52 protein-coding genes and 2 tRNA genes (1 of these 54 running past the window's edge) are annotated in these 56,198 nt (G+C 68.5%); 28 read left to right on the forward strand and 26 right to left on the reverse strand.

Annotation, left to right across the window (positions count from 1 at the left end; all coding sequences use genetic code 11):
* The first annotated feature begins 155 nt into the window (after positions 1–155).
* Positions 156–2,822, forward strand: a complete 2,667-nt coding sequence (locus C1704_RS00005) for a hybrid sensor histidine kinase/response regulator (protein ID WP_104299752.1) — start codon at positions 156–158, stop codon at positions 2,820–2,822.
* A gap of 5 nt (positions 2,823–2,827) precedes the next feature.
* On the opposite strand, the gene C1704_RS00010 is transcribed toward C1704_RS00005, so the two are convergent.
* Together C1704_RS00010 and hrcA are read right to left on the reverse strand one after the other, a co-directional pair.
* Positions 2,828–2,904 (reverse strand) — tRNA-Ile (locus C1704_RS00010).
* A gap of 35 nt (positions 2,905–2,939) precedes the next feature.
* Entirely contained in the window at positions 2,940–3,968 is a 1,029-nt protein-coding gene (hrcA, locus tag C1704_RS00015) for a heat-inducible transcriptional repressor HrcA (protein ID WP_104299754.1), read from the reverse strand.
* 117 nt (positions 3,969–4,085) lie between these two features.
* Here hrcA and C1704_RS00020 point away from each other — a divergent pair, with 117 nt between their 5' ends.
* From C1704_RS00020 to C1704_RS00035, 4 genes are read left to right on the forward strand one after another with little or no spacing between them, the layout of a single operon-like run.
* A complete protein-coding gene (locus tag C1704_RS00020) occupies positions 4,086–4,964 on the forward strand; it encodes an NAD kinase (RefSeq protein ID WP_104299756.1) in 879 nt (292 codons plus the stop codon).
* Between the two features lie 3 nt (positions 4,965–4,967).
* A complete protein-coding gene (gene recN, locus C1704_RS00025; protein ID WP_104299758.1) occupies positions 4,968–6,659 on the forward strand; it encodes a DNA repair protein RecN in 1,692 nt (563 codons plus the stop codon).
* Positions 6,656–7,558 carry an RNase adapter RapZ gene (gene rapZ / locus C1704_RS00030; RefSeq protein WP_104299760.1) on the forward strand — a complete coding sequence of 301 codons (903 nt, stop codon included), beginning with the start codon at positions 6,656–6,658 and terminating at the stop codon, positions 7,556–7,558. The genes recN and rapZ overlap by 4 nt, the downstream gene beginning before the upstream one ends.
* Positions 7,555–8,181 (forward strand): LON peptidase substrate-binding domain-containing protein, encoded by a 627-nt coding sequence (locus C1704_RS00035; RefSeq protein ID WP_104299762.1) that lies wholly within the window; start codon positions 7,555–7,557, stop codon positions 8,179–8,181. Before rapZ ends, C1704_RS00035 begins: the two co-directional genes overlap by 4 nt.
* On the opposite strand, the gene mutY is transcribed toward C1704_RS00035, so the two are convergent.
* The 3 genes from mutY to mutM all read right to left on the reverse strand — a co-directional run bounded on the left by mutY (position 8,178) and on the right by mutM (position 12,241).
* Entirely contained in the window at positions 8,178–9,239 is a 1,062-nt protein-coding gene (mutY, locus tag C1704_RS00040; protein ID WP_104299764.1) for an A/G-specific adenine glycosylase, read from the reverse strand. The genes C1704_RS00035 and mutY overlap by 4 nt on opposite strands.
* Positions 9,240–9,266: 27 nt before the next feature.
* Entirely contained in the window at positions 9,267–11,282 is a 2,016-nt protein-coding gene (locus C1704_RS00045; RefSeq protein ID WP_104300317.1) for a dynamin family protein, read from the reverse strand.
* A 140-nt stretch (positions 11,283–11,422) separates the two neighbouring features.
* The gene (gene mutM, locus C1704_RS00050) at positions 11,423–12,241 is read right to left on the reverse strand and encodes a bifunctional DNA-formamidopyrimidine glycosylase/DNA-(apurinic or apyrimidinic site) lyase (RefSeq protein ID WP_104299766.1); all 819 of its coding nucleotides are present in this window, start codon (positions 12,239–12,241) and stop codon (positions 11,423–11,425) included.
* A gap of 52 nt (positions 12,242–12,293) precedes the next feature.
* Here mutM and C1704_RS00055 point away from each other — a divergent pair, with 52 nt between their 5' ends.
* The 7 genes from C1704_RS00055 to pth all read left to right on the forward strand — a co-directional run bounded on the left by C1704_RS00055 (position 12,294) and on the right by pth (position 18,142).
* Positions 12,294–14,084, forward strand: coding sequence for a tetratricopeptide repeat protein (locus C1704_RS00055; RefSeq protein ID WP_104299768.1), 1,791 nt, complete (start codon positions 12,294–12,296; stop codon positions 14,082–14,084).
* Positions 14,081–14,626, forward strand: a complete 546-nt coding sequence (locus C1704_RS00060) for a lipoprotein insertase outer membrane protein LolB (RefSeq protein WP_245876333.1) — start codon at positions 14,081–14,083, stop codon at positions 14,624–14,626. The genes C1704_RS00055 and C1704_RS00060 overlap by 4 nt, the downstream gene beginning before the upstream one ends.
* Positions 14,623–15,501, forward strand: coding sequence for a 4-(cytidine 5'-diphospho)-2-C-methyl-D-erythritol kinase (gene ispE, locus C1704_RS00065; protein ID WP_104299770.1), 879 nt, complete (start codon positions 14,623–14,625; stop codon positions 15,499–15,501). Before C1704_RS00060 ends, ispE begins: the two co-directional genes overlap by 4 nt.
* A 56-nt stretch (positions 15,502–15,557) precedes the next feature.
* Positions 15,558–15,634 (forward strand) — tRNA-Gln (locus tag C1704_RS00070).
* 139 nt (positions 15,635–15,773) lie between these two features.
* Positions 15,774–16,736: a ribose-phosphate pyrophosphokinase gene (locus tag C1704_RS00075; protein ID WP_104299772.1), complete on the forward strand. Its 963-nt coding sequence runs from the start codon at positions 15,774–15,776 to the stop codon at positions 16,734–16,736.
* 79 nt (positions 16,737–16,815) lie between these two features.
* Positions 16,816–17,442, forward strand: coding sequence for a 50S ribosomal protein L25/general stress protein Ctc (locus C1704_RS00080; protein ID WP_104299773.1), 627 nt, complete (start codon positions 16,816–16,818; stop codon positions 17,440–17,442).
* 88 nt (positions 17,443–17,530) lie between these two features.
* Positions 17,531–18,142, forward strand: coding sequence for an aminoacyl-tRNA hydrolase (pth, locus tag C1704_RS00085; RefSeq protein ID WP_104300321.1), 612 nt, complete (start codon positions 17,531–17,533; stop codon positions 18,140–18,142).
* A gap of 16 nt (positions 18,143–18,158) precedes the next feature.
* On the opposite strand, the gene C1704_RS00090 is transcribed toward pth, so the two are convergent.
* Genes C1704_RS00090 through rsmD form a run of 3 tightly spaced genes read right to left on the reverse strand, consistent with a single transcriptional unit; the run spans position 18,159 to position 19,561 of the window.
* Entirely contained in the window at positions 18,159–18,425 is a 267-nt protein-coding gene (locus tag C1704_RS00090) for a YfhL family 4Fe-4S dicluster ferredoxin (RefSeq protein ID WP_104299775.1), read from the reverse strand.
* A gap of 18 nt (positions 18,426–18,443) precedes the next feature.
* The gene (coaD, locus tag C1704_RS00095) at positions 18,444–18,944 is read right to left on the reverse strand and encodes a pantetheine-phosphate adenylyltransferase (RefSeq protein WP_104299777.1); all 501 of its coding nucleotides are present in this window, start codon (positions 18,942–18,944) and stop codon (positions 18,444–18,446) included.
* Positions 18,941–19,561: a 16S rRNA (guanine(966)-N(2))-methyltransferase RsmD gene (rsmD, locus tag C1704_RS00100; RefSeq protein ID WP_245876334.1), complete on the reverse strand. Its 621-nt coding sequence runs from the start codon at positions 19,559–19,561 to the stop codon at positions 18,941–18,943. Before rsmD ends, coaD begins: the two co-directional genes overlap by 4 nt.
* A 52-nt stretch (positions 19,562–19,613) precedes the next feature.
* Between rsmD and ftsY the strand changes: the two genes are divergently transcribed.
* Entirely contained in the window at positions 19,614–20,630 is a 1,017-nt protein-coding gene (gene ftsY / locus C1704_RS00105) for a signal recognition particle-docking protein FtsY (protein ID WP_104299781.1), read from the forward strand.
* Here the strand turns inward: ftsY and C1704_RS00110 are convergent, their stop codons facing one another.
* A complete protein-coding gene (locus C1704_RS00110) occupies positions 20,631–21,326 on the reverse strand; it encodes a DUF2726 domain-containing protein (RefSeq protein WP_104299783.1) in 696 nt (231 codons plus the stop codon).
* Positions 21,327–21,436: 110 nt separating this feature from the next.
* Positions 21,437–22,801, reverse strand: a complete 1,365-nt coding sequence (ffh, locus tag C1704_RS00115) for a signal recognition particle protein (protein ID WP_104300323.1) — start codon at positions 22,799–22,801, stop codon at positions 21,437–21,439.
* An 81-nt stretch (positions 22,802–22,882) separates the two neighbouring features.
* On the opposite strand from ffh, the gene C1704_RS00120 reads away from it, so the two are divergent.
* The 8 genes from C1704_RS00120 (at position 22,883) to C1704_RS00155 (ending at position 33,244) form a co-directional block, all read left to right on the forward strand.
* Positions 22,883–23,704, forward strand: coding sequence for a cytochrome C assembly family protein (locus C1704_RS00120; RefSeq protein ID WP_419186772.1), 822 nt, complete (start codon positions 22,883–22,885; stop codon positions 23,702–23,704).
* Positions 23,701–23,931 carry a PP0621 family protein gene (locus C1704_RS00125; protein WP_104299787.1) on the forward strand — a complete coding sequence of 77 codons (231 nt, stop codon included), beginning with the start codon at positions 23,701–23,703 and terminating at the stop codon, positions 23,929–23,931. Before C1704_RS00120 ends, C1704_RS00125 begins: the two co-directional genes overlap by 4 nt.
* A gap of 22 nt (positions 23,932–23,953) precedes the next feature.
* Positions 23,954–25,861: a sensor histidine kinase gene (locus tag C1704_RS00130; protein ID WP_104299789.1), complete on the forward strand. Its 1,908-nt coding sequence runs from the start codon at positions 23,954–23,956 to the stop codon at positions 25,859–25,861.
* Positions 25,858–27,366: a sigma-54-dependent transcriptional regulator gene (locus tag C1704_RS00135; protein ID WP_104299791.1), complete on the forward strand. Its 1,509-nt coding sequence runs from the start codon at positions 25,858–25,860 to the stop codon at positions 27,364–27,366. Before C1704_RS00130 ends, C1704_RS00135 begins: the two co-directional genes overlap by 4 nt.
* The gene (gene ampD, locus C1704_RS00140; RefSeq protein ID WP_104299793.1) at positions 27,353–27,946 is read left to right on the forward strand and encodes a 1,6-anhydro-N-acetylmuramyl-L-alanine amidase AmpD; all 594 of its coding nucleotides are present in this window, start codon (positions 27,353–27,355) and stop codon (positions 27,944–27,946) included. The genes C1704_RS00135 and ampD overlap by 14 nt, the downstream gene beginning before the upstream one ends.
* Before the next feature lie 329 nt (positions 27,947–28,275).
* Complete coding sequence (locus C1704_RS00145) at positions 28,276–31,188, forward strand: ribonucleoside-diphosphate reductase subunit alpha (RefSeq protein WP_104299795.1); 2,913 nt, start codon at positions 28,276–28,278, stop codon at positions 31,186–31,188.
* Between the two features lie 204 nt (positions 31,189–31,392).
* Complete coding sequence (locus C1704_RS00150) at positions 31,393–32,538, forward strand: ribonucleotide-diphosphate reductase subunit beta (protein ID WP_104299797.1); 1,146 nt, start codon at positions 31,393–31,395, stop codon at positions 32,536–32,538.
* Between the two features lie 211 nt (positions 32,539–32,749).
* Positions 32,750–33,244: a histone H1-like DNA-binding protein gene (locus C1704_RS00155; protein ID WP_104299799.1), complete on the forward strand. Its 495-nt coding sequence runs from the start codon at positions 32,750–32,752 to the stop codon at positions 33,242–33,244.
* Between the two features lie 66 nt (positions 33,245–33,310).
* Here C1704_RS00155 and C1704_RS00160 read toward each other — a convergent pair whose 3' ends face one another.
* From C1704_RS00160 to C1704_RS00225, 14 genes are all read right to left on the reverse strand, one after another.
* The gene (locus C1704_RS00160; RefSeq protein WP_104299801.1) at positions 33,311–34,219 is read right to left on the reverse strand and encodes a carbohydrate kinase family protein; all 909 of its coding nucleotides are present in this window, start codon (positions 34,217–34,219) and stop codon (positions 33,311–33,313) included.
* Positions 34,220–34,246: 27 nt separating this feature from the next.
* A complete protein-coding gene (locus C1704_RS00165) occupies positions 34,247–35,401 on the reverse strand; it encodes a zinc-ribbon and DUF3426 domain-containing protein (RefSeq protein ID WP_104299803.1) in 1,155 nt (384 codons plus the stop codon).
* Between the two features lie 48 nt (positions 35,402–35,449).
* Positions 35,450–36,346 carry a 50S ribosomal protein L11 methyltransferase gene (prmA, locus tag C1704_RS00170; protein ID WP_104299805.1) on the reverse strand — a complete coding sequence of 299 codons (897 nt, stop codon included), beginning with the start codon at positions 36,344–36,346 and terminating at the stop codon, positions 35,450–35,452.
* A 3-nt stretch (positions 36,347–36,349) separates the two neighbouring features.
* Positions 36,350–37,699 (reverse strand): acetyl-CoA carboxylase biotin carboxylase subunit, encoded by a 1,350-nt coding sequence (gene accC / locus C1704_RS00175; RefSeq protein ID WP_104299807.1) that lies wholly within the window; start codon positions 37,697–37,699, stop codon positions 36,350–36,352.
* A 10-nt stretch (positions 37,700–37,709) separates the two neighbouring features.
* Positions 37,710–38,183 (reverse strand): acetyl-CoA carboxylase biotin carboxyl carrier protein, encoded by a 474-nt coding sequence (gene accB, locus C1704_RS00180; protein WP_104299809.1) that lies wholly within the window; start codon positions 38,181–38,183, stop codon positions 37,710–37,712.
* Positions 38,184–38,260: 77 nt separating this feature from the next.
* Positions 38,261–38,707, reverse strand: a complete 447-nt coding sequence (gene aroQ / locus C1704_RS00185; protein ID WP_104299811.1) for a type II 3-dehydroquinate dehydratase — start codon at positions 38,705–38,707, stop codon at positions 38,261–38,263.
* 124 nt (positions 38,708–38,831) lie between these two features.
* Positions 38,832–39,359 (reverse strand): TlpA family protein disulfide reductase, encoded by a 528-nt coding sequence (locus C1704_RS00190; RefSeq protein WP_104299812.1) that lies wholly within the window; start codon positions 39,357–39,359, stop codon positions 38,832–38,834.
* On the reverse strand, positions 39,356–39,970 hold the full coding sequence (locus C1704_RS00195) for a hypothetical protein (protein ID WP_104299814.1): 615 nt from the start codon (positions 39,968–39,970) through the stop codon (positions 39,356–39,358). The genes C1704_RS00190 and C1704_RS00195 overlap by 4 nt, the downstream gene beginning before the upstream one ends.
* Before the next feature lie 31 nt (positions 39,971–40,001).
* Entirely contained in the window at positions 40,002–40,748 is a 747-nt protein-coding gene (gene mtgA, locus C1704_RS00200) for a monofunctional biosynthetic peptidoglycan transglycosylase (RefSeq protein WP_104299815.1), read from the reverse strand.
* A 10-nt stretch (positions 40,749–40,758) separates the two neighbouring features.
* Complete coding sequence (gene aroE, locus C1704_RS00205; protein WP_104299817.1) at positions 40,759–41,607, reverse strand: shikimate dehydrogenase; 849 nt, start codon at positions 41,605–41,607, stop codon at positions 40,759–40,761.
* Complete coding sequence (locus tag C1704_RS00210) at positions 41,607–42,458, reverse strand: energy transducer TonB (protein WP_104299819.1); 852 nt, start codon at positions 42,456–42,458, stop codon at positions 41,607–41,609. The genes aroE and C1704_RS00210 overlap by 1 nt, the downstream gene beginning before the upstream one ends.
* Positions 42,459–42,470: 12 nt before the next feature.
* The gene (locus C1704_RS00215; RefSeq protein WP_104299821.1) at positions 42,471–44,504 is read right to left on the reverse strand and encodes a ribonuclease catalytic domain-containing protein; all 2,034 of its coding nucleotides are present in this window, start codon (positions 44,502–44,504) and stop codon (positions 42,471–42,473) included.
* Between the two features lie 36 nt (positions 44,505–44,540).
* A complete protein-coding gene (gene fabG / locus C1704_RS00220) occupies positions 44,541–45,281 on the reverse strand; it encodes a 3-oxoacyl-ACP reductase FabG (RefSeq protein WP_104299823.1) in 741 nt (246 codons plus the stop codon).
* Positions 45,278–45,868, reverse strand: a complete 591-nt coding sequence (locus C1704_RS00225) for a YqiA/YcfP family alpha/beta fold hydrolase (RefSeq protein WP_104299824.1) — start codon at positions 45,866–45,868, stop codon at positions 45,278–45,280. Before C1704_RS00225 ends, fabG begins: the two co-directional genes overlap by 4 nt.
* A 148-nt stretch (positions 45,869–46,016) precedes the next feature.
* Between C1704_RS00225 and C1704_RS00230 the strand changes: the two genes are divergently transcribed.
* On the forward strand, positions 46,017–48,695 hold the full coding sequence (locus C1704_RS00230) for a zinc-dependent metalloprotease (RefSeq protein WP_146076009.1): 2,679 nt from the start codon (positions 46,017–46,019) through the stop codon (positions 48,693–48,695).
* A gap of 21 nt (positions 48,696–48,716) precedes the next feature.
* On the opposite strand, the gene C1704_RS00235 is transcribed toward C1704_RS00230, so the two are convergent.
* Both C1704_RS00235 and lysS read right to left on the reverse strand, forming a co-directional pair.
* Positions 48,717–49,280 carry a PNPOx family protein gene (locus tag C1704_RS00235; protein WP_104299828.1) on the reverse strand — a complete coding sequence of 188 codons (564 nt, stop codon included), beginning with the start codon at positions 49,278–49,280 and terminating at the stop codon, positions 48,717–48,719.
* Positions 49,281–49,288: 8 nt separating this feature from the next.
* The gene (lysS, locus tag C1704_RS00240) at positions 49,289–50,815 is read right to left on the reverse strand and encodes a lysine--tRNA ligase (protein ID WP_104299830.1); all 1,527 of its coding nucleotides are present in this window, start codon (positions 50,813–50,815) and stop codon (positions 49,289–49,291) included.
* 111 nt (positions 50,816–50,926) lie between these two features.
* Here lysS and C1704_RS00245 point away from each other — a divergent pair, with 111 nt between their 5' ends.
* The 6 genes in view from C1704_RS00245 to C1704_RS00270 are tightly spaced (at most 25 nt apart) and all read left to right on the forward strand, a layout consistent with a single transcriptional unit that may run on beyond the window.
* Entirely contained in the window at positions 50,927–52,168 is a 1,242-nt protein-coding gene (locus tag C1704_RS00245; RefSeq protein WP_104299832.1) for an MATE family efflux transporter, read from the forward strand.
* 25 nt (positions 52,169–52,193) lie between these two features.
* Positions 52,194–52,769: an acyltransferase gene (locus C1704_RS00250; RefSeq protein WP_104299834.1), complete on the forward strand. Its 576-nt coding sequence runs from the start codon at positions 52,194–52,196 to the stop codon at positions 52,767–52,769.
* Positions 52,766–53,833 carry a glycosyltransferase gene (locus tag C1704_RS00255; RefSeq protein WP_104299836.1) on the forward strand — a complete coding sequence of 356 codons (1,068 nt, stop codon included), beginning with the start codon at positions 52,766–52,768 and terminating at the stop codon, positions 53,831–53,833. Before C1704_RS00250 ends, C1704_RS00255 begins: the two co-directional genes overlap by 4 nt.
* The gene (locus C1704_RS00260) at positions 53,833–54,843 is read left to right on the forward strand and encodes a glycosyltransferase family 2 protein (RefSeq protein ID WP_104299838.1); all 1,011 of its coding nucleotides are present in this window, start codon (positions 53,833–53,835) and stop codon (positions 54,841–54,843) included. Before C1704_RS00255 ends, C1704_RS00260 begins: the two co-directional genes overlap by 1 nt.
* Positions 54,844–54,850: 7 nt before the next feature.
* Complete coding sequence (locus C1704_RS00265) at positions 54,851–55,549, forward strand: class I SAM-dependent methyltransferase (protein WP_104299840.1); 699 nt, start codon at positions 54,851–54,853, stop codon at positions 55,547–55,549.
* Positions 55,546–56,198, forward strand: partial view of a DegT/DnrJ/EryC1/StrS family aminotransferase gene (locus C1704_RS00270; protein WP_104299842.1) — the 5' portion only. The gene runs 517 nt beyond the window's last position; only the first 653 of its 1,170 coding nucleotides appear in the window; it begins with the start codon at positions 55,546–55,548; its stop codon lies off the right edge, out of view. The genes C1704_RS00265 and C1704_RS00270 overlap by 4 nt, the downstream gene beginning before the upstream one ends.

Consider the following 56,198-nt stretch of genomic DNA (forward strand, 5'->3'; position numbering starts at 1 on the left):
TCGAAAAGCTCGACATCATGTTCCTCGGCTTCATCACCTTCGTTCTCGTCGCTGATGGACTGCGGATGTGTTAACAGGCCCTAGCATGCGGCATCCATGTTTGCTCAAAGCCTTGCCCATGGGGCAAGGCGACGGACTCAAGAGGTGAAGGCGCGATGGCGACCGGGCAAGCCCCAACGCAGCACTGGCGTTCGACCTGGTCGACCTGGGCCTGGGTGGCCCTGGTGTCCGCCCTGGCCATCTGCGTGTCCATGGTGGGGCTGCAGTGGGCCCAGCAGCGTGAGGTCGATCGCACGCTGAACACGGTGCGCGAGTTGCGCAACGCGCGGGTGGACCTGGCACAGGGTTTCCTGCATGTGGCCCTTGGTGATCAACCCGATGCGCCATGGGACGCCGGCCAGGGGCTGGCGCTGCTGGACCAGGCGCTGGAGGGCATGGCGGGGGCGGCGAAGCGGTTTCCACGCTCCGCCACCGATGTACCCGCGCTCATCGAGCAGGTCGAACGTTTCCGCGGGCAGCTGCAGCAGGCGCTGAACGATCCGGCCCACAGCCTGCGCACGACGGCGTGGCGCGTCGAACTGCATCGCCTCGACCAGCTTGCGTCGAGCGTCACCAACCAGATGCGTACCGCTCTGGATGAGCAGATCGCCGCCGATCGCCAGATCCAGCGTGCGGCGCTGCTGGGGGCGGCCTTGCTTCTGGGGGGCGTGGCCTGCGCCGTGGCCCTGTCAGCGCGTGCGCAGCGTCGCGCCGAGCTGGCCTTGCGCGAGAGTGAGCGCCGCCATCGCGAGCTGGCCGACGAGCGCAAGCAGCACCTGGACCGGGCTCTGGAGGAACGCAGTGAGACCGAGGAGTTCGCCCGCACGGTGGCCGACAACCAGCCCACCCTCGTGTGCTACTGGGACCGCGATCTGCGTCTGCGCTTTGCCAACCGCGCCTATCTCGAGTGGTTGGGCCTGAGTGCCGAACAGGCCCTGGGCCGAACCATTCCCGAGGTGGTGGGCCACGAACTCTTCGAGCGCCAGCGGCCGGCCATCGAACGCATCCTTCAGGGTGAAACCTTCGAGGGCGAGTATGAGTTTGCGGGCGCGCAAGGGGTGGTGCACCAGTTCTGGTCCTATCGCCTACCCGACATCCAGGACGGCGAGGTGCGCGGCTACTACTTCTTTGCCACCGACATCACCGAGCTCAAGCAGGCCCAGGCCAACCTGCAGAGCCTGAACAATGCCCTCGTCCAGGCTCGCAACCGGGCTGAGGCGGCCAACCGCGCCAAGAGCGCCTTCCTGGCCAACATCAGCCACGAGATCCGCACACCGATGAACGCCATCATCGGCCTGACCCACCTCATGCAGCGGGATGTGCGCGACCCCGCCCAGGCCGAACGCCTGGCCAAGGTGACCGACGCGGCCCAGCACCTGCTGTCCATCATCAATGACGTGCTCGATCTGTCCAAGATCGAAGCCGGCAAGCTCCAGCTCGAAACTGCCGATTTCCGCATGGACGGCATGCTCTCCCGGGTGTGTGCGCTGGTGGGCGAGCGCGCGCGGGACAAGGGCCTGGAGCTGGTGCTCGACACCGATCACTTGCCCATGGGCGCGCATGGCGACGAGACCCGCCTGGCGCAGGCCTTGCTCAACCTGCTGGGCAATGCGGTGAAGTTCACGGCCAGCGGCACGATCGTGCTGCGAGGGGAACTGCTGCGACAGGAGGGCGACGCGCTGTGGCTGCGGTTTTCCGTGAGGGACACCGGGGTGGGCATGTCTGCCGAGCAACTCCAGCGGGTCTTCGAACCCTTCGAGCAGGGGGACGGCACCACCACGCGCCGGCATGGGGGCACGGGTCTGGGCCTGGCGATCACGCGGCACATTGCCCAGATGATGGGCGGTGAGGTCGGGGTGGAGAGCACGCCCGGCGAGGGCAGCACCTTCTGGTTCACCGCACGCCTGCAAGTGGCCGATCCGGTGCTGCCGCGTGCACAAGCCGAATTGCAGGGGATGCGCGCGCTGGTCATCGACGACCTGCCCGAGGCCCGTGAAGCCCTGGGCGAGATGCTGCGCGTGATGGGCCTGCGCGTGCAGGCGGCTGCCACCGGCAGCGACGGTCTGCACCTGCTCGAGGCGGCCGGCCGAGGGGCGCCGGCGCACGATGTCGTGCTGGTCGACTGGCTCATGCCCGGCCTCGATGGCCTGGAAACCTTGCGTCGTCTCCACGAGCGCCTCGGAGACCGCGCGCCGCCATGCCTGCTGGTGACGGCGCGTGACGACCCGGACCTGGGGGTCCGAGCGCGCGAGGTGGGCGCAGCTCACGTGCTGCTCAAACCCGTCACACCCTCCGCCCTGCACGACGCGCTGATGTCGGTCCTGAGCGCAACGCCGACGCGGGCCGCGGCACGCTCAGGCCGCGACAGCCTGCGCACCATCGCACCGAATGCCTTTGCGGGCAGCGGCCGCATCCTCCTGGCCGAGGACAATCCGGTCAACCAGGAAGTGGCGCGCGAACTCCTGCACGTGGTGGGCCTGGACGTCGATGTGGCAAGCACGGGACGCGAGGCCCTGGCCATGGCGTCGCAGCATCCCTACGCCCTCATCCTGATGGACATGCAGATGCCCGAGATGGACGGCCTGGAAGCCACCCGCGCCATCCGCGCCCTGGCGGACCACGCGCACACACCCATCCTGGCCATGACCGCCAACGCCTTCGGCGAAGACCGGGACGCCTGCCTGGCCGCAGGGATGAACGACCACATCGCCAAGCCGGTCGAGCCGGGGCTGCTGTATGCGAGCCTTCAGCGATGGCTGACGAGGCCGCCGAGCGGAAACTGAGAGGGTGGTAGGCCGTGCTGGGCTCGAACCAGCGACCAAAGGATTATGAGTCCTCTGCTCTAACCAACTGAGCTAACGGCCCGCGGTGAAACCTGAGGGCCCCGATTGTAGGCGGTGCTACTTCTGGCTCAGGGCGTTGGACACCAGGCGGGAGGTGATGTCCACGATCTGGATCATGCGGTCGTAGGCCATGCGGGTGGGGCCGATCACGCCCAGCGTGCCCACCACCTGGCCGTCCACCTCATAGGGGGCCGAGACCACCGAGAGTTCTTCGTAGGGCACGACCTGGCTTTCGCCGCCGATGTAGATGCGCACACCCTCGGCACGGCTGGAGACATCGAGCAGGCGCATGAGCTGGGTCTTCTGCTCGAAGAGGTCGAAGAGCTTGCGCAGGGAGTCGAGGTCGCTGGAGAAGTCCTGCACGGTGAGCAGGTTGCGCTCACCCGAGATCACCACCTGCTCCTGGCTGCTGGCCATGGCTTCGGTGCCGGCCTGCACGGCAGCCTGCATCAGGCTGGCGATCTCACCGCGCAGGTCGTCCACCTCGCGCTTCAGCCGGTTGCGCACCTCCTCGATGCTCAGGCCGGTGAAGTGGGTGTTGATGTAATTGGTGGCCTCGACGAGCTGAGCCTGGGTGTAGTTGTGCTCGGTGAAGAGCACGCGGTTCTGCACGTCGCCGTCGGGCGACACGAGGATGACCAGCACGCGCCGGTCGGACAGGCGCAGGAATTCGATGTGGTGGAAGACCGAGGGCTTGCGCGGCGCGGTGATCACGCCCACGAACTGCGAGAGATTGGACAGCAGGTGGGCAGCGTTGGCGATCACGCGCTGGGGCTGGTCAGGCTGGAGCTGATCGCGCACACTGGCCACCTCGGGCGGAGGCTGGCTCAGATCCAGCGGCCGGGCGGTGAGCATGGTGTCCACGAACAGGCGGTAGCCGCGCGCCGTGGGCACCCGCCCGGCGGACGTGTGGGGGCTGGCGATCAGCCCCAGTTCCTCCAGGTCGGCCATCACGTTGCGGATGGTGGCCGGCGACAGTTCCAGGCCCGAAGCTTTGGACAAGGTGCGCGAGCCCACCGGCTGGCCGTCCGCGATATAGCGTTCCACCAGGGTTTTGAGCAGGGTCTTGGCACGATCGTCCAGCATGCTGGGCATTGTAGGACCGGCCCGGCTGGAGCGAGGGCGCCCGGGCGGGCGTTTTCCCTGGAATGACGCGGTTTTCGCTCCCCCGAGCGCCAGGGGCGCTGTGGTGTAATCCCGGCCATGAAATCCCGCTTCCGTCACGTGGCGCTGATCGGCAAATACCAGGCCCAGGGCATGCGTGGGGTGCTGGAAGACATCGCCCAGTTCATCTGCCGCCAGGGGGCCGAGGTGTCGGTGGAACACGACACGGCGATGAACACCGGCCTGACCGGCCACCCCATGCTCGACGTGGACGGTGTGGGCCGCGAGTGCGATCTGGCCGTCGTGGTGGGGGGGGACGGCACCATGCTGCACATCGCCCGCGAGGTGGCGCGCCACGGCGTGCCGCTGGTGGGCATCAACCAGGGGCGCCTGGGCTTCATCACTGACATCCCGGTGGGTGAGGTGCGCGAGGTGCTCGGCCCGGTGATGGCCGGCGACTTCGAGGAAGAACGCCGCAGCATGCTCGAAGGGCAGGTCTTGCGCGACGGCCGGGTGATCTTCGAGGCCTTCGCCCTCAACGACGTGGTGGTCAACCGCGGTGCCACGGCCGGCATGGTGGAGCTGCGCATCGAGGTGGCCGGCGACTTCATGGCCAACATCCGCTGCGATGGCCTGATCGTGGCCTCGCCCACGGGCTCGACGGCCTATGCGCTGTCGGCCGGCGGGCCCATCCTGCACCCGGACATCGCGGGCTGGGTGCTGGTGCCCATTGCGCCACACACCCTGTCCAACCGGCCCATCGTGCTGCCCGACGACAGCGAGGTGGCTGTCGAGATCGTGGGCGGACGCGACACGAGTGTGAATTTCGACATGCAAAGCCTGGCCAGCCTGATCCACGGCGACGTGGTGCGCGTGCGCCGCTCGGCACACCGGGTACGCTTTCTGCATCCGCGCGGCTGGAGCTACTACGCCACGCTGCGCAAGAAACTGCACTGGAACGAAGGTCTGGGAGGCTGACCGATGCTGCGCCGCATTGCGCTGCGTGATTTCGTCATCGTCACCGAGCTCGACGTCGAGCTCTCGGGCGGGTTCTCCGTGCTCACCGGCGAAACCGGCGCGGGCAAGTCCATCCTCATCGACGCCCTGCAGCTCGCGCTGGGCGCGCGCGGCGACGCCGGCGTGGTGCGCGAGGGCGCCCCACGCACCGAGATCACGGCCGAATTCGACCGGCCCGATGCGCTGGTGGCCTGGCTGGAGGAAGCGGGTTTCGATACCGGCCCCGAACTGCTGCTGCGCCGTACCATCGACGCCCAGGGCAAGAGCCGCGCCTGGATCAACGGCAGCGCGGCCACCGTGGCGCAGCTCAAGGCCGTGAGCGAGCATCTCGTGGACATCCACGGCCAGCATGCCTGGCAGAGCCTCACCCGGCCCGAATCGGTGCGCGGCCTGCTCGATGCCTATGCCGGCGCCGACCTGGCGCCGCTGGCCCGGGCCTGGACGGCCTGGCGTGCGGCGGCCCAGGCGCTGGACGAGGCCCGCACCAGCCAGGATGCCTTGCTGCGCGAGCGTGAGCGGCTGGCCTGGCAGATCGGCGAGGTGGACAAGCTCTCGCCCGGCCCCGATGAATGGGCCGAACTTGATGCCGAGCACCGTCGCCTGAGCCATGCCCAGGCCCTCATCGACGCCGTGCAGGGCGCCTTGCAGGCCGTGTCCGAATCGGACGGCAGCGCCGATGCACTCACCGCACGCGCGATCGACGGCCTGGAGGCCGTGGCCGACTACGACAGCACGCTCACCAACGTGATCGAGGTGCTGCGCGGCGCGCAGGCCCAGCTCGAAGATGCCGCCCACAGCCTGAACGCCTACCTGCGCCACGGCGAGCTGGACCCGGAGCGCTTGCAGGAACTGGACGAGCGGCTGTCGAGCTGGATGAGCCTCGCGCGCCGCTACCGTCGCCCGCCGGAAGAGTTGCCCGCGCTGTGGGCGCAGTGGAAGGACGAGCTGGCGCGGCTCGATGCGGCGGCCGACCTTGACGGCCTGGAACGCGCTGCGGCCCAGGCCCGCAAGGCCTACGACCAGGCCGCGCGCGAACTGACGAAGGCCCGCAAGGACGCCGCACCGCGCCTGGCCCAGGCCGTGACGCAGGCCATGCAGCAGCTGGGCATGGCCGGCGGGCGCTTCGAGGTGGCGCTGGTCCCCCATGACGCACCCCAGGCCCACGGCCTGGAATCGGTGGAATTCCTCGTGGCCGGCCATGCCGGCAGCACACCGCGCCCGCTCGCCAAGGTGGCCTCGGGCGGTGAACTCTCGCGCATCGCGCTGGCGATTGCCGTCACCACCAGCCAGCTCGGCGAGGCTGGCACGCTGATCTTCGACGAGATCGACTCGGGCGTGGGCGGTGCCGTGGCCGACACCGTGGGCCGGCTGATGAAGCAGCTCGGGCGCGATCGGCAGGTGCTGGCCGTGACCCACCTGCCGCAGGTGGCGGCCTGTGCCGATCACCACTGGGTGGTCAGCAAGCTCACCGAAGCGGGCCAGACCAGCAGCCGGCTGCAAGCCGTGGCCGGCGAGGCCCGCGTGGCCGAGGTGGCCCGCATGCTGGGCGGACAGCAGCTCTCGGGCACCAGCTTTGCGCACGCGCAGGAGATGCTGGCCACGGCCGCGACACCGGTGGCCGCAGGCGACGCGCCACGCTCGCGGAGGCGGGGATGAGCAGCACGGCATCGACGACGTTGCGCGAGCTGGTGCTCATCACCGGCATCTCGGGCTCAGGCAAGTCGGTGGCGCTGCACGCACTGGAAGACGCCGGCTACTTCTGCGTGGACAACCTGCCGGCCGAGCTGCTGGAGCCCTGCGTGCAGCTCGAGCACGAAAAGTTCACGCCGCGGGTGGCCATCGCCGCCGATGTGCGTGCCGCGCAGTCGCTGCCCCTGCTCAAGCCGGCGCTGGCGCGCCTGCGCGACCAGGGGGTCACAGTGCGCCCCATCTTCCTGGATGCTTCCACCGACACGCTGGTGCGGCGTTTCTCCGAGACGCGCCGCCGCCATCCGCTGTCCGACCCGCAGGCAGCCGACCCGACCGCTCAGCGCGCGCTGATCGAAGCCATCGAGCTGGAGCGCGAACTGCTGGCCGAGTTGCGCGAGACCTCCACCATCATCGACACCAGCGAGCTGCGCCCGGCCCAGCTGCGCCAATGGACACGCCAGATCGTGCAGGCGCCCGCCGCCGCGCTCACGCTGGTGTTCGAGTCCTTTGCCTTCAAGCGAGGCGTGCCGCTCGATGCCGACTACGTCTTCGACGTGCGCATGCTGCCCAACCCCTACTACGACCCCGAGCTGCGGCCACACACCGGGCGCGACGCGCCGGTGATCGCCTACCTGCGGCAGCAGCCCGAGGTGGACGAGATGCTGGCCCAGATCGAGGCCTTCCTGCGTCGATGGCTGCCGGCCTTCGAGCAGGACCAGCGTGCCTACCTCACCGTGGCCGTCGGCTGCACCGGCGGCCAGCACCGCTCCGTCTATCTTGTCGAACAACTGGCCCAGCGCTTCCGAGCCCGTGGCTCCACCCTGATCCGCCACCGCGAACTCGATGCGCGTGACGCCACTTCATGACCGATCTGCCTGAGTCTTCGGCCCTGCCGCTGTTTCCCCTTCAATCCGTGCTGTTCCCCGGGGGCCTGCTGAGCCTGAAGGTGTTCGAGGCACGCTATCTCGATCTCGTCAGCGAATGTCTGCGCACTCAGCGCCCCTTTGGGGTGGTGGCCTTGCGTCAGGGGCAGGAGGTGAGGCGCGAAGGCGAAGCCGTCGCCTTCGAGGCCGTGGGCTGCCTGGCCGAGCTGATCGAGGTCGACAGCGAACAGGCCGGCATCCTGCAAGTGCGCTGCCGCGGCTCGCAGCGCTTTCGCATCGCGTCGACCCGTCAGCGCAACGATGGCCTGTGGCTGGCTCAGGTGGACTGGATCGACGCCGACGAAGCCGTGCTGCCCAGCGAGGATTTCCTGGACAGCGCCCAGGCCCTGTCCAACGCCATCCAGATGCTGCGCCAGCGTGGCCCCTTGCCTTTCCTGGAGCCCTTCCGCTTCGAGGATGCGGGGTGGATTGCCAACCGCTGGTGCGAGATCCTGCCCATTCCGCTGGCCGCCCGCCAGAAGCTGATGGAGCTGGAAGACCCGCAGGTGCGCCTGAAACTCGTCGATCAGTTCCTGCGCAGCAAGGGCATCATCGGCCAAGGCTAGGGCGCGACACGCGACAGGAGCAGCTTGCGCAGTGGCGCGGGCAGACCCCAGTCGGCCAGGTCGTCGTAAGCCACCCACTGGCCCGGACCGGCAGGCTGTGGGGCCGGGCCCGTGAATACCCGCTGGCGCGGGTGCAGCAGCCAGTCGAAGTGTGTCAGCGCATGCGAGATGCTCGGCCAGGGCACGAGCGGGCCGGGCCACTCGGCGCTCAGGGCGGCCTCGCTGTCGTACTCCGGCAGGCTGTGCAGGCCCGCCCACACGCCACGCGCGGGGCGCGGCTGCAGCCACACGCGGCCTTCGTGCTCCAGCCACAGCCACCAGTGCTCGCGCCGGCTGCGCTGGAGCTTGCGGGTCTTGACGGGGTAGGCCTCGGGGCGGCCCTCGGCGCGTGCGGCGCACAGCGCCTGCACCGGGCACAGCAGGCATTGCGGCGAACGTGCCAGGCACACCGTGGCGCCCAGATCCATCAGACCCTGGGTGTAGGTCCCCATGTCCTCGTGCGGCAGCAGGGCCGTGGCCTCGTCCCACAGGGCCCGCTCGTGGCGGGCCTGGGCCAGGTCTTCACCGAAGCCCAGCACGCGCGTGAGCACCCGCTTGACGTTGCCGTCGAGGATGGCCGCGCGTTCGCCGAAACAGAAGGCCGCGATCGCTGCGGCCGTCGAGCGTCCGATCCCCGGCAACTCGGCCAGGGCCTGGGCTGTGCGAGGGAACTGCCCGCCGTGCTCGGCCACCACCACCTGGGCGCAGCGGTGCAGATTGCGCGCACGGCTGTAGTAACCCAGGCCGCTCCAGGCCGCCATCACCTCGTCGCTGCCGGCAGCGGCCAGTGCGTGCACATCCGGAAAACGCTGCAGGAAACGTTCGTAGTAAGCCAGCACGGTGCTCACCTGGGTCTGCTGCAGCATGATCTCGGAGAGCCACACGCGGTAGGGCTCGCGGCTGCGTTGCCAGGGCAGGCCGTGGCGACCGTGGCTGCACTGCCAGGCGATCACGGCCGGTGCAAAGTGCGCCTGCACGCACGCGGGTGACAACGCGGTCGAAGGGCGAGGACGGGACATGCCGCGATTGTCGCGGCTTCCGGGCGGTCAGGCCTGGAGTGGGGCCGGGCGGGTGCTCAGGTCCAGGTCCAGGGCCAGCGGTTCGATGTCCGGTGAGGGCAGGGGATTGCCGGCGCGCTGGTGCACGTGGCCCACCAGGCGATGCAACCGTTCCTGCAGCTCGCGCATGCGGGCATCCTGCGCTTCCATCTCGGAGACCCGGGACTCCAGCTCGGCTGCCGCGCTTTTCACCCGTTCCAGCGTTTCGCGCCGACGCTTGAAGTTGCGGCGCCGGTCACGCAACTGGGTGTCGATCTGTGCGGAAGCCGTCTTGTTCCACAGTTCCAGTTCTCCGCTGGCCCCTTCGAAGACCACGCGCAGCTTGGACACCAGCATGCGCCTGAACTGCGACATGAAGCGGTCGTTCGACAGCCGCAGGGCGTGCGACAGGCCGAGGTACTGGGTGTAGTTGCGCTCGATGAGTTCGAGGTCGCGCATGAAGCGCGACAGGTCGGGTGCTGCCGGTGCGGCCAGGCCGAAGCCGAACTCGGCATTGAGCTTCTGGAAGGAGGCACCCAGCATCGTGTGGATTTCGTTGCCCTTGGTCTGGGCCTCGTCCAGCTTGCGGCGCAGCACCTCGGCCATCTCGGTGAAGGCCTTGCGCGCGCCGAAGTTCAGGATGGCCGAGCGCAGCCGCTCCTGCAGCACCTCGGTGTGGCGGCGCACCACGTCGCTGGAGATGCCCACCAGCGCGTCCTTGAGCATGCGGGTGTGCACCGAGCGCATGGCCTGCACGTGGGCGATGCATTGCTCGAACTCCGCGTTCTCGGCCTCGACGCGCTTGAGCATCACCTCGACCATGCCGGCATTCTTGCCACGCAGGCCACGCAACTCGAGCAACTGCTCGGCAAACTGACGGCGACGGTCACCCAGGCGACGGCTGATCTGCGCCTCAAGCTGCCGGGTTGCATCGACCACCATGCCGGCCAGCACCTCCTTGCGGTGGGGCAGCAGCTGCTGGCCGAGGGCGTCCTCCAGGTCGAGCAGGCGGCTGGCGCGCAGGTCGTCGGCGTCGCCTGTCACACGGCCGGCCAGCGCGAGCTTGGCCGAGATCGGGAACACACGGTCCTCGGGGATGCCCAGCGTCTGGGCCGTCTGGGCACGCTGGCGGCTGATGTGGGCTTCCACCTCGGCCGGCGAACTCAGCGGATCGGTCAGGGCATCGATCTTGTTCAGCGCGACGTAGCGCGCCAGCGGCTGGCCGCTGAGGTGGTCGCGCCAGATCGTGAGGTCGGACTTGGTGACGCCGGTGTCGGCGGCCAGGATGAAGACCGTGGCATGCGCCGAGGGCAGCAGGCTCACGGTCAGCTCGGGCTCGGCACCGATGGCATTGAGGCCCGGCGTGTCCAGGATCACCAGGCCTCGCTTGAGCAGCGGGTGGGGGTAGTTGATGATGGCGTGACGCCAGGCCGGGACTTCGACCCGTCCGTCGTCGCCGACGGGCGGGTTGTCCTCGGGCCGGCCCTCATCCCAGAACCCGAGCGCGCGTGCGTCCTCCATCGTGACCCGCTTGGTGGCCATCACCTGGGTGAGCTCTTCCGCCAGCTCATCCGGACGCCGGATGTTCAGCGTCACGTCGGCCCAGGCATTGGGCTGCTCGCGCAGCTCCGCCAGCGATGCGCTCGCCAGCCGTGTCTCGATGGGCAGCAGACGCAGCGAGGGCGGCTCGTCCGGGTCGTAACTCAGTTCCACCGGGCACATCGTGGTGCGCCCCGGGGTGGCCGGCAGGATGCGCCGCCCGGTGTCGGCAAAGAAGATCGCGTTGATCAGCTCGGACTTGCCACGCGAGAACTCGGCCACGAACGCGACCACCAGGCGGTCGCGCGCCAGGCGCGATTGCAAGGAGTCGAGCAGGGCAGCCGCCGGTTCGTCAAGTAAATCGTGATCGAACAGGAAGCGCGACAGATCCTGCAGCTGCGCCTCGAGTTCGGCACGCCACAACCCGAGGCTGTCGAACTTCAGCGCAAACGAGGGGGCCGGCGAGGGAGCAGGGGACGACGACATGACAGGCATACCGGGGCATGCGGGCAGGGAAGCAGCCATGGTAGCGCATGGCGCCGGCAGCCCCGACCGCTGATGGCCCCCGGCCTGCCGTTCGTCACACTCCTGCAGGCGCTTACGTTTTGCTACGTGCTGCCCCGTCCTCAGCTGCGCCGCTGGCAGCGGGGGCAGAAATAGGTCGAACGCTGTCCCTGGACCAGGCGCCGGATGGGGGTGGTGCACACACCGCAGGGCTGGCCCTCCCGGCCATAGACCTGAGCCTCATTCTGGAAGGCACCGTTGTGGCCATGGGCATCCTGGAAGTCACGCAGCGTCGAGCCGCCGGCAGCCAATGCACGGGCCAGGGTGTCACGGATGGCCGTCGCCAGGCGCTCGCAGCGCGGGCGGCTCACGCGTCCTGCCGGCGTGCGTGGATCGACGCCAGCGACAAACAGCGCCTCGCAGGCGTAGATGTTGCCCACGCCCACCACCACGTCGCCGGCCAGCAGGGCCTGCTTGATCGCCACCCGGCGCCCGCGCAGGCCGGCGTGCAGCAGGGCGCCGTCGAAGCCGGGCTCCAGCGGCTCCACCCCCAGGCCGGCCAGGAGCTTGGCCGCGGGCCCGGTCTGCAGCGAGGGCGACCACACCACGGCCCCGAAGCGGCGCGGGTCGTGCAGGCGCAGCAGGCCGCGGCTGGTGCGCAGATCGAAATGGTCATGAGGCCCCGGGGGAGCCTCCTCGGGGAAATAGCGCAAGGAACCCGACATGCCCAGGTGCATCAGCAATCCGCCGTGCTCCAGCGGCAGCCACAGGTACTTCCCGCGCCGGCTCGCCAGCCCCAACACCTGTCCCTGCAGCGATTCCGGCGTGCAGCCCAGCGGCCAGCGCAGCGGCTTGCCCAGACGCACGCCCAGCACCCGGGCGCCGGCCACGTGGGGTGCGAAACTTTGCCGGGTGACTTCGACTTCGGGGAGTTCGGGCATGAGGGAATTATCCGGGGCTCCTTAGAATCGAATCGACTTTGAGGAGTTGCCCATGCCGATGCGTCCCCTGAGACTTCGAGTGCTGGCCGCGGCTGTTGCCGCGCAGACGGTGCTCTGGGGTGGATCGGCCGGGGCCCAGCCCGCGGCTGCGGCATCGCCGCCGCGCCCGACGGAGTCGCCGGCCCCGCCGGTGCTGAACTCGGCCCTGGATGCCCCCTTGTTCTACCAGTTGCTGGTGGCCGAGTTTGAATTGCGCGCCGGGGGCGCCGGCACGGCCTATGAACTGCTGCTGGACGCCGCCCGCAAGACCCGTGACGAGCGCCTGTTCCAGCGTGCCACCGACATTGCGCTGCAGGCGCGCGCCGGCGAGCAGGCGCTGGCCGCTGCGCAGGCCTGGCGCATCGCGGCCCCGGCGTCCCTGGACGCCTTGCGCTACCTTGCCCAGATCCACGTGGGGCTGAACCGCCCGGCCGATGCCCTGGACCCGCTGCGCACCCTGATCGAACGCACCCCGGCGGCTGAACGCGCGGCCGCCATCTCCCTGTTACCGCGCTACTTCGCCCGCGCATCCGATCTGCCCAAGGTCATCGCGGTGATCGACCAGGTGTTGCAGCCTTACACGAAGGAAGAGGCCACCCGGGTGGCCGCGCTGGTGGCGCTGGCGCGCATGCGCCTGCACAACCGCGAGGCGGACCAGGCGCTGGCCCTGGCGCGCGAGGCTCAGCGGACCGATCCGGGGGCCGAGGGGCCTGCACTGGTGGCGATCGAACTGCTGGGCAGCCAGCCCCAGGCCGACCAGTTGCTGGCCACCTATTTCCAGGCCAAGCCGCGCAGCCATGCGCTGCGGCTGGGCTATGTGCGCGAACTCGTCAATCAGCAGCGTTACCCGGCTGCCATTGCCCAGCTTGAACAAGCCCTGGCGCTGGAACCGGCGTTGGCCACAGGCTGGCTCAGCCTCGGGGCCTTGCGGCTGGAGTTGAAGGAGCCGGCGGCGGCCGAGGCGGCATTGCGTCGCTATGTGGAGCTGGGTGCCCAGGCGCCCGCCTCCGACGACCCGGCCCTGACCGTCACCCCGGAAGGCCAGACCCAGGCCTACCTCATGCTCGCCCAGGCGGCCGAAAGCCAGGGCCGGATGCAGCAGGCCGAACAATGGCTGCTTCGCATCGACGATCCGGCCGCGGCCCTGAGCGTGCAGTCGCGCCGTGCCTCCCTGCTGGCCAAGCAGGGGCGGCTCGACGAGGGGATTGCGCTCATCCGCCGGCTCCCCGACGAACCGCCCGACGCCGCACGCGCCAAGCTGCTGGCCGAGGCCCATCTGTTGCGTGACCAGCGGCAGTGGTCGCGGGCCTATGACGTGCTGGGCCAGGCCGCCGCGCGTTTCCCGGAGGATGTCGATCTTCTGTATGAGCAGGCCATGATGGCCGAGAAGACCGACCGGATCGACCGCATGGAGCAGCTTCTGCGGCGCATCATCGAGATCCAGCCCGACCACTACCACGCCTACAACGCGCTGGGCTACACGCTGGCGGACCGCAACCTGCGCCTGGACGAGGCCCGCCAGCTCATCGAGAAGGCCTTGTCGCTCGCGCCCGACGAGCCCTTCATCGTGGACAGCCTGGGCTGGGTGAAGTACCGCCTGGGCCGCCGTGACGAGGCGCTGGCCCACCTTCAACGCGCCTATCAGGCCCGGCCCGACACGGAGATTGCCGCTCACCTCGGCGAAGTCCTGTGGGTGATGGGGCAGCGAGACGAGGCCCGGCGTGTCTGGCGCGAAGGGCAGGAGCGCGACGCGTCCAACGAGGTGCTGCGCGAAACCCTGCGCCGATTCAAGGTCGACCTGTGACCCGTCCCACGCTGCAGCGCATGCGCGGCGTCGTGATGACGCTGGGCGTCGTCCTGGCCCTGGGGGGCTGTGCCAGCCTGCCCGCGCCTGATGGATCGCTCGATGTGGCGGCCTCGGGCCGGCTGGCCGTGCGGGTCGATGCGCCCGAAGGCACGCGCGCATCGACCGCCCAGTTCGAACTGCTGGGCCGGCCTCAGCAGGGGGAGCTGAGGCTGTCCAGCCCGCTGGGCACGGTGCTGGCCGTGGCGCGCTGGCAACCGGGGCAGGCCTGGGTGCAGGCCCAGGGGGAGCGGCGCGACTACGGCAACCTCGACGATCTGACCCGCGACCTGATGGGCGAAGCCCTGCCGGTGGAGGCCCTGTTCGACTGGTTGCAAGCCCGCCCCTGGCCGGGCGCCTCCAGCCAAGCGCGCAGCGACGGCCCGGGCTTCGTGCAACTGGGCTGGACGGTGGGCCTGGAGGGGGCGGCCGACGGGCTCATCGTGGCTCGCCGCAGCCTGCCCACGCCGGTGACGGTGCGCGCCAAGGTGGACCCCCGGTGAAGGCCCTGTACGACCTGCCCGCGCCGGCCAAGCTGAACCTCTTCCTGCATCTGGTGGGGCGGCGCACCGATGGCTACCACCTGCTGCAGTCGGTCTTCGTGCCGATCGACTGGCAGGACACGCTCCACATCGAGCGGCGCGAGGATGGCCGCCTGCAGCGTCACGACCTCGGTGCGGCATTGCCCGAGGACGACCTGTGCCTGCGCGCCGCGCGCGCCCTGCAGGCGGCCAGCGGCACCGCGTATGGCGCGGACATCCACATCGACAAGACCGTGCCGTGGGGGGCCGGCCTTGGGGGCGGCAGCTCCGACGCCGCCACCACGCTGATCGCGCTGAATCACCTGTGGGGCCTGCACTGGCCCCGGCAGCGGCTCATGGACCTCGGCGTCACACTCGGCGCTGACGTCCCCTTTTTTCTCGGCCCTGGCCCGGCATGGGTCGAAGGCATCGGCGAGCGCCTCACGCCGCTCGATTTCGAGCCGGGCGACTTCGCGGTCCTCAAGCCACCGCAAAGCCTGCCCACACGTGACATCTTTGCCAGCGAACACTTGGTGCGCGACACAAAACCTGCTATAGTTGCGGACTTTCTTGCACACCCCCAGGGATTTGGCAGGAACGACATGCAGGCGGCAGCGGTGAAGCTTTGCGGGCAGGTCGATCAGGCCCTGGCGATGCTCAGGAACCGATACGGTCACGGCGGCCACAGCCGCATGACGGGTTCCGGGAGCGCCGTGTTTGCCTGGGTGGGCAAGGAAGACGGTGTCGGCAGCGGCGCCGATCCGAGGGTCAGCGATCTGATCGTGCCCGAGGGTTGGCAGTGGCGCAGATGCCGTGGCCTGAGGCAGCATCCCCTGGCGGAGTGGCTTTCAGGCTGAGCGCGACAAGTTGCAGGTTGGCGCCGGGGCTTTCGGGCCCAGGCGATGACCGGTGTAGGGGAGTCGCCAAGTTGGTTAAGGCATCGGATTTTGATTCCGACATTCGAGGGTTCGAATCCTTCCTCCCCTGCCACCACAATCCAGAACCTCTGGATGAGCCCTGCGGGGACCATCCAGAGGTTCTGCAGTTTTGAGACGCCCCCGATCACCGGGACCAGGGGCAACGCGACGCACCGGGGGGCGCCTCGGTGCCGGTCCCGACGGAGCCCACGATGCTGTCCGACACCCTGCTGTTCACCGGCAATGCCAATCCGGCACTTTCCCAGGAAATCGCCGACCACCTGGGCCTGACGCTGGGCCAGGCCTCGGTCGGCCGCTTCTCCGATGGTGAAGTGGCCATCGAGATCCAGCAGAACGTCCGGGGCCGTGACGTCTTCATCATCCAGCCCACCTGCGCGCCCACCAACGAGCACCTGATGGAGCTCTTCATCATGGTCGATGCGCTCAAGCGCGCCTCGGCCCGGCGCATCACCGCGGTGATTCCGTATTTCGGCTACGCCCGCCAGGACCGCCGTCCGCGCTCCACCCGGGTGCCCATCTCCGCCAAGGTCGTGGCCAACATGCTCGAAGCCGTGGGCGTGAACCGCGTGCTGACCATGGACCTGCACGCCGACCAGATCCAGGGCTTCTTCGACATTCCGGTGGACAACATCTACGCCTCGCCGGTGCTGCTGTCCGACCTCAAGAGCAAGAACTACCACGACCTGGTGGTGGTGTCGCCCGACGTGGGCGGCGTGGTGCGTGCGCGTGCGCTGGCCAAGCAGCTCGGCTGCGACCTGGCCATCATCGACAAGCGCCGCCCCAAGGCCAATGTCTCCGAGGTGATGCACGTCATCGGCGAGATCGAGAACCGCAACTGCGTGATCATGGACGACATGATCGACACCGCGGGCACGCTGGTGAAGGCGGCCGAGGTGCTCAAGGAGCGCAACGCCAGGTCGGTCTATGCCTACTGCACCCATCCGGTGTTCTCGGGCCCGGCGCTCGAGCGCATCAAGAATTCCGAACTCGATGAGGTGGTGATCACCAACACCATCCCGCTGGCCGAAGCCGCCAAGCCGATCACCAAGATCCGCCAGCTGTCGGTGGCCTTCCTGTTTGCCGAGACCATCCGCCGCATTTCCGACGGCGAATCGGTCACATCCCTGTTCTCGGAGCAGAACAACAACTTCTGACCCGGTTCACTGGTGGGGAGGCTTTCGGGCCCCCCGTTATTTGCGTCTGGTCGCGGACGCTGACTCATTGGAGAGTTGCATGAAATTCGTCGCTTACGAGCGCACTGTGCAGGGGACCGGAGCGAGCCGCCGCCTGCGCCGCGCCGACAAGGTGCCTGGCATCGTTTACGGGGCCGGTGAGCCCAAGCAGATCGAGCTCGATCACAACGCGCTGTTCTTCGCGCTGAAGAAGGAAGCCTTCCACGCCTCCATCCTCGACATGGAACTGGCGGGCAAGGTCGAGAAGGTGCTGCTGCGCGACGTGCAGATGCATCCGTTCAAACCCCTCGTCCTGCATGTGGACTTCCAGCGCGTCGACCCCAAGACCCGCATCCAGAAGAAAGTGCCGCTGCACTTCATCAACGAAGAGAACTCGCCGGCCGTCAAGACCGACAAGTGCCTGGTCAACAAGATCGTCACCGAGCTCGAGATCCAGTGCCTGGCGCAGGCCCTGCCCGAGTTCCTCGAAGTGGACCTGGGCGAACTGGTCAAGGGTCAGACCCTGCACGTGAACGACCTGAAGCTGCCCAAGGGCACCAAGGTCGTGACCCATGGCAAGCCCAACCCGGCCGTCGTGTCGGTGGTCGAGCCCGTGGAAGAGGTCGTCGCCACGCCGGCGCCGGCTGCGGCCCCTGCCAAGGGCAAGGACGCCAAGAAGAAGAAGTAAGCCTCGGCGCTTCGGCGTTGCACAAACCCCGCTTCGGCGGGGTTTGTCGCTTCTGCGCCGGACAACCTGCCCCCTGATAATGGCGATCATGATTCGACTGCTGGTGGGCCTGGGCAACCCCGGGCCGCAATACGAAGCCACCCGTCACAACGCCGGGTTCTGGTGGATCGACGAAGCAGCGCGCAAGCTGGGCGCCAACCTCCTGCCCGACCGGGCCTACCATGGCCTGGTGGCCCGGGTGAACCGGCCGCTGGCCGGGGTGGAGGGCCCCGTGTGGCTGCTCGAACCCCAGACCTACATGAACGTCTCGGGCAAGTCGGTGGCGGCGCTGGCACGCTTCTTCAAGATTGCGCCTGAGGAAATCCTTGTCGTGCACGACGAACTCGATCTGCTGCCCGGGCACATGAAGATCAAGCGCGGCGGCGGGCATGCCGGCCACAACGGCCTCAAGGACATCCAGGCCCAGCTGGGCAGCCCGGACTTCTGGCGGCTGCGCCTGGGGATCGGGCATCCCGGCGTGAAGGCCGAGGTGGCCGACTACGTGCTGCGCAAGCCCCCCGCGGCTGAACGCGAGGCGGTGGAAGACTGCATCTGGCGGTCCATGGCTGCGCTGGAACCCCTGCTGCGCGGCGAGATGGAGGCTGCGGCCCGGCTCATCCACACGCGGCCGGCACCGCCCAAGGCGGCGCCGGCGGCCTGAGCCGGTCCTTGTCGCCTCAGTGGGCCGCGCCTTCGGCCTGGGCCTGCAGGCGCCGGTACTTGGCCCACAGCGTGTCCTGATCTTCGCGGTGCTCGGGGTTGATCGGAATGCATTCCACCGGGCACACCTGCACGCACTGGGGCGCGTCGAAGTGGCCCACGCACTCGGTGCAGCGCTGCGGGTCGATCTGGTAGTACTCCGGGCCCATCGAGATCGCCTGGTTCGGGCACTCGGGCTCGCAGACGTCGCAATTGATGCATTGGTCGGTGATCATCAGGGCCATGGTGGCACCCCGTTCCTCTCAGCTTGACGACTTCACCTTGTGGCGAAGGCGCTCCAGCACCGACGGTGCCACAAACTTGGAAACATCACCGCCGAGCATGGCAATCTCGCGCACGAAGGTGCCCGAGACGAACTGGTACTGGTCCGAGGGGGTGAGGAAGACCGTCTCCACGTCGGGCATCAGCTGGCGGTTCATGCCGGCCATCTGGAACTCGTATTCGAAATCGCTCACCGCGCGCAGGCCCCGTACCACCACCTTGCCTTGCTGACCCACCACGAAGTCGCGCAGCAGGCCCGAGAAGGGCATGACCTCGACGTTGGGATGGGCCTGGGCGGCTTCGCGGGCAATCTCCAGGCGTTCCTCCAGCGAGAACAGCGTGCGTTTGTGGTGCCCGGCTGCCACGGCGACGATGAGTGCGTCGAACAGCGTGCTGGCACGACGCATCAGGTCCTCATGCCCCAGGGTCATGGGATCGAAAGTGCCCGGGTAGACAGCGGTGACACGGTGATGGCGGGTCATGTCGTGGTTTCTCGGTCGGCTGACGCCCCCAGTGTAGGCGTGTCGGCGGCGCGCAGCAGCTGAAAGTGCACGGCTCCGGCCCGGCCCTGGCGCCACAGGCTCAGGCCTGCCTGGGCTGCATCGGCCTGCAGCCAGGCCCGGTTGGCTTCCAGGTAGATCAGGCCATCGGGGGCGAGCAAGGGGCGGGCTGCAGCCAGCGCGGGGGCAAAGAGATCGGCCTCGAACGGCGGGTCGAGCAGGATCAGGTCCCATTCGGGCCGACCGTGTCGCTGCATCCAGGCCAGCGCGTCGGCTACCTCGACCTCGACGGCGCCGGCCTGCAGACGCTGTGCCGTCTCGCGCAGGCCGCGCGCCAACGCGGCATCACGCTCCAGCATCAGCACCCGAGTGGCACCGCGCGAAGCGGCCTCCAGACCCAGGGCGCCACTGCCGGCAAAGGCATCCAGGCAGCGCCAGCCGCTGAGGTCCTGGCCCAGCCAGTTGAACAGGGTCTCGCGCACGCGGTCGGGTGTGGGGCGCAGGCCGGGGCGGTCGGGGACGGGCAGCTTGCTGCGCTTCCACCGGCCCCCGATGATGCGCACTTCATGGGGGGCAGAGGAAGGGCGGTGGGCAGGCACGGCCCCGATTTTAGGCGGGCTCCTAGAATGAGGCCGAAGGACACCGACACCCATGTTCAGCTTTTTCCGCAAGAAGACGCCGCCGCCCGAGACACCCGCCGCAGGCCCGGCCCCTGTGGGCGAGCCCTCCCAAGTGCTCGCCCCCGAGCCCGCACCGTCGCAGCCCACGGAACGCCGTACCTGGCTGGACCGCCTGCGCAGCGGGCTGCGCAAGACCGGCAGCAGCCTGTCACAGGTCTTCACCGGCACGCAGATCGATGATGCCCTCTACGAAGAGCTCGAGGCCGCCCTGCTGATGGCCGATGCGGGTGTGAAGGCCACCGAGTTCCTGCTGTCCGATCTGCGGCGGCGCGTGAAGGAGCGCAAGGTCACCGACCCGGCCGCCGTGAAGGGCCTGCTGGCCGATGCCCTCACCGAGCTGCTCGCGCCGCTGGAAAAGCCGCTGGTGGTGGGCCAGCACCGGCCCACCGTGATCATGGTGGTGGGCGTCAACGGTGCAGGCAAGACGACCAGCATCGGCAAGCTCACCCGCCATCTGGCCGACGCCGACCAGAAGGTGCTGCTGGCCGCCGCCGACACCTTCCGTGCGGCCGCACGCGAGCAGTTGTCGGTGTGGGCCGACCGCAACCGGGTCGAGATCGTGAGCCAGGAGGGGGGTGATCCAGCTGCAGTCACCTTCGACGCCGTGACGGCGGGCAAGTCACGCGCCTGTGATGTCGTGATCGCCGACACCGCCGGGCGCCTGCCCACGCAACTGCACCTCATGGAAGAACTGAGGAAGATCCGGCGCGTGATCGCCAAGGCCGATGCCTCGGCGCCGCACGAGGTGCTGCTGGTGGTGGACGGCAACACCGGCCAGAATGCCCTGGCCCAGGTGAAGGCCTTCGACGAGGCGCTGCAACTCACCGGCCTCATCGTCACCAAGCTCGACGGGACGGCCAAGGGCGGTGTGCTGGCCGCCCTCGCACGCGAGCGGCCCATCCCGGTCTATTTCATCGGCGTGGGCGAAAAGCTGGAAGACCTGCAGACCTTCAGCGCGCGCGAGTTCGCCCAGGCCCTGCTGGCCTGATCACCGGCGCCGGGGCAGCTCCGGGGGCGACAGCGGGGCCGGCGCGGAATCGAGATCGTCGAACCAGGTGGATGACGGTGGTTCGGCCTGTTCGGCCCCGTCGAGCCCCGGGCGTCCTGGGGCGGATGCGCCACGCGTGCTGACCTGGCTGGCCCCCTCTTGCGTGGTCAGCAGCCCCAGCGACTGCAGGATGGCATTGCGGGCCTCCTCGGCGTCAGGAATCGCCCCTTCGCGCCAGATGTGCAGGGGCATGCCCGAGGCCTTGATGACCCGCTCCATGCGAGCCTGACGTTTCTGAGCGCGCTCACTCTCCTGGCCATCGGCCGAACGGATCTCGACCACGGCCACGGCCAGCGAGTTGGGCTCACAGATGACGATGTCGGCGCAGATCTGGCCCACGCGGCGCAACCATTCGGTGTAGGAGTGTCGCGTGGGCACCTTCAGGAAACGCGCCAGCGGCACCTGGGCCAGGATGAGGTGCTCGGGCAGGGCGCGGCGCAGCACTACATAGGCTTCCCGTTCGCCACCCGTGAGCACCCGCGTGGGGGTCGGTTGCCAGGCCATCAGCGTGTCCAGCGCCTCCACGGTCTTGGGCCGCTTGCCGCTGCCGCCGCCCGCCTTGGGTTGGCGCGTGAGCCAGACCACGACGCCCAGCACCAGCACGATGGCGACCACCAGGATGAGGATCAGATCCATGGGAGAAATACTTTCCAGTCAATGAAGCGGACCTTAGCGGCCCGCCTCGCGGGGGTCAACGTGCCTGTGGATGCCCCCGTCCACACCAGGCGGGGGACAGCGCACGCGGTTCAGCGTCCCATGCCGGGCAGTCCCTTCATGCCGCCCATGCGCTTCATCATCTTCATCAGCCCGCCGCCCTTCATCTTCTTCATCATGCCCTGCATCTGCTCGAACTGGTTGAGCAGGCGGTTCACTTCCTGCACCTGCACACCCGCGCCGGCGGCGATGCGACGCTTGCGGCTGGCCTTGAGGAGCTCGGGCTTGCGGCGCTCGAGCGGCGTCATCGCGTTGATGATGCCCTCCATGCGGCGCACCTCGCGTTCGGCGCGGTCCATGTCGGCCTGACCGGCCTTGGCCGCCAGATGGCTGGGCAGCTTGTCCATCAGTCCGGACAGCCCGCCCATTTTCTTCATCTGGCTGATCTGGGAGAGAAAGTCGTTCAGGTCGAAGCCATCGCCGGACTTGACCTTGTCGGCCAGCTTCTGGGCGGCAGCCATGTCGACGCCCTTCTGCACCTCCTCGACCAGGGCCACGATGTCGCCCATGCCCAGCACACGACCGGCATGGCGCTGCGCATCGAACACCTCCAGGCCGTCGATCTTTTCGGACACACCGGCGAACTTGATCGGCGCGCCGGTGACGGTGCGTACCGACAGGGCCGCCCCACCGCGCGAATCGCCGTCGAGCTTGGTGAGCACGATGCCGGTGAGGGGCAGGGCGTCCTTGAAGGCCTTGGCCGTGTTGATCGCATCCTGGCCCTGCATGGCATCGACGACGAAGAGCGTCTCCACCGGCTTCAGCGTGGCATGCAGTTCGCGGATCTCGGCCATCAGCGCCTCGTCGATGGCCAGCCGGCCGGCCGTATCGACGATCAGCACGTCGAAGTAGTGCCGTCGGGCGTGGTCGAGTGCGGCGCGCGCGATGTCCAGGGGCTTGTCGGACGGCTGGGACGGAAACCACTCGGCGCCCGCTGCCTTGGTCACGGTCTTCAACTGCTCGATGGCGGCCGGACGGTACACGTCGGCCGACACCGTGAGCACCTTCTTCTTGCGTGACTGGATCAGGTGGCGCGCCAGCTTGGCCGTGGTGGTGGTCTTGCCCGCTCCCTGCAGGCCGGCCATCAGGATCACGGCTGGCGGCTGGGCGGCGAGGTTGAGGTCGCTGACCCCTTCGCCCATCGTGGCGGCCAGCTCCTTGTGCACCACCCCCACCAGTGCCTGCCCGGGCGAAAGCGAACCCACCACCTCCTGGCCGAGAGCGCGCTCCTTGACGCGGGCAATGAAGTCGCGCACCACCGGCAAGGCCACATCGGCCTCGAGCAGGGCCATGCGCACCTCGCGCAGCATGTCCTGGACGTTGTTTTCGGTGATGCGGGCCTGGCCGCGCATCTGTTTGACCAGGCGTGACAGGCGATCGGAGAGCGTGGATGCCATCGGGGGAGCGGCGCTGCCGACGGGGCAGTTGCCGCGAAAGTACACTGTGCGGATGATTCTAGACGCTCGTCTTCCATGCTGATGCCGGTTGTGGGCCAGTCTGCGCTGACCTTGGCCGCCGGTGTCGTGGCGTTGCTGGCCTATGCGGCGGCGGCCGCACGCGCCGAGCGGGTGTTTCATCCCTTGCGCTGGGCGCTGACGGTGGGCTGGCTGGCCCATGCGGCCGCCCTGATCCTGGACACTTCGGGCGTGGGCTCGGCGGTGGAGGGCGCGCGGTTCGGCTTTGCGCCGGCGTTGTCGGTCACCCTGTGGCTCGTGCTGGCCGTCTATGCCATTGAAAGCCGCTTCGTGCCCCTGCCGGGCGTGCAGCGCTGGCTGGCCGCGCTCGGAGCGCTCGCCGTAGCGCTCATGCTGCTCTTTCCCGGTGAGGTGAGGCCCCACATCGCCTCGCCCTGGCTGCCACTGCACTGGGTGTTGGGCATCGCGTCGTACGGCCTGTTCGGCGCGGCCGTCCTGCACGCGGGCTTGCTCACGAACGCGGAGCGCCAGATGCGCCAGCACCGCGGCCTGAGCCAGCCGACGCCGCTGGGCTTGCCCTTGCTGCGTCTGGAAAAGCTGACCTTCCGCTTTGTGGCGGCGGGCTTTGCGGTGCTGTCGGCGGCCTTGTTGATGGGCTGGTGGTTCGCCCAGCCCTGGCGCTGGGATCACAAGACCGTCTTTTCGCTGCTGGCGTGGCTGGTGTTTGCCGGCCTGCTGGCGGGGCGCCAGGGTTTCGGCTGGCGGGGCCGCAAGGCCACACGGTGGCTGTACACGGGCGCCGGCTTGCTGCTGCTGGCCTATGTCGGGTCGCGCTTTGTCGTGGAAGTGCTGATCCAGCGCGCTGCATCGGGAGCCTCGCTGTGAAGTATCTGGTGGTTGTCGTGGTGGTGCTGGTGGTGGTGTGGCTGCTGCGCGGCCAGCGACGCAAGGAGGCGTCTGCGCCGCGTTCGTCTGCGCGGCCCCGCGAGGCCCCTCAGCAAATGGTGGACTGCGCGCACTGTGGCGTGCACCTGCCCGCTGCGGACGCGGTCCGCGGCGAGGATGGCCGCCACTACTGCACGGCGGCGCATCGTCTGGCGGGACCCCGCTGATCCGGGCAGGGACGGCCTCGGGATGAATCGCCGCGCCACTGAACGCCGCAGCGCCGAACGGCGTGCCGCCGATCGCCGGGCATCGTCCGCGCAGCGGCCTGAGCCGGAGTCCTGGTTTGCCGCCCTGGGTGTCGAGGGTGACACCCAGCTGGGCGACGAGGAGTCGCGCTACAACGACGGCAGCACGCTGCCAAGCGAGGACTCGCGTTTCCTCACGCGCCACGCGCGGCGTCTGCTGGGCGCGGCCGGCATGCCCTCCTTCCAGCGCATCTTCCGCGCGTTCCTGGGGGCGCGGGTGGCGGTTGGCCTGCTGTTGCTCACCACGCAGCTCGCGACGCACTGGTTCGGCTCCGGTGTTCCCTTGCACGTGCTCGCGGGGTGTGTGCTCTATGCCACCCTCACGATGGCCGCCTGGGGGTTGTTCCGCGGGGCGGGCGCTGCCACGTCGGGCACGGCCGCGCCGCCACCTTCACGCCTGAACCGGCGCCAGTGGCTGGCCACGATCGGCGTGGATGTGATGGCCTTCGGCGCCCTGCACCTGCTGGCGCCCCGTGGGGGGCTCAGCTTCGTTCCCCTGCTGGTGCTGCCCGTCCTCATGGCCGGGGTGCTCACCCGCCGGCGGGCGGCCCTGGGGGTGGCGGCGGCCGTCACTCTGCTGCTCCTGGGTGAGGCCTGGCGGGAAGCCTCGCGTGGGGGTGACATCAGCGTGCTGATGACGCAGGCGGGGCTCGTGGCCAGCGGCTTTTTCGTCATCGCCTTTCTGGCGGGTGAGCTGGCCGGGCGCCTGGCACGCGAGGAGCTGGCTGCACGAGGCAGCCTGGAGCTGGCTCGCCAGCAGGCCCAGCTCAACCGTCTCGTGATCGACGAGCTGCACCACGGCGTGCTGGTGGTCGATCGGCGAGGCAAGGTACGCGCCGCCAACCCGGCGGCGCGGCGCATCATTGCCGACTCCGGGCTGTCCCGGCCGGCGCCTTTCCAGCTGCAGTCCCAGCTTGCCTGGGTGCCCTTGGCCCAGGCGGTGCGCCGGGCCTTCGGTGAAGGTCAGTGGCCCGAGTCCGGGCGCGAAGTCCATCTGGTCTTTGACTCCGGCGTGGAGCGTGCCTTGCGCGTGCGCATGCGCTTCACGCGGCGGCGCGACCCTGACAGCAGCGAGGAGCTGTGCGTCCTGTTCCTCGAGGACGAGCGCGACGTGCAGGCCCGGGTCCGGCAGGAAAAGCTGGCAGCGATGGGACGCGTCTCGGCCGGCATCGCGCACGAGATCCGCAATCCGCTGGCGGCCATCGCACAGGCCAATGCACTGATGGCCGAAGATGCTGAGACACCCGCGCAGCGCCAGCTCACACAGATGGTCAGCGACAACGTCGAGCGCCTCAAGCGCATCGTGGACGACGTGATGGAAGTGGCGCCTGGCGGACCGGCGACCACCGCGCCGGTGATCGACCTCAGCGCGCTGGTGGGCTCGGTGTGCAGCGAGTGGGCGCGGACGGCGCGCCTGCCGCTGGACGAGCGCAGCCCCCTGAAGGTGACGCTGCCACAGCACGCGCTGGCCACACGGTTTGATCCGGACCACCTGCGACGCGTGCTGGTCAACCTCCTCGACAACGCTCACCGTCACGCGTCCGGCCAGCCAGGCAGTGTGCTCGTCCATCTGTATGAAGATGGCGACGACGTGGTCACCCTGAGTGTGGCCAGCGATGGTGACCCCATCCCGCCCGACGTGGAACGCTACCTGTTCGAACCCTTCTTTTCGACGCGCAGCCGAGGCACCGGCCTGGGCCTGTATATTTGCAAGGAGCTGTGCGAGCGTTACGGCGCGAGCATCGATTACCGCCTGCGCGGCGCCCACCACGGTGCGCGCAACGAGTTCTTCCTGGCGATGCGGCGCGAAGCGCTCGAAGCGCCTGTGTCCACCCTGCATCTCGACTCATGACGCTCGCCTCCCACTACAGCCTGCTGGTCGTTGATGACGAACCCGACCTGCGCACCCTGTACGAGCTGACCCTGCTGCGGGAGGGCTATGACGTCGAAACGGCTGCCACCGTCGAGGACGCCTGGGCTCGGCTGCACGACCGCACCTACAGTGCCGTGATCACCGATATGCGCCTGCCCGATGGCACGGGGCTGGACCTGCTGCGGCGGCTCGAGCAGGCCGGCCGACGCGAAAGGACCATCGTCATCACGGCCTTCGGGTCGCCGGAGAACGCCGTGGAGGCGCTCAAGGCGGGGGCCTACGATTACCTCACGAAGCCGGTGGACCTCAAGCAGTTCCGCGCCGTGGTGGCCTCTGCGCTGGGGCGTCAGGCGCCGGCTGCGGCGCCCTCGGCCGCACCGGCTCCTGTCCCGCGCACGCCGCAACGCTCGGGCGCCGCAGGGAGCGGCAGCGCCATCGAACGCATGGCCGGCCAGTCGCCCAGCATGCAGCAGGTGCGTGCGCTGATCGACAAGGTGGCCCGCAGCATGGCGCCGGTGCTGGTGGCCGGCGAGTCGGGCACCGGCAAGGAGCTGGTGGCACGCGCCATCCACGAGGTGAGCCCGCGCCAGGGGCAGCCCTTCATCGCCGTCAATTGCGGTGCCATTCCCGAACAGCTGCTGGAAGCGGAGTTCTTCGGCTACCGCAAAGGGGCCTTCACCGGGGCCAACGAGGACCGCGAAGGCTTTTTCCAGGCGGCCCGCGGAGGCACGCTGTTTCTCGACGAGATTGGCGATCTGCCGCTGTCGATGCAGTCCAAGTTGCTGCGCGTGATCCAGGAGCGTGCCGTGAGGCCGGTCGGCGCCGTGTCGGAGACCCCGGTGGACGTGCGCATCGTCAGTGCCACCCACAAGGATCTGGCCGCCGAGGTCCAGACCGGTCGATTCCGGCAGGATCTGTACTACCGTCTGAACGTGATCCAGATCCGCGTCCCGCCCTTGCGGGAACGCATGGAGGACCTGCCGGCCATCTGCGCTCGCGTCCTCGAGCGCATCGCGCAGGATGCCGGCGTGTGGCCGCCCCCCCGCCTGGCCCCCGAGGCCCTGGAGCAGCTGCGGCACTACAACTTCCCCGGCAATGTGCGCGAGCTGGAGAACCTCCTGCACCGGGCGGTGGCGCTGTCCGGCGGCGAGTGGGTTGATGAGGGGTCCTTGCTGCTGCCTGACGCCTACGAAGGCGACACGGTGATGCAGGACTTCGACACCGGTGCCGGCGGGGCGCGGCTGGAGGCGCCGGCCATGGCGCAGGCCGACACCCAGGCACCCTTGCCGACCAACCTGGAGGCCTATCTCGACTCGGTCGAGCGTGACATCCTGGTCCGTGCTTTGGAGCGGCACCGCTTCAACCGCACGGCAGCCGGGGCCAGCCTGGGCCTGTCGCTGCGCCAGATGCGCTACCGCATGGCCCGCCTCGGCGTGATGGTGGCCGAACATGGGGTGACGCCGGACAGCGATGGCAGTGAGTGAGCCTCCGCGGAACGTGCTCTGGCACGAAGGCTGGTACCGCCTGGCCCGCGCGGTGCCCAGCCCCAACCACGGGCTGCGCCCACCGGGACAAGTCATCGATCTGGTGATCCTTCACTCCATCAGCCTGCCGCCCGGACGGTATGGCGGGGACGAGATCGAGCGATTCTTCACCAACACCCTGGACTGGGCGGCGCATCCATACTTTGAGACCCTGCGCGGTCTGGAGGTGTCGGCCCACTTTGTCGTGCAGCGCGATGGCGGCCTGCTCCAGTTCGTGTCCTGCGAGCGACGCGCCTGGCACGCCGGCCGATCCAGTTTTCAGGGACGTGACAATTGCAACGATTTCAGCATCGGGATCGAGCTGGAGGGACTGGAAGGCGAGGCCTTTGCTCCCATCCAGTACCGCACGCTGGTCACGCTCCTGCGCGATCTGCGTGCGATCTACCCGGTGGCGCACGTGACCGGACATGAGCATGTGGCGCCGGGACGCAAGTCCGACCCTGGGCCTGCATTCGACTGGGCAGGCCTGCAAGCCGCGCTGGGCTGGCCGGCAGTGTGCTTTGCCTTGAGCCCGACCTAGCGCTGGCGCGGCCTGGAGGCGTGTTTGGTCCTGAGGGCCGCATGGATCTTCGTCGGCGATTGCCAGCAGCACATGCCATGCGGCCTGCGGCGGACGTGGACCGTTTTGCACCGGCCTCGACCCTGAGCTGCAAGCACCAATCGGGGTGGTCGTCAATCCTGCATTGTGACCAGTCGGGACACTAGCGCTAGCGCTTGAAACCGGGGCGAGCGCTAGATATAGTGTTTCGGTCCACACACAACAAGTGCATTCCGCCGGCCTCGCGCACATCCTGCGCGTGGCACCCGGCGCGGCGCCCTGCCAGACCGATTGCAGATTTAGGGGAATCCATGCAGACATCCACCGCCACCACCGAGCCGCACGCCGGCACCACCTTCAGCGCTTCCACCAGCCGTGCGGCTGGCGCCACCACCTCGGCCTATGCCGGTTATCAGATCATCCGCCGCAACGGTGCGGTAGTGGCTTTCGAGCCTCACAAGATCGCGGTGGCGCTGATGAAGGCCTTCCTGGCGGTGCACGGCACGCAGGGTGCAGCCTCGGCCAGCGTGCGCGAAACAGTGGACGGCCTGACCGAGGCGGTGGTGCGAGCCCTGTTGCGCTCGCGTCCGGGAGGTGGCACGTTCCACATCGAGGACGTGCAAGACCAGGTCGAGCTCGGCCTGATGCGCGGCGGCCATCACGAGGTCGCGCGCGCCTATGTGCTCTACCGCGAGCGCCGCGCCCAGGAGCGCGCCCGACAGGGCGAGCAGGTCGCCGCCCAGCAGGCCCAGCCCGCGCTGATGGTGGTCGACGGTGGCCATCGCGTACCCCTGGACATGAACCGTCTGCAGGCCCTGATCGTGTCGGCCTGCGAGGGTCTGGGCGAAGACGTCAAGCCGGAACCCATCCTGGCCGAGACGCGCCGCAACCTCTACGACGGTGTGCCCATCGACGAGGTTTACAAAGCTGCCATCCTGGCTGCACGCACCCTGATCGAGAAGGATCCGGCCTACACCCGCGCCACTGCGCGGCTGCTGCTGCACACCATCCGCAAGGAGATCCTCGGCGAGGAGGTCACCCAGGCCGAGATGCACCAGCGCTACGCCGAGTATTTCCCCGGCTTCATCAAGAAGGGCGTGGATGCCGAACTCCTGGACGAGCGCCTGCTGCAGTTCGACCTGGCCCGCCTGGGCGGTGCGCTCAAGGCCGAGCGCGACTTGCAGTTCGACTATCTGGGCCTGCAGACCCTGTACGACCGCTATTTCCTGCACGTGCGCAAGCAGCGCATCGAGCTGCCCCAGGCCTTCTTCATGCGCGTGGCCATGGGCCTGGCGCTGAACGAGATCGACCGCGAGGCCCGCGCCATCGAGTTCTACGAGGTGCTGTCCAGCTTCGACTTCATGTCGAGCACGCCCACCCTGTTCAACTCCGGCACGCGCCGCTCCCAGCTCTCCAGCTGCTACCTCACCACGGTGCCCGACGACCTCGACGGCATCTACGAGGCCATCAAGGAAAACGCCCTGCTGTCGAAGTTCGCCGGCGGCCTGGGCAATGACTGGACCCGCGTGCGCGCCCTGGGCAGCCACATCAAGGGCACCAATGGCGAAAGCCAGGGGGTGGTGCCTTTCCTGAAGGTGGTCAACGACACGGCCGTGGCAGTCAACCAGGGTGGCAAGCGCAAGGGCGCCGTGTGTGCCTACCTGGAAAGCTGGCACCTGGATGTCGAGGAGTTCCTCGAGCTGCGCAAGAACACCGGCGATGATCGTCGCCGCACCCACGACATGAACACGGCCAACTGGATCCCCGACCTGTTCATGAAGCGGGTGATGGAGAACGGCGAGTGGACGCTGTTCTCGCCCTCCACCTGCCCGGACCTGCACGACAAGTTCGGCAAGGACTTCGAGGCGGCCTACACCCGCTACGAGGAGATGGTCGCGCGCGGCGAGATCAAGCTCTACAAGAAGGTGCGTGCCGTCGACCTGTGGCGCAAGATGCTGACCATGCTGTTCGAGACCGGGCACCCCTGGATCACCTTCAAGGACGCCTGCAACGTGCGCTCGCCTCAGCAGCATGTGGGCGTGGTGCACAGCAGCAATCTGTGCACCGAGATCACGCTGAACACCAACGACCAGGAAATCGCCGTGTGCAACCTGGGCTCGGTCAACCTGGCCCAGCACCTGAAGGACGGTGGCATCGATCACGACAAGCTCAAGCGCACGGTTGCCACGGCCATGCGCATGCTCGACAACGTCATCGACATCAACTATTACGCGGTCAAGAAGGCGCGCGATTCGAATCTGCGCCACCGCCCGGTGGGGCTGGGCGTGATGGCCTTCCAGGACAGCCTCTACCAGTTGCGCATTCCCTACGCCAGCGAGGCGGCCGTGGAGTTCGCCGACCGGTCGATGGAAGCCGTCTGCTACTACGCCTACTGGGCCTCGACCGAACTGGCTGCCGAGCGTGGGCGCTACTCCAGCTACAAGGGCTCGTTGTGGGACCGCGGCATCCTCCCGATGGATTCGCTGGATCTGCTGGCCGAGCAGCGCGGCGGCTACGTCGAGGTCGACCGCTCCCGCACCCTGGACTGGGATAGCCTTCGCGCCCGCATCGCCCAGCACGGCATGCGCAACTCCAACTGCGTGGCGATCGCCCCGACGGCGACCATCTCCAACATCGTCGGCGTGGACGCCTCGATCGAACCTTGCTTCGGCAACCTCTCGGTCAAGTCCAACCTCTCGGGCGAGTTCACCGTGGTCAACGAGTACCTGGTGCGCGACCTGAAGAAGCTGGGCCTGTGGGACGACGTGATGGTCATGGACCTCAAGCACTTCGACGGTTCGCTGCGCCGCATCGACCGCGTGCCCGAGGATCTCAAGCAGCTCTATGCCACGGCCTTCGAGGTGGAGCCCGTGTGGCTCGTCGAGGCTGCTGCGCGCCGCCAGAAGTGGATCGACCAGGCGCAGAGCCTGAACATCTACATGGCCGGCGCCTCGGGCAAGAAGCTTGACGAGACCTACAAGCTCGCCTGGCAGCGCGGCCTGAAAACCACCTACTACCTGCGCACCATCGGCGCAACGCACGCCGAGAAGTCCACGGTGAAGTCGGGGCAGCTCAATGCCGTGCCCTCGCAGGGCGGTATGGCATCAGGGGCCTCAGCCATCGACGCGGCTGCGGCGAAGGCGCGCGAACAGATGGCAGCCGTGCCGGCGACCGATATGAAGTTCTGCTCCCTCGACGATCCGACCTGCGAGGCCTGCCAGTAAGGCTTTCGACATGATGCGAGACGCGGTGCCTGGCCGCACTCGCATCGATTTCATTGCGTGTGTTCCAACGCCAGGCATCGATGGTGATGCGCACGCTGCGTCAGTTTCGATGCAGCACAGCAACAAGTTCATCGCGTCGTTGTCAAGAAGTGCTTGGTGTTTGGACACAACACTCTCATAATTCGCACCCATAGGAAGTCCACCATGTTGGCCTGGGAAGAAGACCTCCAAGCTTCGAACTCTCTCGCGATGCAACCCATGACCTCTGCGCCTGGCGCGGCACGGTCGGTGGCATCGTCGCCCCAGACGACGCAGCCCGCCTCTTCGTCGGTGCGTCGTGTGAACGTCGCCGACAAGCGCATCATCAACGGCCAGACCGACGTCAACCAGCTCGTCCCCTTCAAGTACAAGTGGGCCTGGGAGAAGTACCTCGCCACCTGCGCCAACCACTGGATGCCGCAAGAGATCAACATGTCTCGCGACATCGCGCTGTGGAAGGACCCCAACGGCCTGACCGAAGACGAGCGCCGCATCATCAAGCGCAACCTCGGCTTCTTCGTCACGGCAGACTCGCTGGCTGCCAACAACATCACCCTGGGCACCTACCGCCACATCACGGCGCCCGAGTGCCGTCAGTTCCTGCTGCGCCAGGCCTTCGAAGAAGCCATCCATACCCACGCCTACCAGTACATCGTCGAAAGCCTGGGCCTGGATGAGGGCGAGATCTTCAACGCCTACCACGAGGTGTCGTCGATCCGCGACAAGGACGAGTTCCTGATCCCGTTCATCGACGCGATCATGGATCCGAACTTCAAGACGGGTACACCCGAAGCCGACCAGACCCTGCTCAAGAGCCTGATCGTCTTCGCCTGCCTGATGGAAGGCCTGTTCTTCTACGTGGGCTTCACCCAGATCCTGGCGCTGGGCCGTCAGAACAAGATGACGGGTGCAGCCGAGCAGTACCAGTACATCCTGCGCGACGAATCGATGCACTGCAATTTCGGCATCGATCTCATCAACCAGATCAAGCTGGAGAACCCCCACCTGTGGACCGCAGAGTTCAAGGCCGAGATCAAGGCCTTGTTCCTCAAGGCGGTCGAGCTGGAGTACCGCTACGCCGAGGACACCATGCCTCGCGGGGTGCTGGGGTTGAATGCTTCGATGTTCAAGGGCTATCTGCGTTACATCGCGAATCGGCGCGCCACGCAGATTGGCCTGGAGGAGCTCTTCCCGAACGAGGAAAACCCGTTCCCGTGGATGAGCGAAATGATCGACCTGAAGAAAGAGCGCAATTTCTTCGAGACCCGCGTCATCGAGTACCAATCCGGTGGCGCGCTGTCCTGGGATTGAAGCGCCGCGGCGAAGTACCACGCTCCAGGTCATGAACAGAGAACGAACCAGATTCACAGGCGGAAGGTTGCGGACGAAGAAGCTGCACCAGCCGCCTGTCATCGTATTCACCGGACCGGGGCGTCCCTCCTGGACAGAATCCCGGCCTGTGAATCTCCGCGCTGTATCGAGCGGCGCGGTGCTCTTTGCCACTTGATCAAGGAGATTCGTCATGGCAACTGCGAAGAAACCGGCCGCCAAGAAGGCGGCAGCGAAGAAGCCGGCCGCCAAGAAGGCCGCTGTGAAGAAGGCCGCACCGGCCAAGAAGGTCGTCGCCAAGAAGGCCGCGCCCGCCAAGAAGGCTGCGGTGAAGAAGGTGGCGGCCAAGAAGCCCGCCGCGAAGAAGGCTGCGCCCGCCAAGAAGGCCGCGGTGAAGAAGGTGGCGGCCAAGAAGCCCGCCGCGAAGAAGGTCGCCGCCAAGAAGCCGGCCGCCAAGAAGGTGGCAGTCAAGAAGGTCGCCGCCAAGAAGGCTGCACCGGCCAAGAAGGCTGCAGCCAAGAAGGCGCCTGCCAAGAAGGCTGCTGCGAAGAAGCCTGCGGCCAAGAAGCCCGCTGCGAAGAAGCCTGCCGCGAAGGCTGCCCCTGCCCCTGCCGCCGCTGCGCCTGCAGCCAAGACGGCTCTCAGCCCTCAGGCGGCCTGGCCCTTCCCGACGGGCAACAAGCCCTGAGCCGGATCGCGCCGCCGCAAGGCGGCGCCCCGTGCAAAGCCCGGCTTCGGCCGGGTTTTTTCTTGCTCAGTCCAGTGCAAGAGCGGTGCGGTCGATGCGGTGGTTCTGCGGGCCGCTGCAGGCGATCTTCAGTGCGCCCAGCCGGTTGCCCAGCTCTGCGCAGCGGGCCAGCGCCCAGCCCCGTTCCAGCCCATAGAGCAGGGCTGCGCGGAAGGCATCGCCGCAACCTGTGGGGTCCACCACGGCCGTGGCCTTCACGCCCGGGATGTGCTGTCGCTCCCCCTGTGTCCAGACCTCGCAGCCCTGCTCCCCCAGCGTCACGACCACGCCCTGCAGGTGAGAGCGCGACAGCGATGCGAGGTCCTGGCCGGTGCGTTCGCACAGCATGCGCGCCTCGTAGTCGTTCAGCGCCACCCAGGTGGCCTGGGAGACGAAGCGCCGCAGTTCCTCACCGTTGAACATCGGCAGGCCTTGGCCGGGATCGAAGATGAAGGGAATGCCGGCCGCAGCCAGCTGTTGTGCATGCCCGATCATCGCCTCGCGTCCGTCCGGGGCGATGATCGCCAGGCGGATGTCCTCGCGCGCGGTGATGCGGGTCTGGTGAGCCTCGCCCATCGCGCCGGGATGGAAGGCGGTGATCTGGTTGTTGTCCAGGTCGGTCATGATGATCGCCTGGGCGGTGTACTGGCCGTCGATGGTGCGCACGAACTCGGTTGAAACCCCCCAATCCTGCAGGCGCTGCAGGTAGTCCTGCCCGTCGGTCCCGAGGGCTGCCATCACCAGCGGGGTGCCGCCAAGCTGGTGCAGGGAGTAGGCGATGTTGCCGGCGCAGCCGCCGAACTCGCGCCGCAGCGTGGGCACGAGGAAGGACACGTTCAGGATGTGGATCTGCTCGGGCAGGATCTGCTCGCGAAAGCGACCGTGGAAGTTGGTGATGGTGTCGAAGGCCAGCGAACCGCAGATCAGGGCAGACATGAAGGCTCCAGATGCAAGGAGGAAAGGTCAGGGGTAGAAGGCTTCGACGGTGTAGCCTGCCACACGATGACCTGGCGTCCGGAAGTCCAGGCGCAAGGTCATGTCGGCACGTGCGGCCAGGGTCTCGTCCGCACGGAAGTCGGCCGGCAGCAAGGCCCGCCGGGTGACCAGGCTGCCTTGCAGATCGGTCAGTGCCAGCTCGATGGCCGGCACGGCCACTGCCACGCCGGCACGGTTGCGCAACTGGACGGTGAGCCGATAGCTCTCCGGCGAGTTGCCAGGGGCCAGGCTGCTGTTGTCGACGACGACATCATCGATGGACTGCCAGGGCCCCACACGGCATTGCGTCCAGGCGCAAAGCTGCTCCAGCCAAGGGCGGGTCTGGGGATGGTGCACGGCCAGCCAGTTGCGCTCGTGCCGGGCCCACTGGAGGCTCAGCATGGCGGCAAGGGCCAGCGCGAGCACGCCGAGCGTGGCGCGCACGGCAGGCCGGCGCCACAGGGCCTCCCGCTCGGCCTGGCGCAGGAAGCCGGGCGTGTGGTGGCTGTCGTCGTTCTTGCCCGCTCGTGGGCGAGCGCCGCCGCGGCCGGCGCTTGCCCGTGCGATCGGGGCGGCGCGAGGAGTCCAGGCGGCCGGGCGCGGCGTGTCGGGCTGCTCATCACTGTGCAGATCGCTGTCGAGCCGGGCATCGGCAAACTCATGTTCGACATCGCTCTCGTGCAGTGCACCGTAGGTGCTGCGGTCGAGAAAGCGCGAGTCGAGCACCTCGGAGGTGGTGGGCGCGTCGTCGTCCGCGATGATGGCCGGCGCAGCCGCAGGGGGTGGCGCCGCGGTTGAAGCCGGCGCCGGGGTCGGAGTGCGTGCGCGAGGGCGCAGCGTTGCGGCAGCCGGCGGGGGAGGGGGGGGTGGGGGCGGGCCCGCGCTGTCGGACGAGGCTTTGGAGAGCAAAGCCCCGAGCCCCGCCTGCACGGCAGCGCTGGGGCTGCTTTCGCGGGGGCTGCCGGAGGCCGAAGCGGTTCCGCTGGTGGGGGCGGGGTCCCGCTCGAGGTCAAAGAGTCCGTCGAGGGCATTGAACACCTCGTTGCAGCGACCACAGCGCACCCAGCCCTCGGACACCTTGAGCTGATCCTGCACCACACGAAAGGCGGTGTGGCAGGCGGGGCAACGGGTGGCCAGACTCATGGCGCAAATGATGCCATGACGATGGTCTCGTCCTGGCGGTCACGCGGCTCAGGCACGGTGGGCAGTCATCAGGATCCAGCCATCATCCCGGTCGCTCACTTGCAGGCGCAGCCAGGGCGCATAAGCCGCTGTCAGTTCATCGGCCTGGCGTTCCAGAATGCCCGCAAGCACCAGGTGCCCGCCCGGCGCCACGTGTGCGCACAGCAGGGGCGCGAGCAACTTGAGCGGTGTGGCCAGGATGTTGGCCAGCACCAGCGGGTAGGCCCCTTGGGCCAGGTCGGGCAGTCCGGCGCGCAGCGTGACGCCGTTGGCCTGTGCATTGTGGGAGGTGGCTTCGACGGCGGCCGGGTCGATGTCAACCGCGTCGATGCCCTGGGCGCCATGAAGGGCAGCACCGATGGCCAGGATGCCCGAGCCGCACCCGTAGTCGAGCGTGCGGACCCATGCCGGGCTCAGCTCGGGCGCGTGCGTGGCGATCCAGCGCAGGCACATGCGGGTGGTGGGGTGGGTGCCCGTGCCGAAGGCGAGGCCGGGGTCGAGACGGATGATCTGCTCGGCTTGCGCAGGCGGTTCATGCCAGGTGGGCACGATCCAGAAGCTGGGCGTGATTTCCACCGGGGCGAACTGCGATTGCGTGAGGCGCACCCAGTCTGCGTCGGGCACATCCTGGACGGCCACCACATGCACGTCACCGGCCCACTCCTGCGCCAGCAGCAGTGTGGCGGCTTCGAGGGCGGCTTCCTCGTCGGGGTAGAGCGCCTTGACGGTGGATCGCTGCCAGCCGGCCCGGGGCGGCGGCATGCCGGGCTCGCCGAAGAGGGCTTGCTCGGCCTCACTGTCGGCATCGGCGTCCTCGACAGAGACCGACAGCGCGTCGAGTTCCATCAGCGCGTCGGACACCGTCTCGACGTCGCCCTCGGCCGCCAGCAGGATGAGCTCGACCATGCCTCAGCGCTGGTGCTGGGACATCCAGCCTTCCAGATAGTGGATGCTGGTGCCGCCTTCCATGAACTTCGAATCGACCATCAGCTCCCGGTGCAGCGGGATGTTGGTGAGGATGCCTTCCACGAGCGTCTCGGACAGGGCGATCCGCATGCGGGCCAGGGCCTGTTCGCGCGTGTCGCCGTGCACGATGATCTTGCCCACCATCGAGTCGTAGTGGGGCGGTACGAAGTAGTTGGTGTAAATGTGCGTGTCCACCCGCACGCCAGGCCCGCCGGGAGCGTGCCACATCGTGATGCGTCCGGGCGAGGGTGTGAACTTGTAGGGATCTTCGGCATTGATGCGGCACTCGATGGCGTGGCCACGCATCTCGATGTGGCGTTGCGAGAAAGGCAGTTTCTCGCCGGCGGCCACACGGATCTGCATCTGCACGATGTCGATGCCTGTCACGAGTTCCGTCACCGGGTGCTCCACCTGCACGCGGGTGTTCATCTCGATGAAGTAGAACTCGCCGTTCTCGTAAAGGAACTCGAAGGTGCCAGCGCCGCGATAACCGATCTTCTTGCAGGCGTCGGCGCAACGTGCGCCGATGCGTTCAATGATGCGACGCGGGATGCCTGGGGCCGGCGCTTCTTCGATGATCTTCTGGTGGCGGCGCTGCATCGAGCAGTCGCGTTCGCCCAGATAGACGGCATTGCGGTGCTGGTCAGCCAGCACCTGGATCTCGATGTGGCGGGGGTTCTCGAGGAACTTCTCCATGTACACCGCCGGGTTGTTGAAGGCGGCGCCCGCCTCGGCCCGGGTGGTCTGGACGGCGTGAATGAGGGCGGCCTCGGTGTGCACCACCCGCATGCCGCGTCCACCGCCGCCGCCGGCGGCCTTGATGATGACCGGATAACCGATGGAGCGTGCGATGCGGATGATCTCCTTCGGGTCGTCGGGCAGGGCACCTTCGGAGCCGGGCACACAGGGCACGCCGGCCTTGATCATGGCCGCCTTGGCCGAGACCTTGTCGCCCATGATGCGGATGGACTCGGGCGTGGGACCGATGAACGTGAATCCGCTTTGCTCGACGCGCTCGGCGAAGTCGGCGTTCTCGGACAGGAAGCCGTAGCCGGGGTGGATGGCCTCGGCATCGGTCACTTCCGCGGCCGAGATGATGGCCGGCATGTGCAGGTAGCTCTGGCCGGAGGGTGCCGGGCCGATGCACACGGCCTCGTCGGCCAGCTTCACGTACTTGGCATCGCGGTCGGCTTCGGAGTAGACGACCACGGACTGGATGCCCATCTCGCGGCAGGCGCGCTGGATGCGCAGGGCGATCTCCCCGCGGTTGGCGATCAGGATCTTCTTGAACATCGAGTGCGCCTCACTCGATGATCAGCAGCGGCTGACCGTACTCCACGGCCTGCCCGTTCTCGCACAGGATGCGGGTGACGGTGCCCGACTTGTCGGCCTCGATCTCGTTCATGATCTTCATGGCCTCGATGATGCAGATCGGGTCACCTTCCTTGACCTGCTGGCCCACTTCCACGAAGGGTTTGGCACCGGGGCTGGACGACCGATAGAAGGTCCCCACCATCGGCGATTTCACCGCATGACCGGCTGGCTCGGCGGGGGCGGCCGGGGCCACCGGCGCCGCCGCTGGAGCGGGGGTCGCAGGCACCACGGCGGGGGCAGCCGCCACCGGGGCGGCCATCACCGGCGCCATGGCCGTCAGCGCTGCGCCGTGGCCGTCGGACTTGACGATGCGGACCTTCCCATCAGCCTCGGTGATCTCCAGTTCCGAGATGTTCGATTCGGACACCAGGTCGATCAGGGTTTTCAGCTTGCGTAGATCCATGTTGTTCTCCAGCAGACGTCACGTCGTATGTATCGAGCGGCGCGCATTGTGCGCCGGGATGTTTTTGCAATGCGAAATCAGGCCTGGGGGCGTGCCAGGTGCTCGCAGGCCTGATCGAGGGCGTAGCGATAGCCTGCAGGGCCCAGTCCGCAGATCACGCCCACCGCCAGTTCCGACATGTAGGAGTGATGGCGGAAGGCTTCACGGCGGTGGATGTTGGACAGATGGACTTCGATGAAGGGCAGGTCCACGGCCGCCAGCGCGTCGCGGATGGCCACGCTGGTGTGGGTGTAGGCTGCCGGGTTGATGATGATGAAACGGGTGCCATCGGAGCGCGCGGCCTGGATGCGATCGACCAGTGCACCTTCATGGTTGCTCTGGAAGCATTCCAGCTTGTGGCCTCGATCTGCCGCCAATTTGCCGAGATCTTCATTGATTTGCGCCAGGGTGGTGGCGCCGTAGATCTCGGGCTGGCGGGTGCCGAGCAGGTTGAGATTGGGACCGTGAAGAACGAGGATCGCCATGAAAGTCAGGCACTTCGGCCCAGTTTTGGTAACGAAGGCGTGACTTTACGCGCAAAAGGCGTCAGAAGTCGAGAGATTGTTTCAATGCTTGCGAAAGGACGGGGTGGGGATCGCTGCGCTGGCCTCAGGCGCGAGGCGTGACCCACTCCAGCAGTTCATCGTAGCTCGTTTCGCCCAGTTTGCGATGGGTGATCTCACCAGCAGCATTGAGGGCGACGGTGAAGGGGAGGGCGCCCGTGGTGTTGCCCAGCGTCTTGCCGAGCTCGGTGCCGGCGAAGCCGGCGATGGCGATGGGAAAGCTCACCGGAACACGGACCAGGAAGTCCCGCACGGCATCCGGGCGGTCGATCGCCACGCCCAGGACCTGCCAGCCCTGGTTGCGGTGGGTCCGGAAGAAGCGGTCGAGCTCGGGCATCTCCTTGACACAGGGCGGGCACCAGGTGGCCCAGAAGTTGACCAGCAGCGGGCGGCCGGCGAACTGGCGCAGGGCCAAGGCGGAGCCCTCAGGGGTCTCGAAGGTCTGGTTCAGAAGCTGAGCCACGGCATCGGAGGCCGGCGGCGCGGGGCGAAGGCGCCACCAGGCCAGTGCGGCGCCTGCCAGGGCCGCGGCACTGCCCACGGCGGCGGCGGTGATGAACTGTCGTCGATTCATGGGGTCGTCGGGTCGGGTGGGGTGATGAGGGCTTGCACGGCAGCGAGGGGGCCGCGCTCTGCCCGTCCCCGGGCATCGCGTCGCAACGCGCCGCGCAAGTCATCGCGGTCGTAAAGGCTCAGGTGCACGAGCACAGGCTGGTCCAGGGCGTCGTGATGGTCAGAAACCGTGAGGACATCGACCGTCTCGCCCCGAAAGCCGATCGTCTGGCCGACATCGTAGGGAATGCGCAGGTTCAGCAGGCCGATTTCGACCGACTTGGAGTCGTCGCAGAACAGGTTGATCCACACGTCGCTGTGGCGGGTGGCGGTGCCGTTCCATACGGCGCCGGTCAGGTGTGGCTCGAATTCGCCCAGGCGCAGCATCCAGCGCAGGGCCACAGCGCGCAGGGCGGCAAGCTCGCCCGGCTGGGTGTCGGCGCAGAACAGATCGATGTAGGCGCGGACTTCGTCTTCCACCAGGGTGTTGTCCGGCAGATCGACCGGACCGCGGGTGCGCGGGGCCACGAGTTTGGCCGCTCGGCGCTTGGCCGGGCCGTACTCCATGCCCTCCTCGACGATGAGGCGGGCGGCCGCAGCGGCAATTTCGGCGGTGAGCGGTGAGGGGGGCATGAGGTATCAGACCAGGAACGGATCGCCGGGTTCACGGCAGTGTGACGGCCCCCATGCGGGCCAGGATGGTCTGCGCACGGCGCTGCAGGTAGGGCGAGTTGGGGCGCTGTTCGTAGCGACGCGGTGCGGGCAGCATCACCGCCAGCCGGGCTGCCTGCCAGGGGGTGAGCTGGTCGGCGCCCACGCGGAAGTAGTGGCGCGCAGCCGCCTCAGCGCCAAAGACACCTTCCCCCCACTCCACGTTGTTCAGGTAGATCTCAAGAATGCGCTGCTTGCTGAGCACGTGCTCGAGCATGTAGGTGATGACGATTTCCTGCCCCTTGCGCAGGAAGCTGCGCTCGCCGGAGAGGAAGAGATTCTTCGCAAGCTGCTGGGTGATGGTGGAGCCGCCGACGATGCGCACTGGCCGCACCGGTGCGTTCGGACGGCGCTCGGCCAGTCTGGCGGCCCGTTCCTGCGCCTGCTGGTTGCGCTCCCAGGCTTTTTCGATGGCCTCCCAGTCCACGCCGTCGTGGTCGGCAAAGCTCGCGTCTTCCGAGGCGATCACGGCGCGCTTGAGGTGGTCAGAGATCCGGTCGTAGTCGCGCCACTCCTGGCGCCAGGGCAGGCGGCCCTGTTCGAGCGTGATGCGCCAGGCTTCGCTGCGCTGAAAGGTGGTGGATTGTGGATCGACCACGAGCATCAGGGCCACGCGAGCCAGGAAATAGAGCTGCAGCGACAGGCCGCAGATCACCAGCAGGGCGGTGAGGCGCCAGGCCCAGGTGAACAGCGCGCGCATGGGTCGCTCCTCAGCCGGCCCGGCCCGTGCGCAGTTCGCGCAGGACCTCGGCGGTGGGGGGACGCATGCCACGCCAGACCTGGAAGGCCTCGGCTGCCTGCTCGACCAGCATGCCCAGGCCGTCCCGCGCCGCAGCGCCGTGTTCCCGGGCCCATTGCAGGAAGGGTTCGGCCGCGGGGCCGTACATCATGTCCAGGGCCAGGGCGCCGGGGCCCAGCACAGCGCCGGGGACGGGGCTGCCGGCCCCCTGCAGGCTGGCAGCGGTGCCGTTGAGCACCACGGCATAGCCCGTGCCGCAGTCCTCCAGGCCGACGGCCGACAGCGCCACGTCGTGCCTGTGTGCCCACAGTGCATGGCGGGCGACCAGGGACTGCGCCTTGTCGACACTGCGGTTGGCCACCACCAGGCGGCGGGGGCGTGCGGCCAGCAGCGGGCCCAGCACGCCCGCGCTGGCTCCGCCGGCGCCCAGCAGCAGCAGGTCACGGCCCGCGAGGTCGATGCCGGCGTTGTGTTGCAGGTCGCGCACCAGGCCAGCGCCATCGGTGTTGTCGCCGAACCAACCCTCGGCATCGAAACGCAGGGTGTTCACCGCCTGCGCCAAGGCGGCGCGCTCGCTGCGCTGCACCGCCAGGTCGTGGGCCTCGAACTTGAAGGGGACGGTGACGTTGCAGCCGCGGCCGCCGGCGGCCGCGAAGTCGCGCACGGTGGGCGCAAAAGCGTCGAGCGGCGCGAGCACGCGCTCGTACACGAGCGGCTCCCCCGTCAGCTCGGCAAAGCGAGCGTGGATGAAGGGCGACTTGCTGTGGGCCACGGGATGGCCGATCACCGCATAGCGGTCGGGTCGGTCTGCGCTGTGCATCAGTTGCCGGTGAGGGTGGTTTCCAGAGCCTGCTCGCGGGTGAAGCGGAAACGCGAGACGACCACGATCTGGTCCGCCTTGGCCCGCATCTCGTTGCTGAAGTTGCCGAAAGGGCTGGCCGCGTTCACGATGGCGATGGCCTGGCGGTCGAGCACGGCCTGGCCGGAGCTTTGCACGATCTCGGTATCGACCACCCGCCCCAGGGCATCGACGGTGACGATCATCGTGAGTTCGCCATAGAGCTTCTTGCCTTGGTGCTCAGGGAAGTTGCGCGTGCCCCGGTCTTCGATCTTGCGGCGCAGCTGGTCGTAGTAGAGGGCGTAGGTGGCCTCGCGCGTGCTGGGGCTGATGTAGCGGCGCTTCGGTCGGGCGTTCTCTTCGTTGATGCGCTTTTCGATCTCGGCCAGCATGCGCAGCAGCTGACGGCGTTTTTCTTCCTGCGATTGCGCGTCCTGGCTGCCGCGGTCGCTGCGTGGGTCGGGTGGGGGCAGGGTGGCCAGCTCGCGGCGCAGGCTGGCCAGCAGGCGCTCTTGCTGCTCCATCAGGGTCTCGATCTGGCGCTGCGCATCTTCCAGGGCATTGCCCGTGGCCAGCACGGCCGAGGGCGGCAGCGGCGAGGTGGCGCGCCCGCGCTCGACATTGCCGCCGCCGGCCAGGTTGGCCTGGGCGATGGCCTGGGCCTGGTCGGGGCGTTCGGTGGAGCGGGCGTTGACGAGGATGACTTCCAGCGGCGTGTCCTCGAACACGCGGTTGAAGGCCTCCGGGTCGACGAAGCGGACCGAGAGCAGCACGGCGTGCACCCCCAGCGAGATGGCCAGGGCGATCTGCAAGGTGGTGAGCTTCTTCAGCATGGTCGCGTGGGATCAGGCTGCGGCAGAGGGCGTTTCGGTGGAAGCCGCATTGTCGCCCTCGCCGAGGTCGATCGCCAGGGACAACGGACCTGCGGCTTCCTCGTCCTCTCCTTCTTCTTCCGCAGCGGCAGGCAGCACTTCGTCCAGACGCTCGATCAGAGAGGCGTGCACGTCAAGCGTGAGCTCGTCCAGCCCGGTGATGCGCACACGCACGTGGGCCCCGCGCGGCAGGTTGTCGGTGCCGGCGGCGCGGAACACCAGCGGCAGTGTGTCGGCGCGCACCAGGCCTTCCTTGAGGACGGCGGCAGTGAGCTCCTGCACGTCGTTCTGCACCATGTAGCGCAGTGTCCAGTAGCGCTCGATGCCATGCTGGAAGTCGTTGTAGGCGGTGTAGGCCGCATCGAAGCCGGAGATGACCGAGAAGAGTTCAGCATCCTTGGGCTTGAAGGGCGCAGCCAGCGCGGCCGTGCGGCCATGGCGGGCGCACGCGATGATCTGCCACTGGTTGACCAGGTCAACGTAGCGGCGCAGCGGCGAGGTGGCCCAGGTGTATTGCTTCACGCCCATGCCGGCATGGGGCAGGGGCTTGGTACTCATGCGCACCTTCACGCCGGGCAGCAGGCTGGCCTGGCTGCGGTAGATGCCGGGCACCCCCAGCTCGGCGAGCCAGCCGCCCCAGGTGGAATTCGCCAGGATCATGGCCTCGGCGACGATCAGGTCGAGCGGCTCGCCGCGCTTGCGCGTGCTGATGCGTACCGTCTCGCGGCCGGTGGGCTCGCTGCCGTCGTGGCCTTCGAGCTTGAAGCTGTAGTCGGGCCGGGTGAAGGTCTCGGGCTTGCCGCGCACCACCTCCCGCTGGGCCTTCAGGTGCTGGGCCAGCCGCCAGCAGAAGGCGAGTTCGGTGGGGAAGGGGTAGGCGGCCGGGGCCGCGCCGGTCAGCGTGTCGGCCGTGATCACGCCATCGAGCTGGTCATGGCGCAGGTTGGCGGCAATGGGCACGCGCTCCAGGCGCGTCTCGTGGCTGCGCACCTCCAGTGTGGCCTCGTCGATCGTGAAGTAGATCGACACCGCCGGACAGTCGCGCCCTTCCTGCAGGGTGTAGGTCTGCACCACTTCGTCGGGCAGCATGGTGATCTTGTAGCCCGGCATGTAGACCGTGGAGTAGCGCCCACGTGCCACCTGGTCGAGCGCATCCCCCGGGGAAATCGCCAGGCCCGGCGCGGCAATGTGCACCCCGAACACCACGGTGCCGCTGCCCAGGCCCTGCACCGACAGCGCGTCATCGATCTCGGTCGTGGCCGAGTCGTCGATGCTGAAGGCCTGCACCGCGGCCAGCGGCAGCTCGTCGGTGATGGGCGGGGCGGCGAGGGCCGGGAAGCCGTAGCCCTTGGGGAAGTGCTCGAACAGGAAGCGCCGCCAGTGGAACTGGTAGGGGCTGTCGATGGCCCCGGCAGTCTTCAGCAGGTCGAGCGGTGCCTGGTGGGCCCGCTTGCTGGCTTCGACCACGGCCTTGTATTCCAGGGCGTTCTTGTCGGGCTTGAAGAGGATCCTGTAGAGCTGCTCGCGCACGGGCTCAGGGCAGCGACCTTCGGCCAGCTCGCTGGCCCAGGCCTCGATCTGGGCCTGCTGCTGCTGCTTGCGCTCGATGGCCAGCAAGGCGGCCTTGACGATGTCCTCGGGAGCCTTCTTGAAGCGGCCCTTGCCCACGCGGCGGAAGTAGTGCGGCGCCTCGAACAGGCGCAGCAGCGCCGCGGTCTGATGGACCACACCGGCACTGGCGTCGAAATAGTCGCGTGCGAGGTCGGCGAAGCCGAACTCGTCGTCGGGGGCAAATTCCCAGGCGAGGTCGAGGTCGATCTCGGGCGCCAGGGCCTGGGCTTGTGTCAGCAGCTGAGCGGGCGCGGGCTGCTCGAACTGCAGCAGCACGTGGGCGGACTTGACCTTCACGCGCTTGCCGGAGTCGAGCTCGATCTGCATCGAGGCATCGGACTGGGACATCACGCGGCCGGCCAGGAACTTGCCGGCGTCTTCATAGAGGGCGAACATGGCCCGATTGTCGCCTGTCCGCCAAAGGGTCCCGGATCAGACGGTCATGCCACCGGCCACCTCGATCACGGCGCCGTTGACGTAGGAGGCCTCGTCGCTGGCCAGGAAGGCATAGACGTTCGCGATTTCCTCCGGGCGGCCCAGGCGCTTGAGGGGCACGTCCTCGCGCATGGCGGTCAGCACCTTCTCGGGGACGGTGGCGAGGATGGGTGTCTCGATGAAGCCCGGGGCGACGGCGTTGACGCGGATGCCCTTGGGTCCGAGTTCGCGCGACCAGGTCTTGGTGAAGCCGATCACGCCGAACTTGCTGGCGGCGTAATTGGTCTGGCCGTAGTTGCCGTAGATGCCCACCACGGAGGAGGCGTTGAGGATCACGCCGGCGCCCTGCTCCAGCATGGCCGGCAGCACCGCCTGGGCGCAGTGAAAGACACCGCGCAGGTTCACATCGATGACACGGTCGAACTGCTCCAGCGTCATCTTCTGCAGCCGTGCGTCCTGGGTGATGCCGGCGTTGTTGACCAGCACGTCGATGCGGCCGAAGCGCGCGAGCGTGGCGGCGGCCATCGCGTCGATCTGTTCACGTGAGGTGACGTCCACCACCTGGCCTTCAGCCTGGGCGCCCAGTGCGCGGCACTGGGTCACCGCCGCGTCGACGGCTTCACGCCGGATGTCACACACCACCACGTGGGCACCTTCGGCGGCGAACTTCAGGGCCGTGGCCAGGCCGATGCCCTGGGCGGCGCCCGTGATGATGGCGGTCTTGTCGTGCAGTCTCATGAGGCGTCCAGGAAGGAAAGGATGTCGTCGAGGTGATCGGGAAAGCTGCTCAGGGCGTGGTCGCCACCTTCGAGCACGGTGAGCCGCGTGCCGGCATAGCGGCCGGCCATCTCGCGCCAGTCGAGCACTTCATCACCCTGGGCGACGAGCACGAAGTAGCGCTCGGGCCGGGTGAGGGCGCCTGGCGTCAGCGCACGCAGCTCGTCGATGAATCCGGCGCGGAACCAGAAGCGTTCCTCGCTGTGCCAGGCGGTGATCTCCCCGGTGTAGCGGGCCAGATCACGTGCCGGGTCCACAGCCGGGTTGATGAGCACGGCGGGGCATCCGAAGCGTTCGGCCGCCGCCGTGGCGTAGAAGCCGCCAAGCGAGGAGCCGATCACGGCACGCCGATGGTCGGGCAGGGCCGACAGACTGCGCTCGATCAGCGCCCAGGCCTCGGCGGGCGAGGGGGGCAGTTGCGGGCACTGCCAGCTCCAGTCCTCGCCCAGAGCCTGCCGCTGCGCGATGAGCGCACCCATCTGCTGCGCCTTGGTGGAGCGCGGCGAGGAGCGGAAGCCATGGAGATACAGCAGGTCGCGGCGGGACATCGGAACAGCAGGGCCGTCGGCAAAGCGCTGCAGTCTAAGCCGGGTGCCACCGGCTCGGGCCGGGACTGCGGGTTTGCCCTGGGGCCGAACGTGAAGGGTTTTGCACCTGGGCAGCGCCGGAGCGAGGACAAGGCGGCATCATGTGGCCATGCATGCGACAGACCTTTTCCTGCGGCCCGCCTGGCGGATCGTGATGCCGGCGGCGCTGGCCTTCAGCCTGGGGGCCTGTGCCAGCACCCCGGGCGCGCCGGCCGACGCAGCATCAGCCCCGGCTTCGCCACCCGCGACGCGGCCTGCCCCCGCAAGCCCGCAAGCCTTTGCCGAGGTCGTGAAAGGGGCCACCCGCGAGGATGGCCACCTGCCGACCTGGCGTCGCGACGACAAAGTCTGGATCGAGCTTGCGCCCGCGCGGCTGGGGCAGCCCTTTCTGCTGACCATCAACATCACGGGCTCGGTGGGGCAGCGTGGCCTGTATGCGAGCCAGATGGGGCGCAGCTGGCTGGTGGAGTGGCGTCGTATGGGCGATCGCCTGCAACTCATTGCGCTGAACACCGCCGTGCGGGCCGACGGGGACGCGGCGCTGAGCCGCGCCGTGCGCGAGGGCTATTCCGACAGCCTGCTCGCCGCGCTGCCGCTGGCCAGTGCGCCGCATCCGCAGCACCAGGCGGTGCTGGTGGATGCGAGCTTCCTGCTGGGCGACATCGCCGGCTATGGCAGCGCGATCGAGTCGGCCTTCCGCCTGAGCTACACGCTGGATCGTGCCAATTCGCAGATCGAGCGGGTGCGCCAGTCCGAGCGGCTCACGGCGGTGCAGGTGCGTCAGCATCACACGGTGCCGCGTTTGCCCGTGCTGCCGCCGGCCGCGAACGGCCCCGCGGCGGTGGCCCGGCCCTCGCCACCCACGGTGCTGCCTGATGCCCGCAGCTTCTTCGTGGACCTGGTCTACAACTTCCTCGCACTGCCCGAGCAGCCGATGCGCCCGCGCGCCGCCGACCCGCGCCTGGGGCACTTCACCCATGCCCACACCGACCTCACACGCGACCTGCCCGTGCAGCCACGGGTGCACCACATCGCGCGCTGGCGACTGGAGAAGGCCGACCCGATGGCCGAGCGTTCGCCGCCGCGCGAACCCATTGTCTTCTGGCTCGACCGCAACATTCCCGAGCGCTACCGCGAGGCCGTGCGCGCCGGCGTGCTGGAGTGGAACCTCGCGTTCGAGCGCATCGGTTTCGTCGGCGCCATCGAGGCCCGCCAGCAGCCCGACGATGCCGACTGGGACAACATGGATGCGCGGCATGCCTCGATCCGGTGGTATGTCGGCATCGATGCGGCCTCGGCCCGCGGCCCCCACCACGCCGATCCGCGCACCGGCGAGATCCTCGATGCCGACATCGCGATCGCCGACCTGTTTGCGCGGGGCGCGCGCCGCTTCATCGTCGACACCCCGCGCGGCAGCACTGAGGAGCGCCTGGCCGAACTGACAGCCGCCTGGCGTGGCGAAGGGGCCCCGGCGGCCTGCCACTACGCCCGTGAAGTGGCCGCCGAAGCCCAGTTCGCCTGGGAACTGCTGGAGGCACGCGGTGACATCGTCCCCGACGGCCCCCAGGCCGAGGCCTTCGTACAGGCGGTGATCAAGGACGTGGTGATGCACGAGGTGGGCCATGCCCTGGGCCTGAAGCACAACTTCAAGGCGTCCACGGCGGTGTCCTTCGCTCGCCTGGGCGATGCGGCCTACACCGCGGCGCGCGGGACCTCGGGTTCGGTGATGGACTACAACGCCTACAACATCGCCCCCGCCGGCCAGCCGCAGGGCGCCATCGTCAACACGACGCTGGGGCCGTACGACTACTGGGCCATCGAATACGCCTACCGGCCCTTCGCGAGCGACGAGGAGGTGCAGGGCCTGGCCCGCATCGCCGCGCGCAGCGGCGAGCCCGCGCTGGCCTATGCCGACGACTTCGACGCGGGCGGGCTGGGGGGCATCGAGAGCTTCGATCCGCTGGCCAACCGCTTCGACCTGGGCGACGACCCCCTGACCTACTACGAGCGCCGCCTCGTGCTGTCGCAGGAACTGTGGCAGCGCGTGCAGGCGCGTGAACCTCAGGCGGGCGAGGATCCGCTGCGTGCCCGGCGGGCCATGCTCAGTGGCTTCGGGCCACTGCGCACATCAGCCGACCTGGCTGCGAAGTACGTGGGCGGCATGGTGCAGGTGCGCGACCTGCCGGGGCCGCGGGCCCGGCCCACCTACACGCCCGTGGCGGCGGCCGAGCAGCGCCGCGCGCTCACCTTTCTCACCCGCCATCTGTTCAGCGAGGACAACTTCCGCTTCCGTCCCGAGTTCCTGCGCAGCCTGCCCACCGACTACCTCGATCGCAACGTGGCCGGGCCGGTGTCGGTGCCCGAGCTGGTGCGCAGCGTGCAGGCCACCGTGCTCGACCGCCTGTTGAGCGCGGGCACGGCCACGCGTGTGCTGGAGATGCCGCTCTACGCGAGCGCAGGTGAGCCGGTGATGGGGCTGGACGAGGTGTACCGGCGCCTGCAGGCGGCCGTGTGGAGTGAGCTGCGTCGAGGTGGCGAGATTGCCCCGCTGCGCCGCCAGCTGCAGCGCGAGCATCTGCAGCGGCTGTCGGCGCTGCTCACGCGCGGTTCGGGGGCCTTGCCGGCCGATGCGCTGAGCCTGCAGGGCCTGCTGGCACGCGAGTTGCTGGCCGAGCTGGACCACGCGTTGCGCCGCCCGGGCGGGTCGGTGACCACGCGGGCTCATCTGGAGGACAGCCGCGCCCTGCTGGCACGTTCGCTGGATGCGTCCTTCCTGCGCCAGCCCTGAGGCAGCGATCGGGGGGGGGTCTCAGGGCTGCAGCCAGCGCGCGCCGTCGGCGTCGAATCGTGCGCGGCGGTGACCGTCGCGGTGCAGCTCCAGCCAGTCCAGGCTGTCCACCCGGGCAAAGAGCACGCCGAAGTGCCCACGATCGTCACGCGGCAGGACCGGGCGCACCGGGTCGTCGATCACACTGCCGGGCGGCAACGGCGAGAGGTAGTCCTGGGCCGCCGGCGAAAGCTTCAGCCGCGCCCAACGCGACAGCACGCTCACGCCCTGGGTGTCGAGGCTGAGCTGCACGCGGCAGCGCAGCTGCCAGCCCAGCACAGACGACCACATCACCACGGTGGCGGTGGGCTGCTCGAGGCACTGGGCGACCTTGCCCGAGCGGATGTCGGTGTAGAAGACCAGGGTGCGGGTGGGCGGATCGACCTCGCGCAGCACCACCACGCGGGCATCGGCCCCGTCGGACAGCCCGGTGGCCAGCACCGGCGTGCGCCAGGCGTGATGTTTGTCAAGGGCCGCGCGGGCCAGTTCCTGCCACACCGCTGCTTCGATGGCAGCGAGCGTGTCAGGGCGTTCAGCGCGGGCCATGATCGGTGTCAATGCTCTCGGCGCAGGGCGGGGAAGAGGATCACATCGCGGATGCTGGGGCTGTCGGTCAGCAGCATGATGAGCCGGTCGATGCCGATGCCACACCCCCCGGTCGGGGGCATGCCGTACTCGAGCGCCCGGATGAAGTCGGCATCGAAGTACATGGCCTCTTCGTCGCCGGCGTCCTTGTTCGCCACCTGCGCGTGGAACCGGGCGGCCTGATCTTCGGCGTCATTCAGCTCGGAGAATCCGTTGGCGATCTCGCGCCCGGTGGCGTACAGCTCGAAGCGCTCGGTCTTGGAGGGGTCGGTGTCGGATGCACGTGCCAGCGGCGACACCTCCACCGGGTGGTCGATGATGAAGGTGGGCTCCCAGAGCTTGTCTTCCACCAATTCCTCGAACACGGCGAACTGCAACTGCGACAGGCCCCAGTGGGCCGGCGCTTCCTTGCCCAGGATCTTGAGCTCTGCGCGAAGATAGTCCGGGTCGTCGAGCTGGGTGTCGTTCAGGCGCGGAGCGTGCTGGAGCAGGGCATCGCGGATGCTCAGTCGCGCAAAAGGCTGTTCAAGGTCCACCACGCGGCCCTGGTAGGTGAGGGTGGCCGAGCCGGTCGCGTCGCGCGCGGCCTGGCGGATCAGCGCTTCGGTGTAGTCCATCAGGTCGTGGTAGTTCCAGTAGGCCGCATAGAACTCCATCATCGTGAACTCGGGGTTGTGGCGCACCGAGATGCCTTCGTTGCGGAAGTTGCGGTTGATCTCGAACACCCGCTCGAAGCCGCCCACGATCAGGCGCTTGAGGTAGAGCTCCGGCGCGATGCGCAGGAACATCTCCTGGTCGAGCGCGTTGTGGTGGGTCACGAAGGGCTTGGCGTTCGCCCCGCCCGGGATGGGGTGGAGCATGGGCGTTTCCACCTCCAGGAAACCGTGGCCGGTCATGAACTCTCGGATGGAACTCACCGCCTTGCTGCGCGCCACGAAGCGGCGCCGTGCCTCCTCGTCGGTCATCAGGTCGACGTAGCGCTGGCGGTACTTCTGCTCCTGGTCGGTCATGCCGTGGAACTTGTCCGGCAGCGGGCGCAGGCTCTTGGTGAGCAGGCGCAGGCGCGTCACCAGCACCGAGAGCTCACCGGTCTTGGTCTTGAAGAGCTGGCCTTCGGCGCCGAGGATGTCGCCCAGGTCCCAGTGCTTGAAGGCGGCGTACACCTCTTCGCCCACGCCGTCGCGCGTCACGTAGAGCTGGAGGCGGCCGCTGGCATCCTGCAGCGTGCAGAAGCTGGCCTTGCCCATCACGCGCTTGAGCATCATGCGCCCGGCCACGCTGACGTTGAGCTTGAGCGGCTCCAGCGCCTCGTTCGGCATCTCGCCGTACTGCTGCACCAGGGCCGCGGCCCGGTGCTGGGGCTTGAAATCGTTCGGGAAGGCCACCCCCTGCTGACGGATCGCGGCGAGCTTCTCGCGGCGCTCGGCGATCAGCTGGTTGGTGTCGGTGGCCGGGGCAGCAGCCTCGGCGGCGGCAGGCGTCGCGCGGTCGGTCATGGTGGGGGCGGAAGGCGGGAAAACGCACGATTTTACCGGGCCGGCGCCGGCCCGACCGCCCCCGTATCATCCCGCCGATCCGCGCCTGCGCTGCCCCAGTGTGCCCATTCGATGCCTGCTTCCCTGACCCGCTCGGCCTTCAGTCATTTCCTGGCGAGGCTGACCGCCGTGGGTCTGGGGCTTGCTTTGCTGGCCCTGGCGGCGCGCCAGGGGCCGGCCGAGCAAGGGGTGTTCTCGCTGCTGGTGGCCACCGAGGCGGTCTTTGCCGCGCTCTTCTCCGGCTTCGGCCTGGTGGTGGCGCGCCAGGTGTCCCATCACCGCGAAGCGGCTGCCCGCTGGCTGGGAGGGGCCCTGGTGCTGGCGCTGGGCGCCGGCGGCGTGGGGGCGCTGGTGTTCTGGGCCGCGGGCGGGGCGCTGGCCGATGCGCCGGCCTACCGCTACCTGCCGGCCCTGGCCCTGGCGGCGCCCTGGCTGCTGCTCACGCCCACGGTGTCGGGCCTGTACCTGGGGCTTGGCCGCATGGGGCCGATCAATGCCCTGACCGTTGCACCTCCGGCGGTGGCGCTGCTCGCGATCGGGGTCTGGGCACTGGCCGGACAGCCCGTGACCCTGTGGGCCGTCATGATGGTCTGGCTGGGCGCCCGCATGCTCGTGGGCCTGGCCGGGGCGGCCTGGGCGTGGCGCGACCAGCGCGGCCGCGCGCCCGACTGGCCCGCCTGGCGCACCCAGGCGGGCTTCTGCACCGTGCTGGGCCTGACCAACCTCATCAGCTGGCTCAACTACCGCATCGACCTCTTCATCGTGGAAGCCTTCGGCAGCCTCTCGGCCACCGGCGTCTACGCCATCGCGGTGACGGTGACCGAGTTGCTGTGGTTCATCTCGTCCTCGGTGAGCGCTGCCGCGTATGGCCGCATCGGCCAGCCCGACCGTGAGGCGGCCGCGAAGCTGACCGTGCGCCTGATCCACTTCAACCTGGCGGTGCTGTTGATCGCCTCGCCGTTGCTGGTCGCCCTGGCGGCCTGGGGCTTGCCGCGGGTGCTGGGCGAGCCCTATGCCGACGCCGTGCCGCTGATGCTGTGGTTGTTGCCCGGCGTGTGGGCCTATGGCTGCGCGTCGACGCTGTCGGCCTACTACACCAACTTCCTGGGCAAGCCCCGCCTGTCAGCCGCGGTGGCAGGGGCATCGTTGCTGATCAACGTGGGGGCCTGCCTGGTGCTCGTGCCCCGCCTGGGCGCCACGGGTGCGGCGATCGCCACCTCGCTATCGTATGGGCTGGCCATCACCTGGGGCCTCGCGCTGTTCCGGCGACACGCGGGCCTGCGCTGGCGCGACCTGCTGCGGCCGTCCCGGTAGACTGTCGCGCCTGCCCTCTGACACGATGTCGATCAAGTCCTGGATCATCCGAGCCCTGCGTGCGTGGCTGCGTCCGCGCATGCTCTACGGCCATCGCCACCCCTCGGGGGTCTGGCTCGCCCACACCCGCATCGGCAGCACCACCGCGCTGGAAAGCCCCGACCGCCTCGACATCGGTGACCATGTCTTCATCGGGCATCACAACTTCATCGATGCATCGGGCGGTCTCACGATCGGCGAGGGCGCGCAGATCACCAACCATGTGTCGGTGCTCACCCACTCCAGCCATCGCGCCACCCGGCTGATGGGACGCGACTATTTTGGCGACCCGCAGCCCCTGGGCTTCGTGCGCCAACCCACCGTGATCGGGCCCTACTGCTTCATCGGCGCGAACAGTGTGGTCATGCCCGGCAGCCGCCTGGGCCGGGGTGTGCTGGTGCGTGCCTTCAGCTATGTGGACGGCGAGTTCCCCGACTACGCCATCCTGGGCGGCCAGCCGGCCCGTGTGATCGGCGACGTGCGCGACGGCGACGCGGCCTGGATCGAGCGCCACCCGAAGGCGGCAGCCACTTACTGCGGCCAGGGCTGGCCTGGGCGATGAGCGACCCCCACCTGGTGTTCGTGGCCGATGCCACCAGCGTGCACACGCGCCGCTGGGTGTCGGCCATCGCTGAGCGAGGCTTTCGCTGCAGCGTGATCTCTCGCCACGAGGGCGACGTGCCGGGCGCCGAGGTGCATGCACTCCACACACCCGACGGCCGCTGGCCCTGGTTGGCCGCGTTGCCGCGCGTGCGCTCGCTGGCGCGCTCGCTGCGGCCCGACCTGATGCACGGCCACTACCTCACTTCCTACGGCTTCTGGGCGGGCAGTGTGGGCCACCATCCCCTGGTGCTCTCGGCCTGGGGCTCGGACGTGCTGGTGAGCCCGCGCCAGAGCCGCCTGGTGCGCGCGCTCACCGGCTGGACGCTGCGCCGCGCCGACCTCATCACCGCCGACAGCCAGGACATGCTCGAAGCCATTGCCGCCTATCGCCCGCGCGCAGCCCTGCACCAGGTGCTCTGGGGGGTGGACACGGCGAAGTTCGTCGCGGTCCACAAGGCGCCGAGCCCGCTGCGCCTGGTGAGCCCGCGCAACTGGGAGCCCAACTACCGCATCGACCTCGTTCTGCACGCCGTGGCCCAGTTGCGCGAGCGCCGGCCGATGCTGCCTGTGGAACTGCACCTGTGCGGCGGCGGCCCGCTCGAGTCGGCGCTGCGCGCCCAGGCCGAATCGCTGGGCCTGCAAGGCGTGGTGCATTGGCACGGCCGGGTCGATGAAGACCGCCTGGCCGAGATCGTGCGCAACGCCCATCTGGCCGTCTCGGTGCCCGAGAGCGACGCCACCTCGGTGGCCTTGCTGGAAGCCATGGCCGCCGGCCTGGCGGTGGTCGTCAGCGACCTGCCAGCCAACCGCCAGTGGGTCGATGGCCGCGGCGGCCGCCTGGTGCCGGTGGGCGATGGCGCGGCCCTGGCCCAGGCCCTGGTCGAACTCGCCGGCGACCTGCAAGTGCTGGAGGCCATGGGACGCCATAACCGTCGCCGCGTGGTGCCCGAGGTGTCGCGCGACGAGCAGATGGACCGCATGGCCGCGCTCTACCGCGAGCTGCTTGGCCAGAGAGGCCGCTGATGCCCACCGTCTCGGTGATCGTGCCCTGCCGCAACGAGCGCGCCCACCTCGAGGCCTTCTGCACCTCGTTGCGGGCTCAGCAGCTCCCCGAGGGCTGGACGATGGAGGTGCTGGTGGCCGACGGCGACAGCGACGACGGCAGCCGCGCCTGGCTGGACGACAACGCCGAACGCTTCGCACTGCAGCTGGTCGACAACCCGCAGCGCATCGTCTCCGCCGGCTTGAACCGTGCGCTGGCGGCCAGCCGGGGTGAAGTGATCGTGCGCATGGACGTGCACACCACCTATGCCAGCGACTACGTCGCCCAATGCCTCGCGGCCTTGCAGGCCAGCGGGGCGGACAACGTCGGCGGCCCCTGGCGGGCACAAGGCGAAGGGGCGCTGTCCTCGGCCATCGCTGCGGCCTTCCAGTCGCGCTGGCTGGCCGGCGGCGCCCGCTCGCGCCAGGTTGAGTACAGCGGCTGGGTCGACACCGTGTACCTGGGCTGCTGGCCGCGCGCCACCTTCGAACGCTTCGGCGGCTTCGACGAGACGCTCGTGCGCAACCAGGACGACGAACACAACCTGCGCATCACGCGCGGCGGCGGCCGGATCTGGCAGTCGGCTGCCATCCGATCCGCCTATCGCCCGCGCGATTCGCTGGCGGCCCTGTGGCGGCAGTACCAGCAGTACGGCTACTGGAAACCTTTCGTGATCCGCAAGCATGGGGGGGCAGCTTCGCTGCGCCACTGGCTGCCGGGTGGGCTGGTGCTGGGCCTGGCATTCAGCGCTGCCCTGGCCGTTGCGGGCGGGCCCGGTTGGATGGCGGCCCTGCTGCCCGGGCTCTACCTCGCGGTGGTGCTGGCCGCCTCGCTCGCGATCGCTGCGCAGACCCGCTGGTCGTACCTCACGTGGCTGCCGCTGGTGATCCCGGCCTGTCACCTGGGCTATGGCCTGGGCTTCCTGCTGGGGGTGTTCGATGCCTGGCGAGGGCAGGGGCCCCGTGCACGCATGGGGCGGCTCAGCCGTTGAGGAGGCGATGACCCCACCCGACGAACTGGACGCCGTGCGCGCGCGCTATGCCCGCCGCACGAGCGACGACCCCCGCTACAGCCTGCTGAACCCGGCGGCCCTGGCGGCCTGGCAGGAGCGCCAGCGCGCCATCGCCGCCCTGTTCCGGCGGCTGGGCTGGCACGACCTGTCACAGCGTCGCCTGGTCGAGGTCGGCTGCGGCACGGGCGGCCTCTTGCTCGACGCGCTGCAGTTCGGCTTCGTCCCCGCCCACCTCACCGGCCTGGAGCTGCTGACCGAGCGAGCCACGCGCGCCCGCGAGCGCCTGCCAGCGGCCCTGCGCGTCCTGGAGGGCGATGCGGGGGCTGCACCCATCGCGCCCGCCAGCCAGGACGTGGTGCTGCAGTCCACGGTGTTCTCCTCCCTGCTCGACGACACGGTCCAGCAGACCCTGGCCGACACGATGTGGCGCTGGGTGCGCCCGGGCGGCGGCGTGCTCTGGTATGACTTCACCGTGAACAACCCACGCAACCCGGACGTGCGCGGTGTGCCACTGACGCGGGTGCGCGCGCTTTTTCCTCAGGGTCGGATCGAAGCCCGCCGCCTCACGCTGGCCCCGCCGCTGGCCCGCGCGCTCGTGCGGCTGCACCCGTCTGCCTACACTGTGGCCAACGCTGTGCCGCTGCTGCGCACCCACATCCTGGCCTGGATCGCCAAACCCGCATGAATGCCACCGACAAGCCCTTCCTGCCTTTCGCTCTGCCCGAGATCGGCGAAGAGGAGATCGCCGAGGTCGTGGACACCCTGCGCTCGGGCTGGGTCACCACCGGCCCCAAGGCGCGACGTTTCGAGGAAGCCTTCGCCGCCTACCTGGGGGATGCGGGACTGCACTGCGTCGCGGTGAATTCCGCCACGGCCGGCCTGCACCTGGCGCTGGAGGCTCTGGGGCTGGGCCCCGGCGACGAGGTCATCACCACCACCCACACCTTCACCGCCACCGCCGAGGTCGTGCGCTACCTCGGGGCCGACGTCGTGCTGGTGGACATTGATCCGGCCACACTCAACCTGGACCCGGCCGCGGTCGAAGCCGCGATCACCCCCCGCACCAAGGCCCTCATCCCGGTGCACTACGCCGGTCTGGCGGCCGACATGTCCGCGCTCACCGCCATCGCGCGCCGTCACGGCCTGAAGATTGTCGAGGACGCTGCCCACGCCCTGCCCACCACGAGCGGCGGCCGGCTTGTGGGCACGCTCGACAGCGACGCCACCGTGTTCAGCTTCTATGCCAACAAGACCATCACCACTGGCGAAGGCGGCATGCTGGTCACGCGCAACGAAGCGTTGGCCAAACGTGCCCGCGTGATGCGCCTGCACGG

Source organism: Caldimonas caldifontis (genome assembly GCF_002930615.1).
Classification (GTDB): domain Bacteria; phylum Pseudomonadota; class Gammaproteobacteria; order Burkholderiales; family Burkholderiaceae_C; genus Caldimonas; species Caldimonas caldifontis.

Coding starts and splice junctions, on each gene's coding strand:
- C1704_RS00005 (WP_104299752.1), top strand. CDS start 156: ATGGCGACCGGGCAAGCCCCAACGCAGCACTGGCGTTCGACCTGGTCG.
- hrcA (WP_104299754.1), bottom strand. CDS start 3,968: ATGCTGGACGATCGTGCCAAGACCCTGCTCAAAACCCTGGTGGAACGC.
- C1704_RS00020 (WP_104299756.1), top strand. CDS start 4,086: ATGAAATCCCGCTTCCGTCACGTGGCGCTGATCGGCAAATACCAGGCC.
- recN (WP_104299758.1), top strand. CDS start 4,968: ATGCTGCGCCGCATTGCGCTGCGTGATTTCGTCATCGTCACCGAGCTC.
- rapZ (WP_104299760.1), top strand. CDS start 6,656: ATGAGCAGCACGGCATCGACGACGTTGCGCGAGCTGGTGCTCATCACC.
- C1704_RS00035 (WP_104299762.1), top strand. CDS start 7,555: ATGACCGATCTGCCTGAGTCTTCGGCCCTGCCGCTGTTTCCCCTTCAA.
- mutY (WP_104299764.1), bottom strand. CDS start 9,239: ATGTCCCGTCCTCGCCCTTCGACCGCGTTGTCACCCGCGTGCGTGCAG.
- C1704_RS00045 (WP_104300317.1), bottom strand. CDS start 11,282: ATGTCGTCGTCCCCTGCTCCCTCGCCGGCCCCCTCGTTTGCGCTGAAG.
- mutM (WP_104299766.1), bottom strand. CDS start 12,241: ATGCCCGAACTCCCCGAAGTCGAAGTCACCCGGCAAAGTTTCGCACCC.
- C1704_RS00055 (WP_104299768.1), top strand. CDS start 12,294: ATGCCGATGCGTCCCCTGAGACTTCGAGTGCTGGCCGCGGCTGTTGCC.
- C1704_RS00075 (WP_104299772.1), top strand. CDS start 15,774: ATGCTGTCCGACACCCTGCTGTTCACCGGCAATGCCAATCCGGCACTT.
- C1704_RS00080 (WP_104299773.1), top strand. CDS start 16,816: ATGAAATTCGTCGCTTACGAGCGCACTGTGCAGGGGACCGGAGCGAGC.
- pth (WP_104300321.1), top strand. CDS start 17,531: ATGATTCGACTGCTGGTGGGCCTGGGCAACCCCGGGCCGCAATACGAA.
- C1704_RS00090 (WP_104299775.1), bottom strand. CDS start 18,425: ATGGCCCTGATGATCACCGACCAATGCATCAATTGCGACGTCTGCGAG.
- coaD (WP_104299777.1), bottom strand. CDS start 18,944: ATGACCCGCCATCACCGTGTCACCGCTGTCTACCCGGGCACTTTCGAT.
- ftsY (WP_104299781.1), top strand. CDS start 19,614: ATGTTCAGCTTTTTCCGCAAGAAGACGCCGCCGCCCGAGACACCCGCC.
- C1704_RS00110 (WP_104299783.1), bottom strand. CDS start 21,326: ATGGATCTGATCCTCATCCTGGTGGTCGCCATCGTGCTGGTGCTGGGC.
- ffh (WP_104300323.1), bottom strand. CDS start 22,801: ATGGCATCCACGCTCTCCGATCGCCTGTCACGCCTGGTCAAACAGATG.
- C1704_RS00120 (WP_419186772.1), top strand. CDS start 22,883: ATGCCGGTTGTGGGCCAGTCTGCGCTGACCTTGGCCGCCGGTGTCGTG.
- C1704_RS00130 (WP_104299789.1), top strand. CDS start 23,954: ATGAATCGCCGCGCCACTGAACGCCGCAGCGCCGAACGGCGTGCCGCC.
- C1704_RS00135 (WP_104299791.1), top strand. CDS start 25,858: ATGACGCTCGCCTCCCACTACAGCCTGCTGGTCGTTGATGACGAACCC.
- ampD (WP_104299793.1), top strand. CDS start 27,353: ATGGCAGTGAGTGAGCCTCCGCGGAACGTGCTCTGGCACGAAGGCTGG.
- C1704_RS00145 (WP_104299795.1), top strand. CDS start 28,276: ATGCAGACATCCACCGCCACCACCGAGCCGCACGCCGGCACCACCTTC.
- C1704_RS00150 (WP_104299797.1), top strand. CDS start 31,393: ATGTTGGCCTGGGAAGAAGACCTCCAAGCTTCGAACTCTCTCGCGATG.
- C1704_RS00155 (WP_104299799.1), top strand. CDS start 32,750: ATGGCAACTGCGAAGAAACCGGCCGCCAAGAAGGCGGCAGCGAAGAAG.
- C1704_RS00160 (WP_104299801.1), bottom strand. CDS start 34,219: ATGTCTGCCCTGATCTGCGGTTCGCTGGCCTTCGACACCATCACCAAC.
- C1704_RS00165 (WP_104299803.1), bottom strand. CDS start 35,401: ATGAGTCTGGCCACCCGTTGCCCCGCCTGCCACACCGCCTTTCGTGTG.
- prmA (WP_104299805.1), bottom strand. CDS start 36,346: ATGGTCGAGCTCATCCTGCTGGCGGCCGAGGGCGACGTCGAGACGGTG.
- accC (WP_104299807.1), bottom strand. CDS start 37,699: ATGTTCAAGAAGATCCTGATCGCCAACCGCGGGGAGATCGCCCTGCGC.
- accB (WP_104299809.1), bottom strand. CDS start 38,183: ATGGATCTACGCAAGCTGAAAACCCTGATCGACCTGGTGTCCGAATCG.
- aroQ (WP_104299811.1), bottom strand. CDS start 38,707: ATGGCGATCCTCGTTCTTCACGGTCCCAATCTCAACCTGCTCGGCACC.
- C1704_RS00190 (WP_104299812.1), bottom strand. CDS start 39,359: ATGAATCGACGACAGTTCATCACCGCCGCCGCCGTGGGCAGTGCCGCG.
- C1704_RS00195 (WP_104299814.1), bottom strand. CDS start 39,970: ATGCCCCCCTCACCGCTCACCGCCGAAATTGCCGCTGCGGCCGCCCGC.
- mtgA (WP_104299815.1), bottom strand. CDS start 40,748: ATGCGCGCGCTGTTCACCTGGGCCTGGCGCCTCACCGCCCTGCTGGTG.
- aroE (WP_104299817.1), bottom strand. CDS start 41,607: ATGCACAGCGCAGACCGACCCGACCGCTATGCGGTGATCGGCCATCCC.
- C1704_RS00210 (WP_104299819.1), bottom strand. CDS start 42,458: ATGCTGAAGAAGCTCACCACCTTGCAGATCGCCCTGGCCATCTCGCTG.
- C1704_RS00215 (WP_104299821.1), bottom strand. CDS start 44,504: ATGTTCGCCCTCTATGAAGACGCCGGCAAGTTCCTGGCCGGCCGCGTG.
- fabG (WP_104299823.1), bottom strand. CDS start 45,281: ATGAGACTGCACGACAAGACCGCCATCATCACGGGCGCCGCCCAGGGC.
- C1704_RS00225 (WP_104299824.1), bottom strand. CDS start 45,868: ATGTCCCGCCGCGACCTGCTGTATCTCCATGGCTTCCGCTCCTCGCCG.
- C1704_RS00230 (WP_146076009.1), top strand. CDS start 46,017: ATGCATGCGACAGACCTTTTCCTGCGGCCCGCCTGGCGGATCGTGATG.
- C1704_RS00235 (WP_104299828.1), bottom strand. CDS start 49,280: ATGGCCCGCGCTGAACGCCCTGACACGCTCGCTGCCATCGAAGCAGCG.
- lysS (WP_104299830.1), bottom strand. CDS start 50,815: ATGACCGACCGCGCGACGCCTGCCGCCGCCGAGGCTGCTGCCCCGGCC.
- C1704_RS00245 (WP_104299832.1), top strand. CDS start 50,927: ATGCCTGCTTCCCTGACCCGCTCGGCCTTCAGTCATTTCCTGGCGAGG.
- C1704_RS00250 (WP_104299834.1), top strand. CDS start 52,194: ATGTCGATCAAGTCCTGGATCATCCGAGCCCTGCGTGCGTGGCTGCGT.
- C1704_RS00255 (WP_104299836.1), top strand. CDS start 52,766: ATGAGCGACCCCCACCTGGTGTTCGTGGCCGATGCCACCAGCGTGCAC.
- C1704_RS00260 (WP_104299838.1), top strand. CDS start 53,833: ATGCCCACCGTCTCGGTGATCGTGCCCTGCCGCAACGAGCGCGCCCAC.
- C1704_RS00265 (WP_104299840.1), top strand. CDS start 54,851: ATGACCCCACCCGACGAACTGGACGCCGTGCGCGCGCGCTATGCCCGC.